The 57,671-nt window shown below is 41.6% G+C and carries 57 protein-coding genes, 2 tRNA genes, 1 pseudogene, 1 riboswitch and 1 other annotated feature (2 of these 62 cut by a window edge); of the genes and pseudogenes, 17 read left to right on the top strand and 43 right to left on the bottom strand.

All coding sequences use genetic code 11. The annotated features are described in order from the left end of the window. The 9 genes from DB729_RS03950 to DB729_RS03910 all read right to left on the bottom strand — a co-directional run. Positions 1-100, bottom strand: the 5' end (the start) of a protein-coding gene (locus DB729_RS03950) for a DUF2785 domain-containing protein (RefSeq protein ID WP_109290183.1). The gene continues 692 nt to the left of window position 1, outside the view; the window shows 100 of its 792 coding nt (coding positions 1-100); the start codon lies at positions 98-100; its stop codon lies off the left edge, out of view. A 61-nt stretch (positions 101-161) separates the two neighbouring features. Beyond that, positions 162-944 carry a deoxyribonuclease gene (locus tag DB729_RS03945; RefSeq protein WP_109290184.1) on the bottom strand — a complete coding sequence of 261 codons (783 nt, stop codon included), beginning with the start codon at positions 942-944 and terminating at the stop codon, positions 162-164. Positions 945-972: 28 nt separating this feature from the next. Beyond that, on the bottom strand, positions 973-2,769 hold the full coding sequence (gene pepF / locus DB729_RS03940; protein ID WP_109290185.1) for an oligoendopeptidase F: 1,797 nt from the start codon (positions 2,767-2,769) through the stop codon (positions 973-975). Positions 2,770-2,779: 10 nt separating this feature from the next. Beyond that, a complete protein-coding gene (locus DB729_RS03935) occupies positions 2,780-3,523 on the bottom strand; it encodes a 16S rRNA (uracil(1498)-N(3))-methyltransferase (RefSeq protein WP_109290186.1) in 744 nt (247 codons plus the stop codon). A 1-nt stretch (position 3,524) separates the two neighbouring features. Further along, positions 3,525-4,475 carry a 50S ribosomal protein L11 methyltransferase gene (prmA, locus tag DB729_RS03930; protein ID WP_084853460.1) on the bottom strand — a complete coding sequence of 317 codons (951 nt, stop codon included), beginning with the start codon at positions 4,473-4,475 and terminating at the stop codon, positions 3,525-3,527. Between the two features lie 137 nt (positions 4,476-4,612). Continuing rightward, positions 4,613-5,086, bottom strand: coding sequence for a GNAT family N-acetyltransferase (locus DB729_RS03925; protein ID WP_109290187.1), 474 nt, complete (start codon positions 5,084-5,086; stop codon positions 4,613-4,615). 58 nt (positions 5,087-5,144) lie between these two features. Then, positions 5,145-5,513, bottom strand: a complete 369-nt coding sequence (locus DB729_RS03920; RefSeq protein WP_109290188.1) for a hypothetical protein — start codon at positions 5,511-5,513, stop codon at positions 5,145-5,147. Continuing rightward, a complete protein-coding gene (locus DB729_RS03915; protein WP_109290189.1) occupies positions 5,479-5,937 on the bottom strand; it encodes an NUDIX hydrolase in 459 nt (152 codons plus the stop codon). The genes DB729_RS03920 and DB729_RS03915 overlap by 35 nt, the downstream gene beginning before the upstream one ends. 9 nt (positions 5,938-5,946) lie before the next feature. Beyond that, positions 5,947-6,417: a DUF3013 family protein gene (locus DB729_RS03910; protein ID WP_109290190.1), complete on the bottom strand. Its 471-nt coding sequence runs from the start codon at positions 6,415-6,417 to the stop codon at positions 5,947-5,949. A gap of 115 nt (positions 6,418-6,532) precedes the next feature. On the opposite strand from DB729_RS03910, the gene DB729_RS03905 reads away from it, so the two are divergent. The 5 genes from DB729_RS03905 to DB729_RS03885 all read left to right on the top strand — a co-directional run bounded on the left by DB729_RS03905 (position 6,533) and on the right by DB729_RS03885 (position 9,526). After that, on the top strand, positions 6,533-7,804 hold the full coding sequence (locus DB729_RS03905; RefSeq protein WP_109290191.1) for a replication-associated recombination protein A: 1,272 nt from the start codon (positions 6,533-6,535) through the stop codon (positions 7,802-7,804). A gap of 262 nt (positions 7,805-8,066) precedes the next feature. Continuing rightward, positions 8,067-8,139: transfer RNA gene (locus tag DB729_RS03900), tRNA-Lys, on the top strand. 57 nt (positions 8,140-8,196) lie between these two features. Beyond that, positions 8,197-8,652 (top strand): XRE family transcriptional regulator, encoded by a 456-nt coding sequence (locus tag DB729_RS03895; RefSeq protein WP_244201071.1) that lies wholly within the window; start codon positions 8,197-8,199, stop codon positions 8,650-8,652. Positions 8,653-8,875: 223 nt separating this feature from the next. Continuing rightward, complete coding sequence (locus DB729_RS03890; protein WP_000672740.1) at positions 8,876-9,391, top strand: DUF308 domain-containing protein; 516 nt, start codon at positions 8,876-8,878, stop codon at positions 9,389-9,391. A 62-nt stretch (positions 9,392-9,453) separates the two neighbouring features. Beyond that, a tRNA-Lys gene (locus tag DB729_RS03885) sits at positions 9,454-9,526 on the top strand. A 140-nt stretch (positions 9,527-9,666) separates the two neighbouring features. On the opposite strand, the gene DB729_RS03880 is transcribed toward DB729_RS03885, so the two are convergent. Further along, a complete protein-coding gene (locus DB729_RS03880) occupies positions 9,667-10,755 on the bottom strand; it encodes an AI-2E family transporter (protein WP_165442221.1) in 1,089 nt (362 codons plus the stop codon). A gap of 9 nt (positions 10,756-10,764) precedes the next feature. After that, the gene (locus tag DB729_RS03875; protein WP_109290192.1) at positions 10,765-12,054 is read right to left on the bottom strand and encodes a hypothetical protein; all 1,290 of its coding nucleotides are present in this window, start codon (positions 12,052-12,054) and stop codon (positions 10,765-10,767) included. A gap of 805 nt (positions 12,055-12,859) precedes the next feature. Between DB729_RS03875 and DB729_RS03865 the strand changes: the two genes are divergently transcribed. Next, positions 12,860-14,005, top strand: coding sequence for a low temperature requirement protein A (locus tag DB729_RS03865; protein ID WP_109290193.1), 1,146 nt, complete (start codon positions 12,860-12,862; stop codon positions 14,003-14,005). A 47-nt stretch (positions 14,006-14,052) separates the two neighbouring features. On the opposite strand, the gene DB729_RS03860 is transcribed toward DB729_RS03865, so the two are convergent. Next, the gene (locus tag DB729_RS03860; protein ID WP_109290194.1) at positions 14,053-14,508 is read right to left on the bottom strand and encodes a GNAT family N-acetyltransferase; all 456 of its coding nucleotides are present in this window, start codon (positions 14,506-14,508) and stop codon (positions 14,053-14,055) included. A gap of 69 nt (positions 14,509-14,577) precedes the next feature. Between DB729_RS03860 and DB729_RS03855 the strand changes: the two genes are divergently transcribed. Beyond that, positions 14,578-15,237 (top strand): prepilin peptidase, encoded by a 660-nt coding sequence (locus DB729_RS03855; RefSeq protein ID WP_109290195.1) that lies wholly within the window; start codon positions 14,578-14,580, stop codon positions 15,235-15,237. Here the strand turns inward: DB729_RS03855 and trpA are convergent. The 14 genes from trpA to DB729_RS03785 form a co-directional block, all read right to left on the bottom strand. Next, positions 15,209-15,985 (bottom strand): tryptophan synthase subunit alpha, encoded by a 777-nt coding sequence (gene trpA / locus DB729_RS03850; RefSeq protein WP_109290196.1) that lies wholly within the window; start codon positions 15,983-15,985, stop codon positions 15,209-15,211. The two genes, DB729_RS03855 and trpA, sit on opposite strands and share 29 nt — an antisense overlap. Further along, positions 15,978-17,201 (bottom strand): tryptophan synthase subunit beta, encoded by a 1,224-nt coding sequence (trpB, locus tag DB729_RS03845; RefSeq protein ID WP_109290197.1) that lies wholly within the window; start codon positions 17,199-17,201, stop codon positions 15,978-15,980. Before trpB (DB729_RS03845) ends, trpA begins: the two co-directional genes overlap by 8 nt. Then, positions 17,179-17,778 (bottom strand): phosphoribosylanthranilate isomerase, encoded by a 600-nt coding sequence (locus DB729_RS03840; protein ID WP_165442220.1) that lies wholly within the window; start codon positions 17,776-17,778, stop codon positions 17,179-17,181. Before DB729_RS03840 ends, trpB (DB729_RS03845) begins: the two co-directional genes overlap by 23 nt. After that, positions 17,765-18,532, bottom strand: coding sequence for an indole-3-glycerol phosphate synthase TrpC (gene trpC, locus DB729_RS03835; protein WP_109290199.1), 768 nt, complete (start codon positions 18,530-18,532; stop codon positions 17,765-17,767). Before trpC ends, DB729_RS03840 begins: the two co-directional genes overlap by 14 nt. Further along, on the bottom strand, positions 18,529-19,533 hold the full coding sequence (trpD, locus tag DB729_RS03830) for an anthranilate phosphoribosyltransferase (protein WP_109290200.1): 1,005 nt from the start codon (positions 19,531-19,533) through the stop codon (positions 18,529-18,531). The genes trpC and trpD overlap by 4 nt, the downstream gene beginning before the upstream one ends. A gap of 10 nt (positions 19,534-19,543) precedes the next feature. Then, complete coding sequence (locus DB729_RS03825; RefSeq protein WP_000601898.1) at positions 19,544-20,110, bottom strand: aminodeoxychorismate/anthranilate synthase component II; 567 nt, start codon at positions 20,108-20,110, stop codon at positions 19,544-19,546. Beyond that, positions 20,107-21,468, bottom strand: coding sequence for an anthranilate synthase component I (gene trpE / locus DB729_RS03820; RefSeq protein WP_109290201.1), 1,362 nt, complete (start codon positions 21,466-21,468; stop codon positions 20,107-20,109). The genes DB729_RS03825 and trpE overlap by 4 nt, the downstream gene beginning before the upstream one ends. Positions 21,469-21,539: 71 nt before the next feature. Next, positions 21,540-21,765: a binding site (T-box leader), on the bottom strand. Beyond that, positions 21,762-22,940, bottom strand: a complete 1,179-nt coding sequence (gene trpB, locus DB729_RS03815; RefSeq protein ID WP_109290202.1) for a tryptophan synthase subunit beta — start codon at positions 22,938-22,940, stop codon at positions 21,762-21,764. (Overlaps the previous feature by 4 nt.) Positions 22,941-23,367: 427 nt before the next feature. Next, positions 23,368-24,597: a DegT/DnrJ/EryC1/StrS family aminotransferase gene (locus tag DB729_RS03810; protein WP_061588682.1), complete on the bottom strand. Its 1,230-nt coding sequence runs from the start codon at positions 24,595-24,597 to the stop codon at positions 23,368-23,370. A 42-nt stretch (positions 24,598-24,639) separates the two neighbouring features. After that, the gene (locus DB729_RS03805) at positions 24,640-25,332 is read right to left on the bottom strand and encodes a sugar transferase (RefSeq protein ID WP_000922221.1); all 693 of its coding nucleotides are present in this window, start codon (positions 25,330-25,332) and stop codon (positions 24,640-24,642) included. A gap of 104 nt (positions 25,333-25,436) precedes the next feature. Next, complete coding sequence (locus DB729_RS03800) at positions 25,437-27,179, bottom strand: ABC transporter ATP-binding protein (protein ID WP_109290203.1); 1,743 nt, start codon at positions 27,177-27,179, stop codon at positions 25,437-25,439. Further along, positions 27,169-28,914, bottom strand: a complete 1,746-nt coding sequence (locus DB729_RS03795; RefSeq protein WP_109290204.1) for an ABC transporter ATP-binding protein — start codon at positions 28,912-28,914, stop codon at positions 27,169-27,171. The genes DB729_RS03800 and DB729_RS03795 overlap by 11 nt, the downstream gene beginning before the upstream one ends. Positions 28,915-28,968: 54 nt before the next feature. Next, positions 28,969-29,604, bottom strand: coding sequence for a DUF421 domain-containing protein (locus DB729_RS03790; RefSeq protein ID WP_109290205.1), 636 nt, complete (start codon positions 29,602-29,604; stop codon positions 28,969-28,971). Further along, positions 29,601-30,056: a DUF3290 family protein gene (locus DB729_RS03785; RefSeq protein ID WP_049501579.1), complete on the bottom strand. Its 456-nt coding sequence runs from the start codon at positions 30,054-30,056 to the stop codon at positions 29,601-29,603. The genes DB729_RS03790 and DB729_RS03785 overlap by 4 nt, the downstream gene beginning before the upstream one ends. 133 nt (positions 30,057-30,189) lie before the next feature. Here DB729_RS03785 and DB729_RS03780 point away from each other — a divergent pair, with 133 nt between their 5' ends. The 4 genes from DB729_RS03780 to DB729_RS03765 all read left to right on the top strand — a co-directional run bounded on the left by DB729_RS03780 (position 30,190) and on the right by DB729_RS03765 (position 33,608). Then, positions 30,190-31,017, top strand: a complete 828-nt coding sequence (locus tag DB729_RS03780; protein ID WP_109290206.1) for an exodeoxyribonuclease III — start codon at positions 30,190-30,192, stop codon at positions 31,015-31,017. Positions 31,018-31,028: 11 nt separating this feature from the next. Continuing rightward, positions 31,029-31,415: a bleomycin resistance protein gene (locus tag DB729_RS03775; RefSeq protein ID WP_061452820.1), complete on the top strand. Its 387-nt coding sequence runs from the start codon at positions 31,029-31,031 to the stop codon at positions 31,413-31,415. Positions 31,416-31,548: 133 nt separating this feature from the next. Next, positions 31,549-31,644, top strand: a riboswitch (purine riboswitch). Positions 31,645-31,764: 120 nt separating this feature from the next. After that, complete coding sequence (locus DB729_RS03770; RefSeq protein ID WP_000770385.1) at positions 31,765-32,346, top strand: xanthine phosphoribosyltransferase; 582 nt, start codon at positions 31,765-31,767, stop codon at positions 32,344-32,346. Next, positions 32,346-33,608: a nucleobase:cation symporter-2 family protein gene (locus DB729_RS03765; RefSeq protein ID WP_049479041.1), complete on the top strand. Its 1,263-nt coding sequence runs from the start codon at positions 32,346-32,348 to the stop codon at positions 33,606-33,608. Before DB729_RS03770 ends, DB729_RS03765 begins: the two co-directional genes overlap by 1 nt. A 32-nt stretch (positions 33,609-33,640) precedes the next feature. Here DB729_RS03765 and DB729_RS03760 read toward each other — a convergent pair whose 3' ends face one another. The 3 genes from DB729_RS03760 to DB729_RS03750 all read right to left on the bottom strand — a co-directional run bounded on the left by DB729_RS03760 (position 33,641) and on the right by DB729_RS03750 (position 36,793). Further along, complete coding sequence (locus DB729_RS03760; RefSeq protein WP_109290207.1) at positions 33,641-34,045, bottom strand: PaaI family thioesterase; 405 nt, start codon at positions 34,043-34,045, stop codon at positions 33,641-33,643. 69 nt (positions 34,046-34,114) lie between these two features. Further along, positions 34,115-35,596, bottom strand: coding sequence for a UDP-glucose--hexose-1-phosphate uridylyltransferase (locus DB729_RS03755; protein ID WP_049478416.1), 1,482 nt, complete (start codon positions 35,594-35,596; stop codon positions 34,115-34,117). Positions 35,597-35,614: 18 nt separating this feature from the next. Continuing rightward, the gene (locus DB729_RS03750) at positions 35,615-36,793 is read right to left on the bottom strand and encodes a galactokinase (protein ID WP_000189885.1); all 1,179 of its coding nucleotides are present in this window, start codon (positions 36,791-36,793) and stop codon (positions 35,615-35,617) included. A gap of 164 nt (positions 36,794-36,957) precedes the next feature. Here DB729_RS03750 and galR point away from each other — a divergent pair, with 164 nt between their 5' ends. Beyond that, a complete protein-coding gene (galR, locus tag DB729_RS03745; RefSeq protein ID WP_000212534.1) occupies positions 36,958-37,959 on the top strand; it encodes a DNA-binding transcriptional regulator GalR in 1,002 nt (333 codons plus the stop codon). A 67-nt stretch (positions 37,960-38,026) separates the two neighbouring features. On the opposite strand, the gene DB729_RS03740 is transcribed toward galR, so the two are convergent. From DB729_RS03740 to DB729_RS03730, 3 genes are all read right to left on the bottom strand, one after another. After that, positions 38,027-39,064 (bottom strand): zinc-binding dehydrogenase, encoded by a 1,038-nt coding sequence (locus tag DB729_RS03740; protein WP_000833743.1) that lies wholly within the window; start codon positions 39,062-39,064, stop codon positions 38,027-38,029. Continuing rightward, positions 39,065-39,418 (bottom strand): stress response transcriptional regulator NmlR, encoded by a 354-nt coding sequence (nmlR, locus tag DB729_RS03735; RefSeq protein WP_001022627.1) that lies wholly within the window; start codon positions 39,416-39,418, stop codon positions 39,065-39,067. 244 nt (positions 39,419-39,662) lie between these two features. After that, positions 39,663-40,550 carry a cation diffusion facilitator family transporter gene (locus tag DB729_RS03730; protein ID WP_000095933.1) on the bottom strand — a complete coding sequence of 296 codons (888 nt, stop codon included), beginning with the start codon at positions 40,548-40,550 and terminating at the stop codon, positions 39,663-39,665. A 132-nt stretch (positions 40,551-40,682) separates the two neighbouring features. On the opposite strand from DB729_RS03730, the gene DB729_RS03725 reads away from it, so the two are divergent. Continuing rightward, the gene (locus DB729_RS03725) at positions 40,683-41,237 is read left to right on the top strand and encodes a TetR/AcrR family transcriptional regulator (protein WP_001126071.1); all 555 of its coding nucleotides are present in this window, start codon (positions 40,683-40,685) and stop codon (positions 41,235-41,237) included. 26 nt (positions 41,238-41,263) lie between these two features. Then, positions 41,264-41,596: a hypothetical protein gene (locus DB729_RS03720; RefSeq protein WP_000958142.1), complete on the top strand. Its 333-nt coding sequence runs from the start codon at positions 41,264-41,266 to the stop codon at positions 41,594-41,596. Between the two features lie 34 nt (positions 41,597-41,630). Here the strand turns inward: DB729_RS03720 and pnuC are convergent, their stop codons facing one another. The 10 genes from pnuC to DB729_RS03665 all read right to left on the bottom strand — a co-directional run bounded on the left by pnuC (position 41,631) and on the right by DB729_RS03665 (position 54,018). Continuing rightward, a complete protein-coding gene (pnuC, locus tag DB729_RS03715; RefSeq protein WP_000214770.1) occupies positions 41,631-42,422 on the bottom strand; it encodes a nicotinamide riboside transporter PnuC in 792 nt (263 codons plus the stop codon). 454 nt (positions 42,423-42,876) lie between these two features. Further along, positions 42,877-44,397, bottom strand: coding sequence for an ABC transporter permease/substrate-binding protein (locus DB729_RS03705; RefSeq protein ID WP_049489594.1), 1,521 nt, complete (start codon positions 44,395-44,397; stop codon positions 42,877-42,879). Then, positions 44,390-45,118 (bottom strand): ATP-binding cassette domain-containing protein, encoded by a 729-nt coding sequence (locus tag DB729_RS03700; protein ID WP_000575225.1) that lies wholly within the window; start codon positions 45,116-45,118, stop codon positions 44,390-44,392. The genes DB729_RS03705 and DB729_RS03700 overlap by 8 nt, the downstream gene beginning before the upstream one ends. A 72-nt stretch (positions 45,119-45,190) precedes the next feature. Next, positions 45,191-45,634 carry a MarR family winged helix-turn-helix transcriptional regulator gene (locus DB729_RS03695; RefSeq protein ID WP_000872571.1) on the bottom strand — a complete coding sequence of 148 codons (444 nt, stop codon included), beginning with the start codon at positions 45,632-45,634 and terminating at the stop codon, positions 45,191-45,193. Positions 45,635-45,778: 144 nt separating this feature from the next. Further along, entirely contained in the window at positions 45,779-46,972 is a 1,194-nt protein-coding gene (locus DB729_RS03690) for an O-antigen ligase family protein (protein WP_008289123.1), read from the bottom strand. A gap of 132 nt (positions 46,973-47,104) precedes the next feature. Beyond that, positions 47,105-48,547: a sucrose phosphorylase gene (gene gtfA, locus DB729_RS03685; protein WP_109290208.1), complete on the bottom strand. Its 1,443-nt coding sequence runs from the start codon at positions 48,545-48,547 to the stop codon at positions 47,105-47,107. Between the two features lie 282 nt (positions 48,548-48,829). After that, entirely contained in the window at positions 48,830-49,663 is an 834-nt protein-coding gene (locus tag DB729_RS03680) for a carbohydrate ABC transporter permease (protein WP_000711267.1), read from the bottom strand. A 16-nt stretch (positions 49,664-49,679) separates the two neighbouring features. Then, the gene (locus DB729_RS03675) at positions 49,680-50,552 is read right to left on the bottom strand and encodes a carbohydrate ABC transporter permease (protein ID WP_001007695.1); all 873 of its coding nucleotides are present in this window, start codon (positions 50,550-50,552) and stop codon (positions 49,680-49,682) included. 18 nt (positions 50,553-50,570) lie between these two features. After that, positions 50,571-51,821: an extracellular solute-binding protein gene (locus DB729_RS03670; protein ID WP_000872428.1), complete on the bottom strand. Its 1,251-nt coding sequence runs from the start codon at positions 51,819-51,821 to the stop codon at positions 50,571-50,573. 31 nt (positions 51,822-51,852) lie between these two features. Further along, a complete protein-coding gene (locus tag DB729_RS03665) occupies positions 51,853-54,018 on the bottom strand; it encodes an alpha-galactosidase (protein WP_109290217.1) in 2,166 nt (721 codons plus the stop codon). 107 nt (positions 54,019-54,125) lie between these two features. Between DB729_RS03665 and DB729_RS03660 the strand changes: the two genes are divergently transcribed. Together DB729_RS03660 and birA are read left to right on the top strand one after the other, a co-directional pair. Then, positions 54,126-54,986, top strand: a complete 861-nt coding sequence (locus tag DB729_RS03660; RefSeq protein WP_007517401.1) for an AraC family transcriptional regulator — start codon at positions 54,126-54,128, stop codon at positions 54,984-54,986. Further along, positions 54,983-55,921 carry a bifunctional biotin--[acetyl-CoA-carboxylase] ligase/biotin operon repressor BirA gene (gene birA, locus DB729_RS03655; protein ID WP_109290209.1) on the top strand — a complete coding sequence of 313 codons (939 nt, stop codon included), beginning with the start codon at positions 54,983-54,985 and terminating at the stop codon, positions 55,919-55,921. Before DB729_RS03660 ends, birA begins: the two co-directional genes overlap by 4 nt. 104 nt (positions 55,922-56,025) lie before the next feature. Here birA and DB729_RS03650 read toward each other — a convergent pair whose 3' ends face one another. Next, positions 56,026-56,730 carry a hypothetical protein gene (locus tag DB729_RS03650; protein WP_033584252.1) on the bottom strand — a complete coding sequence of 235 codons (705 nt, stop codon included), beginning with the start codon at positions 56,728-56,730 and terminating at the stop codon, positions 56,026-56,028. Between the two features lie 223 nt (positions 56,731-56,953). Between DB729_RS03650 and DB729_RS03645 the strand changes: the two are divergent. Continuing rightward, positions 56,954-57,671 (top strand): annotated as a pseudogene (locus DB729_RS03645) (transposase) (it continues 320 nt past the right edge of the window).

Raw genomic sequence — 57,671 nt, 5'->3', positions numbered from 1 at the left:
CTGGAGAGGGATCTCCCAAATGCTCAAGCAACCACTGAATTTCTTCTCGGCTATAGCTTGGTTTTTCTTCTGTCACTTTTCTTTGTAATTTTTTACGCATCTCAAGTACCTCTACATTTCTAGCAACTGTTCAAAAAACCAGCCCAAGATAACTTTCTGTCTTATTCTTTTTTAGATGGTCGTTTTCCTGCTGCAATCGCATCTGCTTCTGTCATCTCAACAACGTTAGCTTTATTCGTTTTTGAAGGCATTCTATCCTTACTATACCAATAAACTTTTGATTTCCCATGGTCTGCAACATAGACAATTCTATCTTGCTGTTGAGCTTTGGTTTCAGCTTCACGCGCAGCTCTTTTTTCTTCTTCTTTTTGAGAAATTAACGACTCAATTGCACCTATTCTATCAAGCAACTCTGTCTTTTTATCATTATTTTCAATTTGATTAACTGTTTCTTTAGCAGACTTCACTTGACTCGCATCTTGACTGTCTTCCAATTGTTTGACTAAAGTTTCACCTCTTTCTTGAAACTCCTTTGCAGCTTTTTCTTTGGCAATTCTCTCTTCTTCTGCTTTTTCTTTAGCTTTTTTCTCTTCTTCGATTCGTTTTGCTTCCTCTATACTAGATGAAGTATCCGTGGTTGAAGCTGTCGAAGTAGTAGATGTCGCAGTCTGCTTAGTTTCTGACTGAGAAGATGAAATTTTCTTTGTGACTGTTGGAGTTTGAAGAGCAACTGCAACAAAACTGACAATGAAAATCCCGATCATTAGATTTCTTTTTCGAATATCTGGTGCTTTCTTTACAAAATACCAAATACCAACTCCGCTCAAAACAAGATAGAGAGTAGGCAAAGCAATCAATAAAATGATTCCCAACGAAACTAGACCAATTTTGATAAAATGCATTCTTTGGGGATCTTGCTCTAGCCATTCTTTGATTCTATTCATATTATTCTCCTAAAATTTGCCCATTTCCCTACTCTCCCAACTGGGCACTGTAGGCTATAATCTGGTCAACTGTGTCAGACAAGAACTGGATGGTATCACGTAGTGGTTTATCTGTTGAGATATCGGCTCCGATAATCATGGCTGACTCAAGCGGTGTCTTGCTGCCACCTGATTTGAGGAGATTGAGCCAGTCTCTAGCTCCAGTTTCAGAGTTTTTCAGATGGAGGTAACCTGCAGTAGAGATAACAAGGCCTGCTGAGTATGTGTAGCTATACAAGCCCATGTAGTAGTGAGCTTGACGCATCCAAGTCAAGGCTGCATCATCGTCAATTTCAATGGCATCTCCCCAGAAGTCCGTCAAGACTTCCTTCATAATGCTGTTGAGTTTGCTTGCTCCAAAAGTTTCCCCTTCTTCAATCAGTGTATACACCTTACGCTGGAAGGCAGCTTCCAAGAGGTGGGTGATAAAGTTATGGAAGTAGGTGTCTGTCAAGCGGTGAGCAAGAGCGAAGCGTTTTTGACGTGGGTCGTCAGATTGGTGTTCCAAGTAATCACTTAAAAGCAATTCATTGAAGGTTGACGGCGCTTCGACATAGTAAGTCGACATGTGGGCATTGAAGTAGCTTTGGTGATTATCTGAAAAGATAAATTGACCAGAATGCCCAATTTCATGAATCAAGGTATAGACATCGCTCAAACGACCAGTCCAGCTCATGAGGACATAAGGGTGCACGCGATATGGATCCGCCGCATACCCACCAGAATCCTTGCCACTATTAGCAGCAAAGTCCACCCAGCGTTCTTCTTGATAGCGCGCAACTTCCTGACAATATTCTTGCCCCAAAGGTTCTACTGACTTCATGACCAAATCATAGGCATCGTCAATAGTCACTTCAGGATTGAGGGCACTGTCCAAGTCTAGCTTCCAGTCTGCAAAAATCATCTTTTCAAGACCATTAACCTTGGCAACATGCTTGAGGTATCTCTGAGCAACTGGCGCAAAATCCTTCATGATGAGGTCAATTTGACGGTCAAACATGGCACGATCTACTTCTTGCTCAGCTAGGAGATAATCAAAGACTGAGTCATACCCCTTCATATCTGCCAACAATTTCTCAGACTTGACCTGAGCTAAGTAGGCTGCCGCAGCTGTATTCTGGTGCTTACGAAGTCCTTCTGAAAAAGAACGGAAGGATTTTTCACGCACCTCTGCATCCTCATGATTTTGGTAGAAATTCTCATAAGTTACAAAGCTGTTTTTGTAGGTCTTGCCATGGGCTTCAAAGTCAGCCATTTCAAAATCCCCAGCTCGCATCTTAGTATAAATGTCCTGTGGGCTGTAGAAAACTTCACCCAGATTGGTCAAGGCCTTCTCCACATCCGCCCCTAGGTAGTGGGCTTTTTTGATTTTGGCCTGACGAATGGCTGCCGTTAAGTGTGGCAGCTCACCCAAACGGTCCAAGACTTCCTCGTCTGCTGCCACCAAGGCGTCGTCAAAGAAGGTCAAGGCTACGCTGGCATCTGTTTCAAATTCCATCCCAGCTTGGGCAATATTAGCAAAATCTTCATTGCTATAGTCTGTCGTCTGAGGCATAAAGGCATAATTGCCGATATGGCTCATCTGGATATAGATTTGTTCCAATTCCGCAAAAGCCTTCTCGAAATCTTCAAAAGTGTGAAGATTGCCCTTGTAGTCACGGCTAAATTGGTTGATGTCTTCGCGAGCTTTCTCGATTGCACGCAAGAAATCCTCACGGTCTTGGTATAGGGCGGTTAAATCCCAAAGTTCCTTTTCTGGAAATTCTGAACGGTGTTTTTGTTCCATTTTCTTCCTCTTATTTTTCTAATTCTACTAAAACACTAAGGGCAGATAAGGCGTAAAGCGGCGCTGTTTCTGCTCGCAAAATACGAGGACCAAGTCCTGCCAAGACGGCTCCTTTAGTTTCAAAACTTTCGATTTCTGCTGGTGACAGACCGCCTTCTGGACCAAAGATAAAGAGCAATTTGGCTCCTTTTTTAAGACCAGTGATTGCTTGTAAGAGAGCAGCGGCTTCTCCTTCTTTCGCTGACTCTTCATAGGCTACTACGATAGAGTCAAACTGGTCCAGCTGAGCTAGAAAATCTGCTTTTTTCTCGAAAAGCTGAATACTTGGAACGATATTACGCTTGCTTTGCTCTGCTGCTCCAAGGGCGATTTTTTCTAGTTTCTCAACCTTTTTGCCCAATTTCTTACCATCCCATTTGGCAACTGACCAATCGGCAGGAAAGGCCCAGATTTGGCTAGCGCCTAGTTCTGTTACTTTCTGAGTAATAAACTCCAGCTTGTCTCCCTTGGGAAAGCCTGATGCGATGGTTACTTGAACTAGTAGTTCCACATTGTCAGCTAACTCTTGGACCAACTCAAACTGACGTTTTTCCACATCCAGCACGCGCGCCAAACGCTTGATACCATCATCAAAGACCAAGGTCACCTCATCATCTTCTTTCAAGCGCATGACCTGAAACATATGCTTGCTGGTTTCCTTGTCCTCAATAGTGACAGGAGAGACTGCACTGCCCTTGACAAAATACTGCTGCATGCTAGCCTCCAATCACACCTGAAATATCCTTAGTCTTCTTAAAGACACAGGCATTCCATTCCCCTTGAATCATATGGGTTTCAAGGAAAAATCCAGCTGACTCAGCTGACTCGCGCACCATATCCCACTTGTCCTTGATAATGCCACTCATGATGAGGTAGCCTTCATCCTTGACCAAGCGATAAGCATCATCCGTCAGATGAATGAGGATATCCGCCAAGATATTAGCCACGATGACATCTGCCTCAATCTCCACACCCTTGAGCAAATCTCCAGCAGCAACGTGGATGTTTTCCATGCCAGTGTTGAGCTCAATATTTTCCTGAGCCACACGAACTGCCACATCATCCAGGTCATAGGCGAAGATTTCCTTGGCACCAAGAAGCGAGCTAGCAATAGAAAGGACACCTGAACCAGTCCCCACATCTAGCACCGTTTCGCCACCACGAAGGACCTGCTCCAAGGCAAAGAGGCTCATCTTAGTGGTTGGATGCGTCCCAGTACCAAAAGCCATCCCAGGATCCAGCTTGATAATCTTTTCTCCAGCAGTCGCCTCGTAGTCCGTCCAGGACGGCACAATGGTCAAGTCATGGGTGATACGAGCTGGTTCATAATATTTCTTCCAGTTGTCTGCCCAGTCTTCCTCAGCCAAGGCAGTCGTTCCCATCTTGACCTCTCCTAAATCCATAAAATCTTTTAATTCTAGGAGGCGAGCCTGCAAATCTGCCTCAACTACTGCCACATCAACCGTGTCAGGATAGTAGGCTGTCACTACGATTTCTTCTTGTTGCTCGACCTCTGGGAAAATCTCACCAAAACGGTCGACATTCCCCACATAGTCCATACTGTCTTCAATCGCAACACCTTGGGCACCTAACTCAATCAAGAGATTGGAAACCAATTCCTCTCCCTCACGCTTAACTGTTACTTTTAACTCTTGCCATGTTTCCATAATTAAGATACCAAGCACGTAAAACACAAAGCCAAAATAGGAAACTCTCTGAAGACGCTTGTGTCTAAGAGAAGTTTATCTTTTTGGTACAGTGTTTAGGGCGGGTTCAGTTTAGAAATTTAACCGAACCATCCTTTCTATTTGTCAATCAATTTTTTCATGTAAACCATATCCATACCTTCTTTTTCAGGCTCGATATGAGTTTGACGGTAGCCATTTTTCTCATAAAAAGCGACCATGCCCGCATCCTGTAATACCGTACACAAATCCCACTGTTTAATCGTCGGAAATTCCTTTTCCAGCAATTCCAATCCTTCAGAACCATAACCTTTTCCTTGATACTGGGGCAAAATCGCAGCCGTTCCCAACCAAGCCTCCGTCAACTCTTCATTGGTCTGAACTCGTAAAAATCCGATATTTTCGTCCTTTTCTTTCACAAAGTAGTAATAGCTATTAGGACGCTCAACCAATTTCCACTTGATTCGTTCACGATCCTCGAGATAAGGATCATACTCATCTTGGTATTTTTCATAGACAGCCTTAAAGCTAGCTCTTTGAATGGCAATAATCTTTTCTAAATCTTCTGCTCCTGCTTGGACAATCTGAATCATACTAATACCTCCAAATTCACTCTCTCAACTCGCTTCCTATGCTCTTCCACAAGCTGTTTTACTGACCCTCAAATTCCTCAATTACATCTGTGTAGTGTTCTTTCATTGCGCTATGAATCTGCCGTTTAAAAATACCAAACATAAGATAATAAACAAATAGAACAATTCCTGCAAACAGTATCAAAAATAAAAAATATACTGAAAGGGGCAGTACGAGACCTCTACCACTCAGTAAGGGTATAACAAGCATTAATACCCAAATAACAGCCATAGAAATCCCAGCTACTTTCGTGCCACTTTCTCTCTGCTTCTTTAACTTTAAATATTCCATATAGATGAATGTAGCTTCTTCTCTAGAATATTGTCCAGTTTTTAGTTTGCGTTTAACTTCCTTATTTAACGTCGTTGTTGCAATTGCAAAAATCATTTACTTCCTCCAAATAATCCCTCACTCTATCCTGCAACTGGGGCACAGCCTTATCTGATCCAAGAAATTCCTCAATGCCCATCAGTTTGTAGCCCTGCCCTTCATCTCCAAAGACAATCTGGTCAAACTGTTCCTGAGCCAACTTGCCAACTAGAAATACGGATTTCTTATCCGCAAAAAGCATACTTGGGTAAACCTTCGCCCAAAGCAGACAATCTTCAGTCAGATGAATTCCCAGTTCTTCGTAAACTTCACGCGCTGCGCACTCAAAAGGACTTTCATCGCCTTCTCGCCCGCCACCTGGCAATTCCCAGGTATTAGGGTATGGAATGTTTGATTTGTTATCACGTAAGATAGTTAAGAGCTTATCTCCACAAAAGAGGGCAATTTTGCAACCTGTGAAATCAGAAATTTCTATTTCCATATTAGACTCCTAATATCTCGGATAAGGATAAAATTCTCCCTCTTCCAAGCCAGCTTTTCCTTCTTCAAAAACTTCTTGGTTCCATTCCATGACAAATTCTTCTGCTTCTGGGTCTTCCAAAAAGTCCATGAGCGCATCTAGCCCAACCTCAGCAGTATCTTTGAGGAATAGCGCAAAATAAGCTAAAAACTCGCGAGAGAAGCCTTTCTTTGGTAAGTAAGGAATGACAGTCAGATAATCGCCCGCATTGACTGTTGACTTGGCAGGATTGTAGAAAAGGACTGCTTCTTCAAAGAGAATGTCGTCTGATGACACCTCTCCGTCCTCGTCCAGCATCTCTACTCCCGTAGCATTTTGTGCTTCCAATAAAAAACTCACTTCAACTGCATGATTGCGCTTGTCCCAGCTAATCTCAAAGTCAAAGGGAAAGTTCTTGTCCAATTCTTCCTCTAAAACATCTAAAAATCCGTATGTTGCCATTTTGTCCTCTTTCCATGCGACTCTTAAATCGCCCCGATTACTCGGAAATATGCTAAAATAGATACTACCATCTTACCACATATACATCAGAAAATCCACGTTAGAAAGGACTGCTATGCCAGACAATCTCGCGCTTCGCATGCGCCCTAAAACCATCGACCAGGTCATTGGTCAGGAACATCTGGTCGGACAAGGAAAAATCATTCGTCGCATGGTGGAAGCCAATCGTCTGTCCTCCATGATTCTCTACGGACCACCAGGAATCGGCAAAACCAGCATTGCCTCTGCCATCGCTGGAACGACCAAGTATGCCTTTCGGACCTTTAACGCGACAGTGGATAGTAAAAAGCGACTACAAGAAATCGCTGAAGAGGCTAAATTTTCTGGAGGACTAGTTCTGCTACTGGACGAGATTCACCGACTTGACAAAACCAAGCAAGATTTTCTACTTCCCCTCTTGGAAAGTGGTCTGGTCATTATGATTGGCGCTACGACTGAAAATCCTTTCTTTTCTGTCACTCCAGCCATTCGTAGCCGTGTACAGATTTTTGAGTTAGAACCCTTGTCTAATCAAGATGTTAAAGAGGCGATTCAAATTGCTCTAACTGACCCTGAGCGTGGTTTTGATTTCCAAGTAGAGCTAGATGAGGATGCACTGAATTTCATCGCGACCTCTACAAATGGAGACCTTCGTTCTGCTTTTAATTCACTGGACTTGGCTGTTCTTTCGACTCCAGCAGATGATAAAGGCATTCACCATATAACACTTGACATCATGGAAAATAGCCTGCAGCGGAGCTATATTACTATGGATAAGGATGGCGACGGGCATTATGATGTTCTCTCCGCTTTACAAAAATCCATCCGTGGCTCAGATGTCGATGCTAGTCTCCATTACGCAGCCCGCTTGATTGAGGCTGGGGATTTGCCTAGTCTCGCTCGTCGTTTGACCGTCATCGCTTATGAAGATATCGGTTTGGCCAATCCTGAAGCACAGATCCATACTGTAACTGCTCTAGATGCTGCTCAAAAGATTGGGTTCCCAGAAGCTCGCATCCTCATTGCCAATGTCGTGATTGATTTGGCCCTTTCTCCAAAATCCAACTCAGCCTATGTGGCGATGGACAAGGCCCTTGCTGACCTCAAAACATCAGGGCATTTGCCTATCCCTCGACACCTGCGCGATGGCCACTACAGTGGAAGCAAGGAACTTGGGAACGCCCAAAACTATCTCTATCCCCACAACTATCCTGGAAACTGGGTCAAGCAGGACTATCTGCCAGAAAAAATCCAAAATCACCACTATTTTACTCCAGAAGATACCGGCAAATACGAACGAGCCTTGGCGCAACGCAAGGAAACCATTGATAAATTACGGGACTTGTGAAATCCTTTTCAAAAAAATAAATTTTCCTCTTGATTTTTTTTGAAAAAGTGGTATCATATAAACATAGAAACGCTGTGGTGTACGACTTCACACTTAAGTGTTGACCGACTATTTTTGTATTATTAGGGAAACAAAAGTCTTCTAACAGCATGTAGGCCGTCTCACACGGAGACAGCTTCAGTTAGAGCGAGTTGCCCACCTGCTTAATTGCGCGGGTTCAATACAAACCGTGAAGTTTCGGCACCAATACAGCTTTTTCTTTGCCTCCTTAGCTCAGTTGGTAGAGCAGTAGACTCTTAATCTATGGGTCGCAGGTTCGAGCCCTGCAGGGGGCATCTAAATACAACAGGAAAAGCCTTGGAATCAGGGCTTTTTTTGTGTCCTCCCTACTTATGTCCCATCAACAGATGCTCAAGATATATTTTGTGTGTAAAAAAATTCTTTTGCTCCTCTACGAAAAACAAAAAAGCTATCCTACCTTTGCAAATTTGGATAAGATAGCGGAATATTTTAATGCAACTCCAACCCAACTCTTTGGAACGAGTAAAGAGATTGAGTTAGAAAAGAGTGTTCTTGAATCTAATGAATACTCTGATAAAGTAAGTGAAATCTTAAAAGCTGTCAAATACATCGAGCATTTCCTACATACTGATGGACAGTACTTAGAGGATTTACTTTACCTAACAAGAGGCAACCAACTATACACAGAAGATGGAAAAGAGTTGTATATTGATCCAACTTCTCAGAAAAGAACACTTCATAACCAATATGAACCTGGTTTTATTGTAGCAAGGGATAAATCTCCACTAGAACTCTTAATTGAAAATAAGGAATTGTTTGATAAATAGAAAAAGCGAGGATAACCTCGCTTCAGATTGAAGTTAAAATCTTTAGAAGACACTTTTATAAGGACTTTGTCTTCAATCTGTGAAAAGGAGTGAAAACTCCTTTTCTTTTTGTAAATCAGACTGAAACTTCCAAATTTTCCATTTTGTTTATTGACATTTCCTCTAAAAAGGTGTATAATATTTTTATTATCAAACTATACTATACTATATAGGGGGTATTGAAATGAAATTTTCTAATCGTTTACTGCTATTCCTTGCAGGAGTTGTTTTTGTCCTTTTAGGACTTTTCCTATTTACAAACCCAGTAGCTAATCTTGTTGCTTACAGCTGGTGGATTGCATTTGGTTTACTGGTTTCTTCTATAGCAGCTATTTTAGGCTATTTCTCTGTACCAAAAGAGCTTCGCTCACCAGCTCATCTTTTCCAAGGGATTGTTAATCTTCTCTTAGCTCTTTACCTCGTTGCCTATGGCTTTGTGACGCTGCCAGTTGTCATTCCAACTATTTTAGGAATTTGGTTAATTGTAGAAGCCATTATAGTTTTCTTTAAAGGCAATCGTCTGGGATTGATTTTCCCTATTATTGGCAACCATATCATGTGGATAGCGTTGCTTGCATTTTTACTAGGTCTAGTGATTTTGTTCAATCCAGTAGCTACAAGTGTCTTTGTCGTTTATGTCGTTGCCTTTGCATTTTTAATTGTTGGTTTCACCTATATCCTTGATGCCTTTCGTAAATAATCTAGCTGCCATTTTGGGCATATTAAAATAGCTGGGAAGTTACATTCTCAGCTTTTTCTGTTGCCTCCTTAGCTCAGTTGGTAGAGCAGTAGACTCTTAAGCTATGGGGCGCAGGTTCGAGCCCTGCAGGGGGCACATCTAAATCAACAGAAATAAGCCTTGAAACCAAGGCTTTTTTTAACGTCTAATAGCTTTTTGTAGAAAAGTATTTAAAAATAAAAGAGAAGAGAATCTCTCACTCTCTTCTCAGTATATCTTATTAAATTTAGTTTTTCTTAATCTAGCTGATTTTCCTTTGCAACGACAAATTCCTTAACCAATCGATAGATAACAGCAGATATCGGTGTAAAGAATATCATCCCAAGTAAGCCAAAGAGATTGCCTCCAATACTAGCAGCCGCAAGCGTGAAAATAGCTGGCAAACCAATAGACTGACCTACAACTCTAGGATAAATAAGGTTTCCTTCAATCAGCTGTATAACTTGATATAGAAGAAGAGAAAGTAAGGCTTGAGTAGGACTCACTGTGAAGATAAAAATCGCTCCCACAACACAAGCAATCATAGGCCCTACATAAGGAATGAACGATAGCACTCCTGCAAAGATACCTGTCATTACTCCATAGGGTATCCCAAACACGCTGTAACCAACCGCTATCATAACTCCTATGATAACTGCTTCAATCAGCTGACTCATCAAAAATTGGTCATAAGTCTCTAGTGCTACTTGTCCAATGTAAGTCAACTTTATCACCACCTTCTCTGGAAGAAAAACTTTTAGAAGTCGACTCGTCATCGCTGCCAAATGTTCCTTACTGGATAAAAATAAAAAGGTGAAGACTATAATCAAAAAGGCATTCATCAAACTTGAAAAAATATTGCCGATATTACTAGTCAGACCTGATAAAAAACCTATCAAAGCTTGGCTAATAGAACTAGATTGTCCCTGTATGCCTGATACGATAGTTGACAACATGTCTTTGGTTACAAATTCCGAGCTGCCTAGCAATTTCCCAAGTTGAGTAAGGACTGTTGAAAGGACTGTTCCCAGCTGACTAATAGTCTGGGCTAGGGTTGGCAGCACCAAAACCAAAAGAGCAATCACGATTAAGATAAGAGCTAGGAAAACAAGTACCATGGCAATCGGACGACGCAACTCTGCCTTTACCTTCAATTTAACTAAGTACTGTTCAATTTTTTTCATAGGAACATTAAGCACAAAAGCAATAACAGCACCATAAATCAAGGTTGATATTACATCAAAGAGAGAGATTGCTCCTGATATAAAGCTCGATGCATTCAGAATTACAAGAGCAACCAGCCCTATAAAAAGTATTAACGGGGTGTATTTTTTTACTAAGTTCATAAATTCTCCTTAATAAACATGTTTAGATACGACTATACTATTTGGTTTTTCAAACTCTCGATTAAGGTAGGCTTGGTAAGTTCCTGGAGCGATAAATCCTTTGGGTGAGAGGATATCGGTGCCAGCCTGACCGACTATGGTATCAGCCAAGAGCACACAGTTTGTAGATAAGACAAAGTAGGATTTAAACTTAGATTTGATAAATTTATAAAGTTCCCCATCTGTCTCATGTCTGATTTTATAAGCGTAGGTGTAGTCTTCCTTACCATCACCTGTCATGATTTTATCTGCACTTGGCTCCCATGGAATCGTCAGTTGTTTCAATTCAGCCAACTTTTTCTGAACTGCTTTTTCCATTTCAGGCGTCAAATCTATCCCATAACCAAAAAGCGTTTTTTGACTCTCACGTTTACATAGGTCAATGTACTTGTCACGATCACAGAAATATAAGACACCATCTCCTACCATGCCAAATAAGGTCTCAGAAGACGGATCATAGTTGCCATAAGAAATAACACGGCCTTGATAGCAGATATCCACATGACCAATTGCCGAAAACAGAGAGGTCTCAGCTGTATGAACAAAAATTTCTAGCTCCGCTGTCTTACCAGACTTCACTATTCCAAGATGGATATCTTCTTCCTCATCAGCATTTTCCAGCATAAATTTGTTAACTTTTGCTAAAGTTCTTGCAGGGATGAGAGCGGCTAGGACAATAGGTAAGCTAATTCTAATACGACGTTTGAGATGGTTTTTCCCAATTTCCTCCTCAAACAAGAAACCATCACGGATATTGGACACACCATAAAGGAAAAAATAAGCCCCTAATACAAAGAGTTGAAAGACAGAATTTCCTGTAGAGGACAAAAGACTAGTCCCACCAAGAAAAACTAGTACGAGTCCATCTAGTAAGAGACGAAAACGAGGTCGAATTTTGTTTTTGCGGTAGAGAACATAGGTGGCAAGGTTAATACTAGCATGAAAAATCTGATAAACTCCAATCACAAGAGCCAGAACATAAATCGGTATATCAGTCGCAAGATTAGAACCTAGCAAATATCCCAGCACTAACAATTTAACCAGTGCAACTCCCAAGGTATCCGTTGACTGGCTTTTTTTGAAAACTCTTAATAGCAAATCTACGACCGTTGCTATCCAAGCTAAAAACAGAACCAGGCGAATAACTGTTACTGGCAACCAAGTCCCCGTGACCATCAAGATGAGACCTAGCAGAACAAACAAGAACCCCTGAGCAAGTAATTTCTTACCTGTCAGACCTAAAGATAGAATTTTCGCCATATAAAAACCTTTCAACAATAAAAATTAAACACTCCGATTAAACTGACTAGTAAATAGCCAACACTACAAACAGCCTGTGCCAGCAACATATGGTGACTAGAAATGACTGTAGTAATGTCACCATCTTGTCTTATGCACTTCTAAAATTTGTTATATTGATTAGAAACCAGAGCTTATAAAAACTAGCTAAACTCGAGAGATAGACACAATTGCGACGAAAAAATGTATAACCAATTCAACTTGTTAAGGTAAGAAAGCATTATTTCCAATCTATTAATTATTCATCTATTACCTATTATGACACAATATTCCCTATAGTTCAACTTTTTACTTGTTTTTATATTACACGGACTAAAAAGTTTTCAACAGTTGATTGCATTTGTTTTAATAAGTTTTAACCTTTCTTGGTTAGATAAAAAAAGAACCATACAGTTTAGAATCTGTATGGTTTTTGCCCCACTTTTGTCCCATTTTTAAATCATGACATTGAAAATACCTAAAATCACTTATATTTCAATATTTTTAATTGCTCTCAATATGAAAGTCCTTTCCAAATCCCTGTAGGGGGCATCTAAATACAACAGGAAAAAGCCTTGTAAATCAAGGCTTTTTTGTGTAGTCTTAGCACTAAAAAACGATAGAAAAAACACCCCTTCTGAACTGCACCCCAAAAGTTAGACAGAAAAAACCTAACTTTTGTGGCGCAGTTCATTCGCGTCACATGAAGTTATTTAAGCATCTCCTTTTTTTTTATTACCATTTTCTGTTATAATAAATTGTACTTCTAAAATAGAAAGGTCTTAAGATGACAACTCTTGTTAAACATAAACGTGTAAATTATTCAGAACTTTTTTATGATCTAGTTTTTGTTTTTGCGATTTCAAAAGTAACTGCTTTAATTCACCATCTTCATAACGGTATTTTGACTTGGAATTCTTTGCTTGATTTTTTCATGTCTGTCTTGCTTCTCATCAATGCCTGGATGATTCAAACCGTTTATACCAATCGCTATGGAAAGAACTCTGTATTTAACATGGTAATCATGTTTATCAATATGGGACTTTTACTCTTTATATCCAATTTGATTAAAGATGATTGGCAACAATATTTTCATTATGTCTGTTGGGCTATTGGTACATTAACCCTTACCTTATTTTTTCAATATTTGGTTGAGTTTTTTAAAAAATCAACCGATAATGTTCATAGGGAAAGTATCAAAGGTTTTCTATGGATAACAGGTCTACGAAGTTTAGAAATCTATCTAGCAGCTCTTCTTCCTATTTACATTGGAGTCTATATCCTTTATGCTAGTATTCTGCTAACATTTATTACGCCAATTACCTCGATTAGTAAAGATGAACATTTCCAGATAGTTCTCCCCCATTTAATCGAGCGCATCTCCCTTCTTGTCATTATTACGTTTGGAGAGATGATTATGGGGCTAGTTAACTTCTTTACAATCGAGAATTTCTCGATTTATTCGGTTCTTTATTTCATTATTATGCTTTCTCTGTTCTTGTTTTATTTTGTTCAATTCGACCATGCTATTGATGAAGAATCTAATCAAAAGGGACTATTTCTAATTTACAGTCACTATCCTATTTTCATTGGACTTCTTATGATGACCGTTTCGATGAGTTTTCTTCTGAATCCTGAAACTAATCTTCTCTTTGCAACCAGCTTCTTTTATATCGGAATTGGCCTCTTCCAAGCTGCTGTCCTAGCAAATGGGCCCTATAACAAACACTATCTTCGCTATTCGAAAAGTTACTACTGTGTCCAAGCTACACTCTATCTGGCTGCCTTGATTCTCTCTTTAATCTTTGCTTCTAATCCTATAATAGTAGTAAGTATTACAACCATTTTAGCTCTAGCTATAGCTATTCATTCTATTTATTTTTATATGACACAGACTAAAAAACATTCCACACCTTACTGGGAGTTGTTTTAATGAGTTTATAACATAAAAAAGCCTTGGAATCAAGGCTTTTTTGCTTTCTATCTAAACTTTTTCATAACGTATTTTCGTACAGGTGCTTCAATGGTTTGAACAATTTCAAATCCTTCTTTTTGATAGAGATTCTTGGCTGCTTGATTTGCCTCGAAGACATTTAGAGAAATACTATCTATGTCTCCTTTTTCAAAGGCCAAGCTAACAAATTTCCTTACAGCCTGGCTACCTAAGCCTTGCCTCTGTTTCAGGGGGTTGATAAAAAATCTTCCAATATGAAGATTCCTGTCTTCTAGCCTGATTTTCTGGATAAGCCCGATAAACTCTGGTCCATCAAAGATAGAAAAGATTCCTTCCAAATCTTGCAAAACTTGAATTTCCAAGGGAAAAGGAATCTTTGGTCCCATCCATTGTTCTTGAAAGGATTTGCCAAGGGAGTTGGACCATTGGCATACGAATTGAGCATTTTCTGGGCTCACATTTTCTTCAAAACGAATTGTCATCTTGACCTCACCATCTTATCTATGTTTCTCCATTATACTACTTCTCCCATTTTTTACGAATAGATAAGTATGATTGATTTTTATTTTTTTCTTGTCGGGAGCATTCTCGCTTCCTTTCTTGGTTTGGTCATTGACCGTTTTCCAGAGCAATCCATTATCAGTCCAGCTAGTTACTGCGATTCCTGTCAGACTCCCTTGCGTCCCTTAGATTTGATTCCGATTCTCTCGCAGGTCTTCAATCGCTTTCGCTGCCGCTACTGCAAGGCTCCTTATCCTGTCTGGTATGCCCTCTTTGAACTAGGCTTAGGTCTCATCTTTCTGGCTTGGTCTTGGGAATTTCTTTCCTTGGGGCAAGTCATCCTCATCACTGCTGGTTTGACCTTGGCCATCTACGACTTTCGCCATCAGGAATATCCCTTACTGGTCTGGATGACTTTCCACCTAATCCTCATGGCTTCCTCTGGCTGGGATCTGGTCATGATTTTCTTCCTTATCCTTGGAATCATGGCTCATTTTATCGATATTCGCATGGGTGCAGGGGATTTCCTCTTTCTGGGTTCTTGTGCTCTCGTCTTTAGTGCGACCGAATTGCTGATTTTGATTCAGTTTGCTTCGGCGACAGGCATCCTGGCCTTTCTCCTACAAAAGAAAAAGGAAAGACTTCCTTTTGTGCCTTTCCTCTTACTTGCTGCTTGTTTGATTATTTTTGGTAAGCTACTGCTTGTTTGATAAAGTCCTGAATCGGCTCTCCTTGATGGAGAGCTTTTACGATTTTTGAACCAACGATAACACCATCTGACACCGCATTGAAGCGTTCTACATCGGCTTGACTAGATACACCAAAACCTGTCAATACTGGAATGTCAGCCACTTGATGAAGTTGTGCCAAGTGCTTGTCCAAATCTGCGCGGTAATTGCCAGATTTCCCTGTCACCCCATTGATGGCAACGGCATAGACGAATCCTTCTGTCCCTTCAATCAACTCTTTCTGGCGCTCAATTCCTGTCGTCAAACTAACTAGAGGAATCAAGGCCATGTCTGTGTCTGCCAAAAATGGTTCTACAAAGTTGGCATGCTCATGAGGAAGGTCTGGAATAATCAAGCCCTTAACCGCTGTATCAGCCAAATCTTTGACAAAGTTCTCCACACCATACTGAAAGAGGGGATTGAAGTAGGTCATGATAACCAGCGGAACCTCTGTTTCAATGGTTTTCAAGGTTTCAACTAAAGCCTGAGTAGAGGTCCCGTGGGCTAGACTGCGCAAGCCAGCTTCTTCGATAACAGGTCCATCTGCAACAGGGTCTGAAAAGGGAATGCCCACTTCAATGGCAGAGACACCCAAATCTTCTAAAAAGTGGATTGTTTCTCCTAGTCCATCCAAACCTTTCTCATGGTCTCCAGCCATAATATAGGGAACGAAAATTCCTTTTCCAGCTGCTTTGATAGCATTCAATTTTTCTGTTAAAGTCTTAGGCATGCGCTTCTCCCTTCTTTGCTGCATCTGCTTCCAAGCGGTCTTTGACTTGAACTACATCCTTGTCCCCACGACCGGATAGGCAGACAATCATCGACTTGTCTGGTCCAAGTTCTTTGGCTAATTTCACTGCAAAGGCGATGGCGTGGCTTGATTCCAAAGCTGGGATAATTCCTTCCACACGAGACAAGAGTTGGAATCCTTCCAAGGCTTCCTCATCTGTCACAGGAACATAGCTGGCACGTTTGATATCGTGGTAGTGAGAGTGTTCTGGACCGATACCAGGATAGTCCAATCCAGCTGAGATAGAGAAGGCTTCAAGAATTTGACCATGGGCATCTTGGAGCACATCCATGAGAGAACCGTGAAGGACACCCGGACGACCCTTGGTCAAAGTCGCTGCGTGGTGCTCTGTATCCACACCAAGTCCTGCTGCTTCAGCCCCATACATGGCTACTGACTCATCTTCTACAAATGGATGAAAGAGACCGATGGCATTAGAACCACCACCAACACAGGCTACTAGGGCATCTGGCAAATCTTGACCTGTCAAGTCACGGTACTGTTGTTTAGCCTCTCGACCGATGACACTTTGGAAGTCACGAACAATTTCTGGGAAAGGATGAGGGCCCAAGGCAGAACCAAGGATATAGTGGGTATCGTCGATATTCGCTACCCATGAACGAAGGGCTGCATTGACTGCGTCCTTGAGCACGCGCGAACCATCTGTCACGGCCTCGACCTTGGCTCCCAAAAGCTCCATGCGGAAGACATTAAGGGCTTGGCGCTTGACATCTTCCTCACCCATGTAGATGGTACATTCCATGTTAAAGAGGGCCGCAGCCGTTGCAGTTGCCACACCGTGCTGACCAGCACCTGTTTCAGCGATAATTTTATTTTTGCCCATACGTTTAGCCAGAAGAACCTGTCCCAAGGCATTGTTAATCTTGTGGGCTCCTGTATGGTTGAGGTCTTCCCGTTTGAGATAAATCTTGGCTCCGCCGATATGCTGGGTCAAGTTTTTTGCGTAGTAAAGAGGAGTTTCACGTCCTACGTACTGACGTAAAAGTTGGTTTAATTCCTCTTGGAAACTTGGGTCTGCCTGACTTTCACGGTAAGCCTTCTCCAACTCCAAAACTGCTGTCATCAATATTTCTGGGACGAAACGTCCGCCGAATTTTCCGTAAAATCCATCTTTATTTGGTTCTTGATATGCCATGCTTTACCCTCTCTATAAATCTTCTAATCTTTTCATGATCTTTTTGTCCATCTATCTCCACTCCACTTGATACATCTACTGCATAGGGAGTAAAGTGTTGAATTGCTTTTACTACATTATCTTCCGTAAGGCCACCTGCGATGAAGAAGGGCTGTGCTAGTCCTGTTGTATCCAATTCCCCCCAGTCAAAGGTCTGGCCGCTCCCTGCCACAGGGGCATCAAAGAGTAGATAGTCTGCACGAGAATGGGGTACATGACCCTCTCCATCGACTTGAACAGCTTGAATCCTGGCACAAGGCAAATCCTCAAACAAATCATCTGCCACCTGACTGTGAATCTGTACCAAGTCCAAGCCAACTTTTTCAATCGCTTCTAACAGTTGAACTCGACTTGGTGAAACAAATACACCAACCTTTTTAACGTTGACAGGAATGAGCTTTGCCAGCTCAGCAGCCTGTTCCAAGTTCACCTGCCTTTTACTAGGTGCAAAGACAAAACCGATGTAGTCCGCCCCTGCTGATACAGCTGTCTCTACTGTTTCTTTGGTCGATAATCCGCAAATTTTAACCTTTGTCAATCTGCAACTCCTTGATTCTCTGGGCCACATCTTCAGCCTGCATGAGAGCTGTCCCCACTAAAATTCCGTTAAAGTATGGTGCTACTCGTTCCGCATCCTGCCCTGTGAAAATAGCCGATTCAGAAATATACAAGCAATCATCTTTAAAGTATTTAGCCAAATCTACACTGGTCTCTAAGTCGACTTCAAAGGTGGTCAAGTTACGGTTATTGACACCAATAATCTGAGCACCAAGTCTGTGGGCTACTTCTAGTTCAGCTAGATTGTGGGTTTCCACCAAGACTTCCAGACCAAGCTCCGTCGCGTAGTCGTAAAGTTCCTTGAGGCGTTCTTCTGACAAGGCTGCCACAATGAGCAAGATAACTGTTGCACCAGCATTGCGGGCACGGATGATTTGCTTTTCATCGATGATAAAGTCCTTATTGATCGTCGGAATGTCTACCTGACTGGAAATTTCCCGCAGATAATCCAAATGCCCTTTAAAGAAAACTTCATCTGTCAAAACAGAAATCATCACCGCGCCGTTCGCTTCATAAGTCTGGGCCTGTTGTACAATATCCACATCGAGATTGATATCTCCCAGACTAGGGCTAGCCTTCTTGACCTCAGCGATTACCTGCAAACGGTCTTGATGTTTTTTTAAATAGTCAGCTAAGCGATAGGTCTCGCGCAAGGGCTGGACTTCCTCCAGCTCCATTTGCTCGACTTCACGCACCTTTTGTTCCAAGATTCGTGCTAAAAATTCCTGACTCATTTTTGGTACTCCTGTAACAGTCTGAGTTTTTCTAGGGCCTTACCACTAGCAATCACTTGACGGGCTAAGGCAACTCCTTCCTTGATACTAGCTACCTCACCATTGGCATAGAAACCAAGACCAGCATTTAAAACTGTGGTTTCCAAGAATGGACTTGGTTCGTTTTGAAGAACGCTAAGCAAAATTTCTGCATTTTCCTGAGCGTTTCCTCCTCGAATGTCCTCAATTGCAATGCGTTCCATTCCCAAATCCTCTGGAGTGAAGCTTGACAAGGTGATTTCGCCATTTTCAAGAAGAGCAATATTGGTTGTTCCGTTCAAGCCAGCTTCATCAAGCCCTTCTGGTCCAGCAACTACGATGGCACGTTTGCGACCCATATTTTTCAATACCTGAGCTGTACTTTCTAGCAGTTCTGGACGACTAATACCAAGCAACTGTGTTTCCAAGGCCATTGGATGAATCAGTGGACCAGTCAAGTTCATAATCGTTGGAATTCCCAACTCCAAACGAGCGGGCATGATATATTTCATTGCTGGGTGCATATTTTTAGCAAAGAGAAAGACGATTCCAGTTTTATCGAAAACCTTACCAAGTTCAGCTGGTTTAAGGTCAAGATTGATGCCCAAGGCTTGAAGGACATCTGCCGAACCCGATTTAGAAGAAATCGAACGGTTACCATGCTTAGCCATATGAACACCGCCACCAGCCAAGACAAAGGCTGCAGTTGTTGAGATGTTAAAGCTGAAGGACTTGTCTCCACCTGTACCACAGTTGTCCATGGCGTCATGGATCTCTGTAGGTATGTGTTGGGCATGTCCTCGCATGACTTGGGCAATGGCTGTGCGCTCTTCTGGTGTTTCTCCCTTCATCTTAAGTGCCAAGAGAAGAGAAACAATCTGCGCTTCAGTTACACGCCCAGTTACGATACGCTCAATGACATCCGTCATTTCCACACCTGATAAATTTTCAAATTTTGCTAGTTTTTCAATAATCTCTTTCATCCTAGTTTCCTCACTTTACAACCTTCTCGATAAAATTCCGAATAGAAGACAAGCCGTCTGGCGTTCCGATACTCTCTGGATGGTACTGGAAGCCGTAAATTGGAAGGGTTTTGTGTTGAATTCCCATAATGGCTTGATCATCAGTCGAACGAGCTGTCACTTCAAAGTCTTCAGGCATTTCTTCAATTAAAATACTGTGATAACGCATGACTGGACGACCATCCTCAATGCCTTGATAGAGAACAGATGGTGCTTCAAAGCTGATATGGCTCTGTTTCCCATGCATGACTTTGGGAGCCAAACCTAGCTTACCACCAAAGACTTCTGCAATGGCTTGATGCCCCAAACAAATCCCAAGAATCGGCTTCTTGCCAGCAAAGTCACGAATCATGTCTTCCATCTTTCCAGCATCAACTGGCCAACCTGGACCAGGAGAAAAAACCAGACCATCTGCTTTTTCAGCTTCTTCATAAAGCTTGGGATCATCATTTCTCAAGACCTGCACTTCTGCAAAATTCCCAATGTACTGCGCCAAGTTATAGGTAAAGGAATCATAGTTGTCAATCAATAAAATCATGGTCTTAGTTCTCCAATTCTAGTCATAGATTTTGCTTTGTTAATGGTTTCTTGGTATTCGTTTTGGGCGATGGAGTCGTAGACAATTCCTGCCCCAGCCTGCACATAGGCTGTTTGATTTTTAAGAATCATAGTTCGGATGGCAATAGCCAAATCCATATCACCCGTCGCAGACAAGTAGCCGATTGCTCCTGCGTATAGGCCCCGTTTTTCTGTTTCCAGTTCATAGATACGTCTCATTGCTCGAATCTTTGGTGCTCCTGAAACTGTTCCAGCTGGAAGTGTAGCTTTCAAGGCATCCATGGCAGTGAGTTCGGGAAGCAAACGCCCTTTCACAACACTGGTCAAATGCATAACATAGCGGAAAAACTCCACTTCCATATACTTGGTAACTTGGACACTGGATGTTTCAGAGATACGGCCAATATCGTTACGACCCAAGTCCACCAACATTCGATGTTCTGCTGTTTCCTTCTCATCAGAAAGCAGGTCTGTCGCCAAGGCCTTGTCCTCTTCATCCGTTGCTCCTCTTGGTCGTGTACCGGCAATCGGATTGGTTGTTACGATGCCATTTTTGACAGAAACCAAACTTTCAGGACTGGCACCGATGATTTGATAATCACCAAAGTCATAGAAATAGAGGTAATTAGAAGGATTGGTCACGCGGAGATTTCTGTAAAAGTCAAATGGATTTCCAGTGACTTCCGCTGAGAAGCGCTGACTGAGCACGCATTGGAACATATCGCCATTACGAATCAAGTCACGGGCGGTTTCTACCATTTGCTCAAACTTCTGAGGAACGATATGGGGTTTGAAGTCCAGCGGAGATAGATCCAAATCTTCAAATTCATTTGGAGCAAGAATGCGTAATTCCTCCAGCACTTGCTTCAAGGCTTCTTCCAAATCTTCTTGACTGCGATCACTATAGAGAGCATCCTCGATGACATGGATTTTTTCCTTCTTGTGGTCAAAGACCATATAGCTCTCATAGACAAAGAAATGCATGTCTGGAGTCCCAATGGTATCTTGAGGGATTTGTCCAATTTCTTCATATAGAGAAATCATATCATAACCCACAAAGCCAATGGCTCCCCCACCAAAAGGTAGGTCTGAATGGTGCTGGCTCTTATGAGTCACTTCATAAAGGAAATCCAAGGGATCCCGATCAATCATTTGCCCATTTTGATAAAGGACTCCATTTTCAAACTGAATCTCAAAAACAGGATTATAGGCTAGGATAGAAAAACGAGCGGTTTCCTTGTCTCTCGGAATACTCTCTAAGATCACCTTGTGTTGCCCCTTTAGGCGCATATAAGCCAAGATTGGTGATAAAACATCTCCATGAATGATTCGTTCCATTGTAATTTTCCTTTCAGTTCTATTTCTAGTCTGTGGCGATTGTATGAAAAATCCCCACGCAAAATAACTTGCGTGAGGACGAAATTCGCGGTGCCACCTCAATTATAGGATTTCTCCTATCTCTCATTCCTGTCTCAGAAAGCTCCTGTAACAGGCTGTGCGATAAAGGGCACTCCCTTGAGAATTATGTTTTCTTCTCTCGTTTCAGATGGACCCAACCTTACAGCTTTCTCTGCTTGTTTCCAGCAACCACAAGCTCTCTGGGAAAGAAAAGACTGTAATTTTTCCATCTTTTATTTTTTAGCTTCTAGGTAGTCTGCAATGGCAGCTACGTCCTTGTCTCCACGACCAGAGACATTGATGATGATAATCTCATCCTTACTTAGTTTCGGTGCACGTTTAACCGCTTCTGCGATGGCGTGCGAACTTTCAATCGCTGGGATAATCCCTTCAGTCTTGCTTAATAAAAGCAAGGCTTGAACAGCTTCTTCGTCTGTCGCTGCCACATATTCCACGCGACCTGAATCTTTAAAGTAGGCGTGTTCTGGACCAACCCCTGGATAGTCCAAACCAGCTGAGATAGAGTAAACTGGCGCCAGCTCTCCATCTTCCTTAAAGACTGCATAAGTCTTCATACCGTCGACAATTCCGACACTACCTTTTGTCATAGTGGCTGCGTGCTTGTCTGTATCAAGTCCGTGACCGGCAGCTTCGACCCCAACCAATTTGACTTCTTCATCAGCTACATACTGTGAAAAAGCACCGATGGCATTAGAACCACCACCTACACAGGCAATAACGTAGTCTGGTAAACGGCCTTCTTTTTCTAAGATTTGACGGCGAGATTCTTCACTGATGACCTTTTGAAACTCGTGGACAATGGTAGGATAAGGGTGAGGCCCTACAGCAGATCCTAAAACGTAGAAGGCTTCAAGGTCATTCATCCATGCTCCAAAGGCTGCATCAACCGCATCCTTCAGAGTTCGTGTCCCCGTTTCAACTGAGTGAACAGTTGCTCCCATCATCTCCATACGGAAAACATTGAGACGTTGGCGTTCCACGTCTTCTGCCCCCATGTAGACATCACAGGCCATACCAAACTTGGCTGCAGCTGCTGCTGTCGCAACACCGTGCTGACCAGCTCCTGTTTCCGCGATCACTCGTTTCTTGCCCATACGTTTGGCAAGAAGAATTTGCCCTAAAACATTGTTAAGCTTGTGAGAACCAAGGTGATTAAGGTCTTCGCGCTTGAGATAAATCTTAGCTCCACCTAGGTGGTCTGTTAAACTTTCCGCAAAATAAAGCGGTGTTTCGCGACCAGAATAATCCTTTAAGTAATGGCGAAATTCTGCCAAAAATTCTGGATCATCCTTGTATTTATCAAATGTCACTTCTAACTCATCCAACAAAGCCTGAATCGGCTCCGGTACAAAACTACCACCAAATTGTCCAAAATAACCTTTAGTTGTCATAAAAATTTCCTTCTTTCTGTATGAATTCGGCTTTTTGTTTGCTTTTAGTAGTAGGCAAGGAGCTGCAGATAGAACTCAAGTTCATCAAAGCGACTTAAGGCCCTAATAAAAGATAAACAAAATGACCGAAAGAAAAAAGCCCACACACAGAATCTACTTCCGTGTGAGGGCGTTGGTAACGCGGTGCCACCTCAATTATAAAAGGACTATCCCCCTTTATACCTCTGCCTTGTCTAACAACAAGTTGCACTGTAAGGTGTGCGCACCGAACTTTCATTGTTTCAAATTCATTTTTAAAATCAGCCCACTTTCACTACTTCCAACCACCTGTTCACAATCACCACAGGCTCCCTGAAGATCAAAAATAACTACTTTTCTGATTTATTGAGAATATTATATGTTATTGTTCTATCTTTGTCAAGATTTTTTATGATTTTTTTCCTGAACCGAGGATTTCTTCGGAAATTCTCACTAAAGTCTTAACGATGTAATCAACTTCTTCATTGCTTAATTTTGTATGAAGAGGAAGTGTAATTTCATTTTCAAAGAAGGCATAGGCTCTTGGATAATCTGCCATATCAAAGCCAAGATTCTTATAGGCTGTCAAGAGAGGAAGTGGTTTGTAATGTACGTTACTTGCAATTCCTGCTTTAGCCAATTCTTGGATGATGAGGTTGCGTTCTTCTAAGCTTGCTCCTTCTACATGGGTGATGTAGAGGTGACGACAAGATTCGACAGTATCAGTCTTGTGTGCCAATGGGTGAATACGAGTACCCGCGAAACCACGATCATAGCGGTCCACGATATCCTTACGACGTTGCAACAAACCAGGGTAACGATCCAATTGTACCAAACCAATCGAAGCCATGATATCCGTCATATTGCACTTGTAGGCAGGTGTTACGATATCGTACTCCCATGAACCCAATTGCATCTTAGCAAGAGCATCCTTAGTTTGACCATGAAGGGAAAGGATTTGAAATTCCTTGTACATTTCTTCGTCGTCAATCGCCGGATTGGCCTTCCAAGTCGCACTTCCTCCCTCAGCCGTTGTAAAGTTTTTAACGGCATGGAATGAGAAGGAAGTAAAGTCAGCGATAGAGCCAGCAGGGTGTCCTTTGTAAGTAGATCCCAAAGCATGGGCACTATCAGAGACAAGCACAATACGGTTAAAGACCTTTTGCCATTTACTTGAAGCAGTAAAGAGATCGCGTTTCTTCTCCACAATTTGGAACAAACGATCATAGTTGCAAACAATCCCTGCAAGGTCTACTGGGATGATCACCTTAGTCTTTTCAGTGATGGCTTGCTCAAGCAAGTCATAGTCCATCTCAAACGTATCTGCTTGAATATCCACCATGACAGGTGTCGCTCCTACGTGTGTGATGACACTACATGAAGCTGTATAGGTCATGGCTGGAACAATGACTTCATCTCCAGGTCCCACTTCCAAAACACGTAAAATCAACTCAAGAGCGGCTGTCGCAGAGTTGAGGCAGACAGTCTTAGGTGTCTGTGTGTATTGGGACAAGCGACGCTCCAGTTCTTTTGTCTTAGGACCTGTTGTGATCCAACCAGAACGTAGGGTATCCGCTACTTCAGCAATTTCAGCTTCGGTAATATCAGGTGGTGAAAATGGAATATTGTAATTTGGCATTGATTTGCTCCTTTTATCTGTACTCATTTTCTCATGACTATTTTATTTTAGTACCTCAAACACGGTTTGAAACATGATTTTGATGTCTCCAAGGAAACTAAATTCTCGGAGATAGGCGAGATTATAGCGCATCTTTTCAGGGAGGACATGTTCGACATAGGCCTGGTCAACTGACAGACCCTTCTCCGTCATTTGACTGATAATGGTGTCCTCATCCTTGTAGTTGATACTAGCTGGAGAGGTGATTCCTGCTGGCAAGAGCAAGGTCGCCATCATTTCAGGACTATACTGCTCCGTGTAGCGTGGCACCTCAGGTCGTGTACCGACAAAAGACATTTCGCCTTTAAGGACATTGACCAGTTGAGGTAGTTCGTCCAAACGCACACGGCGAATGAAATTTCCCACTTTGGTAATACGGCTATCGTTAGCAGAAGTCACTAGACTTCCTTTTTTATCCGCATCCGTTACCATAGTTCGGAACTTCCAAATCTTGAAAGGACGGTTGTACTGGGTCACGCGCTCTTGCTTGTAAATGACAGGTCCCTTGCTATCCAACTTGATCCAAATGCTCAAGATAAGAAAGACGGGAGAAGTCAAAAGTAGCAAAAACAGGGCCAGAACCCAATCCAGGCAACGCTTGAAAATCAGCGAACCCTTCCTTTTAGAGACAAGCTGGTAGTAAGACTCAACCTCGCTTGATTGCATTTCCACGGGCAAGTCTTCCCATTTCAGCATGCTGTTTCTCCTTTGTTTTTATTATACTATTTGTCAACATTTTTCATTATACCACAAAATGGAAAAGGCGGTGCAAGAAATCTGTAATTTAGAGGAATTCTTCTTTAGGTAAGAGCCCCTGCCTGCAAACTATACATCTTGTGATAGGTTCCTCCCAAGGCCAAGAGTTCCTCATGGGTTCCACTCTCGATGATGCGCCCCTTGTCCAAAACATAAATGCAGTTGGCGTCTTGGATGGTCGAAAGACGATGAGCAATAGCAATGGTCGTCCGTCCCTGTCTCATCTTAGCTAGGGAATCTTGAACCAAACTTTCTGTTTCAGAGTCAATATTGGCTGTCGCTTCATCCAAAATCAAGATTTTAGGCTGACTAGCAACTGTTCTAGCAAAGGCAAGAAGCTGGCGCTGGCCAGTAGAAAAGCTCGAACCACGCTCAGACACAGGTGCATCATAACCCTGCGGAAGCTCCTGAATAAAGGAATCTGCATCAACAAAGGCAGCCGCAGCCTGGACTTCTTCATCACTAATGTCTTGGTACATGGCGATATTGGACTTGATGGTCCCATGATAGAGGAAGGGATCCTGCAAGACCAGACCGATATTTTTTCTCAGCTCTTCCTGACTGTAGTTCCTGATATCCACATCATCCAAGAGAACGCGGCCTGACTGAAATTCATAAAAGCGCATGAGGACATTGATAATGGAAGATTTCCCGGAACCTGTATGACCTACAAAGGCAATGGTTTCGCCCTTGTTAACTGAAAAGGAAATGTCATCCAGAATCGGATGTTTACCATCATAAGAGAAACACACATGTTCAAAACGAATATTGCCTTCTTGAACTTTGGCTTTCCCATCTTCTTGAAGAGGCTCATAGGTTGTCTCATCAATCAAAGCAAAGACACGACCTGCAGATACCATGGACGTTTGAAGGGTTGAAAAGTTTTGCGTCACCTCAATCAGGGGATCAAAGAGACGGTTGATGTACTGGATAAAGGCATACATGGTTCCGGCCGTTATCCCGATAGAAAGACCACGGTAACCAAAGTAGGCCATCAAAACGGCGTAGCCTAGGAGTTTCAGCAAACTCATAGCAGGTCTCAAAAAGAGAGCATCCAAGGCTACAGAACGGTTGGCGTAGACCAAGTGTTCTTGGTTGATCTCATCAAATTCTGCCTGCAGGCGCTTCTCTTGATTAAAGACTTGAATAATCCTGATTCCTTCGATACTTTCTGCTAGCTTACTATTGATCTCTGATAAGAGACTTCTAGTTTTCTCGATGATTTTGACTGACTTTTTCCGATAGAGATTGACCAAAAGGACAATCAAAGGAAGAAAGAGCAAGACCAAAGCTGTCAAACGAAAATCCAGTACCAACATGGTATACAGAGTTGTCAGAAAGATGAAAACTGCTGAAATAAAGCTGGATAAAATCCCCGAAAACATATCACTGATGGTCTCGGTATCATTGGTCAAACGAGAGACGATGGAACCTGCTGGCGTCTTGTCAAAATAAGACATGCCCAGCTTCTCCATATTGGCAAAGGCATCACGTCGAATGTCTCTGACAATACTGTAGGACACCCTCGCAAAGAGAAGATTGCCGACATACTGGACCAGAGTTTGTAGGATATAAAGACCATAGTAGACCAGCAAAACGGTCACAGCAAGTTGGTTGAGATTGCTGAGGTACTGGTCGATAAAGTGGGAAGCCATGAGGGGAATGACACTTTTAATGACCGTAGTCGCGAGGAGAAAACTGAGTGCCAAAAAGGTCAGGAATCCATAGGGCTTGAGATAAGACATCAAGCGCTTCAATACAGTCCATTGTTCTTTCTTATTCTGCATCTTCCTCTCCTTTCATTTCCAATTGCTGAGACTGGTAAGTTTGGGCATACCAGCCATTCAGGGCTAGCAAGTCTTCGTGCCTGCCCCGTTCGATAATTTGACCATTTTGCAGAACCAATATTAGATCTGCATGGACAACTGCACTGAGGCGATGGGCTGTGATAATGGTTGTCTTGTCCTTCCGCGTCTCCTTGAGGTTGTCAATAATCGCATACTCCGTCTTGGCATCCACGGCCGACAAAGAATCATCCAAAATCAAGATATCAGGGTCTAAAATCATAGCCCGACTCATGGCCAGACGCTGCTTTTGACCACCAGAAAGACTGACTCCCTTTTCACCAATCAGTGTATCAAATCCTTGAGGCATGTCTACAATGTCTTGATAAACTTGAGCTAGCTTAGTCGCTTTCTCGACCGCTGAAAGGGGCAAGTTAGGTTTGCCAAAGCGGATATTGTCTAAAATCGAAGTCGCAAAGAGGAACTGGTCCTGAGGAACATAGCCCATGAGACTGCGAAGGTCTGTCAGACGATAGTCACGAATATTATGACCGTTTAGGTAAATTGCACCCTTGTCCACATCGTATTCACGCAAGAGCAGTTTGATTAGAGATGTTTTCCCAGAGCCTGTTTGCCCAACCAAGCCCAGCGTTTGACCTTTTTCCAAACTAAAGTGAACATTTGTCAGTGTTTCCTCATTTTCAAAGGCAAAGCTATCAATGGCATACTGCAAGCGCCCATTTTCGATACTGTCTAGAGGAAACTCAGGGGCTTGTACGGGTGATTCCTGAGACAAAAGATCTTCAATCCGCTGGTAGGAAACCTTCCCTCGCTGGGTAATATTAAAGAGGAAGCCGATGGCCATAAGAGGCCAAACCAGCATATCCAAGTAGCTGATAAAGGTAACTAGATTCCCAACCGTGATTTGCCCTTTCTGAACCATCAAGGAGCCTACCAAAAGCGTTAAAACATAAGAGGAACCAACAAATAAGAGAACCATAGGGTCAAAGAGACTATCGTATTTCATGGTTTGGAGGTTCTTTTGGAAGGTCAATTCATTGACTGCCTGAAAGGACTTCAACTCGTCCGCCTGATAACCGAAAGACTTGGTCACTTTAATACCTGATACAGACTCCTGCACCTTGTTATTGAGTTCAGAAAAGGCAGCCTGCGATTCTCCGAAAGCCTTATGAGTCTTTCTCCCTAAACGACTGGTCGCATAAGCCATGAAAGGCAGGGGTAAAATGGCAACCAGAGTCATTTGCCAAGAAATGCTAAAGAGCATGGTCAGCAAGGTCACTAAAGCCGTGATAGAGGCATCCACGGCAGACATAACACCGCCTCCTGCCAGACGAGTCAAGGCATTGATATCGTTGGTTGCATGCGCCATCAGGTCCCCCGTCCGATAGGTCTGATAAAAGGCTGGAGACATTTTTGTAAAATGCTCAAACAAGCGAGATCGCATAATCTGCCCCAAACGGTAGGAAGTTCCAAGGATATACATACGCCAAACATAGCGCAGATAGTACATCCCAAAGGCCGCAAGAAGCAAGTAAAATAGGTCAAAAAGGAGGTCCTGCTGGGTTAATTTCCCCGATGTGATGGCATCGATGACCCGCCCCATAACCATAGGGGGAATAAGATTGAGGACGGAAACCAAGATCAGGGCCACAATCCCGACTAAATAACGGTGTTTTTCTAACTTGAAAAACCACCAAAGTTTTTGAATAATGGACATAAAATCCCTTTCTGATTGCAAATTGAAACCTGAGGCCAAGACCCCAGGTTTTTCTTATTCATAGGTTACGACTGAGACGACACCCTTGTCATACTCAGCGATAAAGATATTGGCTACATTGTCATGTCCTTGTTTGCTGAGATTATCAAGCAACCACTCTTCGCTACGACCAATCGACTCCAAGACATCGACTTGGATCACACCGTCAGTCACAACTGGATACTTAGGATTTTCATCTCCTATTTGGACCACGATGAGTTGGCCATTTTGCTCCTGCACAGCGCATTTGACCTGTTTCATCTGGAAAATCCCTTGGCTACGAAGTTTGAGAGCAACTTCTGCTGCAGACAAACCAACTGAACGACAGGCTTCTGGGTCAATCTGCCCATTTTTGATAAGGAGAGTTGGTTTTCCATCAATCAAGCGTTTGACAAAACGAACATTGTTATTGAGCCACTTGAGGGTCAAGACCAAAATCGTCCACATCATCAAAATCACTGCGTACTGCAGAATACTGATTGAACTATTGTAAATCACCCCACCGATGATACCACCAAGAACATAGTTCTGAATTTGGTCTATAGCATAGTTAGGTGCTAGATTCCCCTTTCCTGTCACATTAATAACAAAAACAAGAGAGAAAAGACCCAGGGCCAGTTTGATTAAAATTTCCATATAATTGAGTGTCATTTGTTTACCTCCACCAATTCAATAGCGTCTGTTTGATGCAATTCTAATTTCTCTAAAAGATACTTGTCTGGTTGGCTCCCGTTCATGGCACGATAGAAATTTGAACCTACCTTGATAAGTGCTCCATCAGTGTCGGCAGAAGTATTGACATAAACTTCTGATTTATCCACCCCCAAGTCTTTGGAAACAACCTCTATGAAATGAAGGGAAGTTTGAAATTGGTTGTTAGAGGCTTGATTGGTCTGGTATTTTGAGATTGTCACCAAAAGCATGGCCACCAAGGTCAAGGCCAAAATCATGACCAATTCCCGAAACTTAGTCCCCTTTTTATCTCGATAGGCTTTAAAAGCAAAAAATCCTGTGATAGCTAGGAGAACAATTCCAAAGCCAATCATGATGCCATTTTGCTGACTGATTTGGCTAAGTACATAGTCATATGAGTAAAATTTCATTTATTTTCACTCCCTTTCATAAAATCATTCTTAATTATAAACGAAAGAGAGTGATTTTTCAAGCCATACGTTGGGGAAATAGACCTTTTTTTGGTATAATAAAATCTATAATCTGAATGAAAAAGGTAACTTTATGAAACTTATCTCATGGAATATTGATTCCCTAAACGCTGCCCTAACTAGTGACTCAGCTCGTGCCAAATTGTCCCAAGAAGTCCTACAAACCTTGGTCGCTGAAAATGCTGATATTATCGCTATTCAGGAAACCAAACTTTCTGCCAAGGGCCCTACAAAGAAACACCTAGAAGTACTTGAAGAACTCTTCCGAGGTTATGAAAACACTTGGCGTTCCTCTCAAGAACCTGCTCGCAAAGGCTACGCTGGAACCATGTTCCTTTATAAGAAAGAACTCACACCAACGATTAGCTTCCCAGAAATCGGGGCTCCTTCTACCATGGACTTGGAAGGCCGCATCATCACCTTGGAATTTGATACATTTTTCGTGACCCAAGTATACACTCCAAACGCTGGCGATGGTCTCAAACGCTTGGAAGAGCGTCAAGTCTGGGACGTCAAATACGCTGAGTATTTGGCTCAACTAGACAAAGAAAAACCAGTCCTTGCGACTGGAGACTACAACGTAGCTCACAAGGAAATCGACCTTGCAAATCCTGCCAGCAATCGCCGTTCACCTGGATTTACCGACGAGGAACGTGCTGGATTTACCAACCTCTTGGCAACTGGATTTACCGATACCTTCCGCCATATTCACGGTGATGTCCCAGAGCGTTATACTTGGTGGGCGCAACGCAGCAAGACTTCTAAAATCAACAATACAGGCTGGAGAATCGACTACTGGCTCACTAGCAACCGCGTGGCTGACAAGGTGACCAAGTCTGACATGATTGACTCAGGTGCGCGTCAAGACCATACGCCCATTGTCATGGAGATTGAGCTCTAAGGAGAAAGCTAATGGACTATCAAGCTGTCATTCCTGAATTTGTAGTATCTGACCTCGAAAAGTCACGCCACTTCTACTGCGACTTGCTGGGATTTTCTGTCGAATACGAGCGTCCAGAGGAGAAATTTCTCTTCCTCTCGCTTGAAGACTGCCAACTTATGCTAGAAGAAGGCAGTACAGAAGAATTAGCCCAACTAACCTATCCTTTCGGGCGCGGTGTCAATATTTCCTTTGGCATTGAAGATGTCCCTCAGCTCCACCAAAAACTGCTGGAAGCTGACTATCCTATCCATCGTCCGCTGACCAAGAGAACATTTCGTGTTGGGGATCATTATATCTATCCTCACGAATTTGCAGTCTTGGATCCCGATGGCTATTTTTTAAGATTTAGCGAATAAAAGAACAAAAGGCTACAATACTATATAGCGTTGCAGCCTTTTATTCGTTCGCTTTTATGATCTATTTACTAACAAAAAATTTGATTTATAAAGCTAATTGGTGTAAAATAAAAACATTGGCAGTAGCCTATTTAAAATTGAATATCATTTTACTTGTTTATGTCGTGAATTGGCACGACGTTTCTACAAGGTGCCGGAACACCTAACAATGAGTATGTCAGCTGAAGGTATGGTGTTGGCCATACCTATTTTGGGGACTTACTTAGGGGATTAAGTAGGTCCTTTTTCTATTTCTTGCTAGAAACTCTAGACAAGCAAATGAAGCATCTTTTAGACTTTAGGAGGTCTTATGAAATTATTAGAAGAGCGCATCCTTGAGGATGGGCATATCTTGGGTGACAACATCCTCAAGGTGGATTCCTTTTTAACCCACCAAGTTGACTTTAGCTTGATGCGAGAGATTGGTAAGGTTTTTGCGGAAAAATTCGCTTCTGCTGGCATTACCAAGGTCGTGACCATTGAAGCGTCAGGCATTGCCCCAGCCGTTTTTACAGCGGAAGCCTTGAATGTGCCCATGATTTTCGCCAAGAAAGCTAAAAACATCACCATGAACGAAGGCATCTTAACCGCCCAAGTCTACTCCTTTACCAAGCAGGTGACCAGCACCGTTTCTATCGCTGGAAAATTCCTCTCACCAGAGGACAAGGTCTTGATTATCGATGATTTCCTAGCAAATGGACAAGCTGCCAAAGGCTTGATCCAAATCATCGAACAAGCTGGAGCAAAAGTTGAAGCGATTGGTATCGTGATTGAAAAATCCTTCCAAGACGGTCGTGATTTGCTTGAAAAAGCAGGTTACCCTGTCCTATCACTTGCTCGTTTGGATCGTTTTGAAAATGGTCAGGTCGTATTTAAGGAGGCAGATCTCTAATGCAAAAACAAGAAAAACACTCGCAAGCAGCCATTCTTGGCTTGCAGCACTTATTAGCCATGTACTCAGGATCTATCCTGGTTCCCATCATGATTGCGACAGCCCTTGGCTATTCAGCTGAGCAGTTGACCTACCTGATTTCTACAGATATCTTCATGTGTGGGGTGGCAACCTTCCTCCAACTCCAACTCAACAAATACTTTGGGATTGGACTACCAGTCGTTCTCGGAGTTGCCTTCCAATCTGTCGCTCCCTTGATTATGATTGGCCAAAGCCATGGTAGTGGTGCTATGTTTGGTGCCCTTATCGCATCAGGGATTTACGTAGTTCTTGTTTCAGGCATTTTCTCAAAAGTAGCCAATCTCTTCCCATCTATCGTAACAGGCTCTGTCATTACCACAATTGGATTGACCCTGATTCCTGTCGCTATTGGAAATATGGGAAATAACGTCCCAGAGCCAACTGGTCAAAGTCTCTTGCTTGCAGCCATCACTGTTCTGATCATCCTTTTGATCAACATCTTTACCAAAGGATTTATCAAGTCTATCTCCATTTTGATTGGTCTGGTTGTTGGAACTGCCATTGCTGCTACTATGGGCTTGGTTGATTTCTCCCCTGTTGCAGCAGCACCGCTTGTCCATGTCCCAACTCCCCTCTACTTTGGGGTGCCAACCTTTGAAATCTCCTCTATTGTCATGATGTGTATCATCGCAACGGTGTCTATGGTTGAATCCACTGGTGTTTACCTAGCCTTGTCTGATATTACCAATGACCCAATCAACAGCACGCGCCTGCGCAACGGTTACCGCGCAGAAGGTCTGGCCGTACTTCTCGGAGGAATCTTTAACACCTTCCCTTACACAGGATTTTCACAAAACGTTGGTTTGGTTAAATTGTCAGGTATCAAGACTCGCCTGCCAATCTACTACGCAGCTGGTTTCCTAGTCCTCCTTGGACTCCTTCCTAAGTTTGGTGCCCTCGCCCAAATCATTCCGAGCCCTGTTCTTGGAGGGGCCATGCTGGTGATGTTTGGCTTTGTTTCCCTTCAAGGGATGCAAATCCTCGCCCGCGTTGATTTTGCTAACAATGAACACAACTTCCTTATCGCAGCTGTCTCCATCGCTGCAGGTGTCGGACTAAACAATAGTAATCTCTTTGTCAGCATGCCAACAGCCTTCCAAATGTTCTTCTCAAATGGAATCGTCGTAGCCAGCCTACTGGCCATTGTTCTCAATGCAGTACTAAACAGGAAAAAGAAATAAGAAAAAGAGGTGTGAGCCTCTTTTTTGTTTATCTATATCCTTACCTGTCTTTCTTCTGACCTTTGGCCTATGACAAACATGGTAAAGGTGGCTTTGCAGACATTTCTGCCTTCTTGATTGGTAATATCCACATCCACGACACAGGTTGTGCGACCTTGATGGACACATTCTCCTTTAATGGTCAACACATCGTCGAGTTTTCCAGCCTTGAGGTAGTTGATAGAGGACTGGAGTGTCACCACATCAAGCCCTAGCGAGATGACCACTAGACCACTGATCTGGTCACAAAGGGTGAAGAGATAGCCACCATGGGCATTGCCATAGTAGTTGAGCGACGAGTCCACTACTTTTGTCGTCACCACAACATGACCATCTCTCATTTTTTCAATTTCGTAATTTTCAAAGGCAGATATAGCGTCAAAATGAAAATCTTTCATCGTTTCCTCCTGATAGTTCAAACGACACTATGATACTACTTTTTATAGGACTGTGCAAGGAGAAAGCTCCTAGTCTGGCAAAATTCCAATCTGCTCTACAAAGCGCATAAAGGCTACCTGTCCTTGTTCCGTCTGCTTGTAAACCCCCGCGTCCTCCAGAACACGTGCAAAGATAGCACCCACAGAGTCCTTGACGATTTCAAGGGCTTTTTCTTTATCTGCTAGGTCCGGATGTTGGGCTTTGAGCTGGTCTGCCCATTCCTGATGATAGTCTGCAACTGCTTCATCATCTCCTACAAGATAGCTTGCAACTTGCTCCACTTCTGCTTTCAAACGAGGTGGTAAGATAGCCAAGCCCATGACCTCAATCAAGCCGATATTTTCCTTCTTGATATGTTGGACATCCTTGTGGGGATGATAGATACCATCCGGATGCTCTGGCGATGTCTGATTGTCACGCAAGACCAAGTCCAACTCAAACTGTCCATCTCGTTTACGGGCAATCGGTGTAATGGTATGGTGTGGTGTTCCATTACTTTCTGCCAATACTTGCACACTTGGATCTGAATACTGTCGCCATTCCTGCAATATCTTATCAGCCAAGTTGATCAAATCCTCTTTAGAATCCGAAGTCAAACGTAGCACTGACATTGGCCACTTGACAATCCCAGCCTTGACCTGCTCAAAACCAGCAAAACAAAAAGTCTTTTGCAAAGGAGCCAATTCCATAGGAAATACGTGACGACCTCCCTGATAGTGGTCATGGGTGAGAATAGAGCCCCCCACGATTGGCAAGTCGGCATTAGAGCCCGCAAAATAGCCTGGAAACTGCTCTACGATAGCTAGCAGGCGCTCAAAACTCTGACGACTAATGGCCATGGGACGATGCTGGCCGTCTAAGAAAATACAGTGCTCATTAAAATAAGCATAGGGCGAATACTGGAAGCCCCACTCCTGACCCGCCATTTCAAAACGGATAATGCGGTGATTGCTGCGAGCTGGATGGTTAACCCGACCATGGTAGCCTTCGTTCTCTAGACAGAGCTGACACTGGGGATAATTGCTAGCTTGCACCAACTTGGCTGCCGCAATCTCCTTTGGATCCTTTTCAGGCTTAGAGAGGTTGATGGTAATCTCAAGTTCTCCGTAGTCAGATGCTACACGATAAGCAATATTTTTAGCAATGGCCTTGAGCTTGATGTAGTCGTTTTTCTGGCTGAGCTGGTAAAAATCCCCTATCGCCTGCTCAGGAGATTGGGCATAAGTTGCCCAGAAATCACGATTGACCTGACTTGGACAAGGGGTTACCAAGTCCATCAGTTCAGCACCTAGGATTTCACGTGCAGTCTGACTATCCTCAATCGTCTCTAATCGAACCGCCTCCTCGACCAGCTGGTCCTTGAGGTCAATCAACTCATCCAGATCAGTCTCAACTTCCAAAGCACCTTCTCCCACTCGAACCAAAACACGATTGGTCAAGTAGATTCGATCCATTTCCTCAAATGAACTTTCAGAAATGATATGTGTTATAAATTTATCTACTAAGGTCACTATAGAGCCTCCTTTTGACTAATCAAGGACGCGAGTGCCACCTGCAACTTCAGCGATATAGAAGCTTGGAGCGTATCCAACTACTTCCTCATAGTGCTTGCCAACAGCTGCTTTAAAGGCCTCAACAGCATCTTTTTGCACCAAAGCAATGGCACAGCCACCAAAACCTGCTCCTGTCATACGAGCACCGAGAACACCTTCTTGATCCCAAGCTGTGTGGACAAGGGTATCCAATTCCAAGCCAGTTACTTCATAATCATACTCAAGAGAAACGTGTGACGCATTCATCAAGCGACCAAATGTTTCCAAATCACCTGCTTGAAGGGCTGCTTGAGCTTTAAGGGTACGTTGGTTTTCAAGCACAGCATGGCGAGCTCGTTTCAAACGATTTTCGTCTTTAATCAGGTAGCTGTATTGGTCAAAGGCCCACTCATCCAATTCACCCAAGGTCTGAATATCCAAGGCAACTTGCAATTCTTCCACAGCTTTTTCACACTCGGCACGGCGCTCATTGTATTTAGAGTCCGCTAGTTCACGGCGTTTGTTGGTGTTCATGATAACAACGACATTGTCTTTTAAATCAAGTGGCACCAAGTCGTATTCTAGAGTGTTGGTATCTAGGTAAATAGCACGTTGGTCTGCACCCATACCGATAGCAAACTGGTCCATGATACCAGAGTTGACTCCGATAAAGTTGTTTTCTGTTTGTTTTCCAATTTTAACCAAATCCAAACGGTCTAGTTTTAAATCAAAGAGATGCTCTGCCACAACCCCTGTCAAGAGTTCCAAGGATGCTGATGAAGACAAGCCAGCACCATTTGGGATATTCCCAAAGACATAAAAATCAAAACCTTTGTCAATGACATGTCCAGCTTCTTGCAAGAAATGAAGGACACCTTTTGGATAATTGGTCCAGTTATGCTCTTTTTCAAATTTGAGGTCAGCAAGAGGCACTTCGATAATGCCCTTGTCCTCAAAGTTGGCTGAGTAGAAACGCAAAACTTGATCGTCACGCTTGCGAGCCGCCCCATAAGTTCCCAAGGAAATCGCAGCAGGAAAAACGTGACCGCCATTGTAGTCCGTGTGTTCACCAATTAGATTGATGCGGCCAGGTGAAAAGAAGGTTTGGTCTGCTTCTTGACCAAAAACGGCAAGAAAGTCTTTGCGAAGGGCTTCAGTAGTAAGATCTTGTGTCATATAAATTCTCCTTTGACTATCCGTTAAGTCACCTTAACGTGTAATCGTTTTCTTCTATTGTATCCAAGGGATTTACCAAGGTCAATCCTTTTTACTAAACTTTTACTAAACTATCGGTAAAAAGAAGAAAAATATGATATACTAACCTAAAAGGAGGAGGATTTATGGCTACCTTAAAAGACATCGCACAGCTAGCCTCTGTCTCTATTGCGACCGTATCTCGTGTCCTCAATCGCGACCAGAGTCTATCTGTTACAGAAGAAACCAGACACCGTATATTAACCGTCGCGGAAGAGCTGGGCTATACCAAGCACCTCAAGACAGGCGAATCCCACAAACCCAAACAAAAAATTGCCATTATCCAATGGGTCAGCGAACAAGGGGAGTTGGACGACCTCTACTACTACCAGATTCGTCTCGGTATTGAAAAAAGAGCCCAAGAGTTGGACTATGATATCTTGCGCTATTTTAATGACCATCCTTTTACACTGAGCGAGGAAGTGATTGGCATTCTCTGCATCGGAAAATTTAGCCGATCTCAGATTGCTGCCTTTGAAGAATACCAAAAACCTTTAGTCTTTATAGACAGCGACACCCTCTCACTAGGTCATACCTGTATTATTACTGACTTTTACACTGCTGTGAAACAAGTTGTAGACCATTTCCTCAGTCAAGGGATGAACCGTATCGGAATTCTCACAGGCCTTGAGGAAACAACCGACCAGGAAGAAATTATCCAGGATAAGCGGCTAGAGAATTTCAAAGACATTACCCAAGCAAATGGTATCTACCATGAAGAACTGGTCTTTCAGGGGAGCTTTACTGCCCAGTCTGGCTATGACTTGATGAAGGAGGCCATTCACAAGCTAGGAGAACAACTCCCACCAGCCTTTTTCGCTGCTAGCGATAGTTTAGCCATCGGCGCCCTCCGTGCCCTTCAAGAAGCTGGAATTAGCCTACCAGACCGCGTCAGTCTCATTTCTTTTAACGACACTAGCCTGACCAAGCAGGTCTATCCTCCCCTCTCCAGTATCACTGTCTATACCGAGGAAATGGGCCGAGCAGGTATGGATATTCTTAATAAGGAAGTTCTCCATGGTCGGAAAATTCCTAGCCTGACTATGCTGGGAACCAGACTGACTTTGAGAGAAAGTACGCTGCCATAACTCAACAAATATACCAACGCAAAAAATCCTAATAGAGAGTCTCAATTCTCCATTAGGATTTTCATTGTTAATCCATCACAATCATAGACTTAATGGTCTTGCGTTCATCCATATCTTTATAAGCCTGGTCGATATCTTCCAGTTTATAACTTGAAGTAAAGACGCGACCTGGATTGATGTCTCCATCAAGAACCGCTTTTAACAAAACTTGTTTGTCATAAGTAGTAACTGAGGCTGCTCCACCTGCCACTGAAATATTTTGGGCAAATGTAGAACCGAGCGCACAGTTATTGTAATGAGGAACACCAACGAATCCTAAACGTCCACCATTGTGAAGAACCCCAAGGGCTTGATCTACGGCTGCTTCAGTCCCAACACATTCAAGGGCTGCATCTGCTCCACCACCAAGGATTTCACGGACTTTGGCAATTCCCTCTTCGCCACGTTCAGCCACAACAGCTGTCGCACCTGATTCCAAGGCCATCTTTTGGCGATCTTCATGACGACTCATAAGGACAATCTGCGACGCTCCACGCATCTTAGCTGAAATAACAGCACATTGGCCAACAGCCCCATCCCCGATAACGACAACCTTATCCCCTTTTTGAACATTAGCAACACGCGCTGCATGGTAACCGGTCGGCATGACATCAGCCAGTGTCAAAAGTGACTTGAGCATACCTTCTGTGTAGTCAGAAGGTTGTCCAGGGATTTTAACCAGCGCCCAGTTTGCATAGTGAAAACGAATATATTCCGCCTGAAAATCGCCTCCCAAGTTATTACCAACATGATTGTCGCAAGAACCGTCAAAGCCAGCAAGACAGGCATCACACTCCCCACAGCCATGGGTAAAAGGGACAATGACAAAATCACCTGGTTTCACCGTCATAATGGCTTCCCCAGTTTCTTCGACAATCCCAATCGCTTCGTGTCCACTATTTTTGTGTCCAGCTTTCGTTTCTGGATTACGGTACCTCCATAAATCTGAACCACAAACGCACGCACGAACTACACGAATAATCACATCATCCGCTTCTATTATTTGCGGACGTTCAATACTAGCAAGACCAACCTGACCTGCCTTTGTATATACTGCTGATTTCATTTAAAATTTTCCTTCCTTGTAAAGTTTAATTTTGTGATTTAAGCGATTTAAAGCCGTCTGTAAATGAGACAAGCGCTTCTCTAATTTTTTCTTTTCGTCTTCTAAAATACCAAGCCTTTCCTCTCTCGTTTCATCCCCCTTTTGGTAAAGCGACATATAGTCAACTAAACTGTCTACAGAGACACCCGCCGAACGAAAACACTTAATAAATTCCAGAGCTTCTATATCCTGATCTTGAAAGTCACGAATTCCAGTCGCGGTTCGAGTAATCGGTGGCACAAGACCAACTCGCTCATAATACCGAATCGTATCCGCTGAAATTCCCAATAAGTCGCTGGCAGATTTAATATTCATATACTAGCCTCCTTTCATTTCCTTCACTGAATTTAAGCAACTATAACTCATTCATCTTATTATACAACTTTGAGTTGACTCCAAGTCAAACATTTTGCATCTAATAGAAAAATTTTTTTAATTACCAAACAACTAAGTAAAGTTTATACAGAGCCTTATAGGATCAAACTTTTAAGATATTTAAACAGGAAAGAAAATACTCTATTTCAAATAACATAGGGGCTTAATCATTCTTTACTTTTTACTAATGATGCCCCTGCTTCTGCTCTAACTCTCTCACCCTCCGCCTATGTTGCGCATGATTGCTTTGACTGATATCTACTTCAATAGTGATATTCTGCACGCCTCTTTCTTCTAAACATTGACGCACCACTTCTTTGGTTTCCATCATCTGTTCCCAGTCCTTGATACAAATGTGGACAATAGCATTGTTCTCTAGACCGTCCATGGACCAAATGCTAAGTTGATTGACACTTTTGACATTGGGTAGAGCCTCTAAATCCTTCTCCAAATCACTGGTCTCGACTCCTTCTGGCACAGCATCTAGGAAAATCTTCAGTGCGCTCCAAAAGCGAGGAATGGCTTTCGACAGAATAAAGATGGAAATAACCAGCGATAAAAGCGGATCAAGGATATACCAATCTGTAAATCGGAGGATAATCGCCATTAGGATGACGGCCAACCAACCAAGAGTGTCTTCCAAAAAATGCAAGCTAAGAATTGACTCGTTCTTTGTCTTTCCTTTACGAACTACCAGACTTGCTAGTACATTGATAGCTACTGCAATGATTCCCAGCCAGAGGATGCCATTCTCATTAACGGGTTGCGGATGAGCAATCTTCGTGATATTTTCCAAAATCACTAGGACAGACCCTATCATAAGAATCACAGACGTTAGCATGGCTCCTAAAAGACTAAAACGTTTGTAACCCAAGGTGTACTGTCTATCTTCTTCACGGTTTGAAATTGTTTCTAAAAGGGCTGAGATGCCAATGGCTATAGCATCTCCCAGGTCATGAACAGAATCAGCAAGAACAGCACTCGAACCAAAGATTCCTCCTGCGATAAACTCAACAATCGCATAGCTTAAATTTAAGAAAAAAGCTAACCAGATAGATGTTTTAGAACTCATTTCTCTCCCTCCTTTGGTATAATGGGTATATACATACTTCTTTCATTTGTATTATCTAATAAAATTCAAAGAAAGGATAGAAGCAAACTGTCAGTCCTATTCAGTTCTGAACAGTTTGTCTCAAGTGTCTATATGCCAAAAAGAGACCGTCGAGTCAGCAAGACGAAAAAAGCCATCTATCAAGCTTTTTTACAACTTTTGAACGACAAGGGCTATGATGCCACTACTGTTCAGGATATCATTGACCTAGCAGATGTTGGACGTTCTACTTTTTACTGTCACTATGAAAGCAAGGAACTCCTTTTAGATGAGCTCTGTCGCTACCTCTTTCATCATCTCTTTGAAAGGGAAGGACACTTTACTACCGAGGACTACCTCGCACATATCTTTTTACATTTTCAGAAAAACCAGGACCATGTCACCAGTCTCCTTTTTTCTAAAAACGACTACTTCCTCCGCCAACTACACAAGGAACTCGAACACCACGTTTATCCCATGGTGGCGGGTGACTTGCAAGAGGCCTATCCAAACATTCCGGCCTCCTACCTCCAGCATTTTGTTGTGACGAACTTTATCGAGACCCTAACTTGGTGGCTAAAAAAAGGAAAATCTTATACCGAAGACCAAGTGGTGAGATTTTACCTTGATGTAATGGAGATGACCTCTACAACTCCACTTGATAACTAAGCCTGTAACTCAGAAAGGAACCAACTATGTTAACTTCGATGATTCTAGGAATACTAACAATTGTACTAGCTCTCGCCTTCTCATTGCTTCACCTTGCTGCTGCTTTTTCAGCCATGAAACAAAAGAACTACAGTCTAGGAAATAAATGCATTTTGGTTGGCAGTTGCCTCACCTCTCTGGCTCTAGCTATCTTTTACTTCGTCCCACTTGCAACCATTCTTCTATGGATTGTGGGCTCAAGTATCGTCTGCTATGGAGCCTACTGGAACGGGCAACAGAAAGAACACCAACATATATCGCACCACATCGTTCGTATAACGAGCGCTATTATCATTACGGTATTATTCATTTTGCTCTAACACAAAAAAGGATCAGATGATCCTTTTTTACTTTTTAAGCACTCTTTGCGGCCTTGCTCCACTGATACCAACCAACTAGACTATTGATCAAGTAAATCAGGTATTTCCCTTGGATTTGCAGGCTTTCTCCCCACCAGAGATAGATAGAAAAGACATTGGTAGCTGCCCAGAATATCCATTGTTCACGGTAAACAGCTGTCATGAGGATTTGCCCCACCCCGTTGGTCGCATCGGTGATGGAATCGCGATAAGGACGATTGGCTCCGATAGACTGATAAATGAACCCAAATACCAACCACCAGAAAACACTAATAGAAAGATACTTGGTCCAACCCTTACCGTCCAGTTTACGCGCGACAAACTCCTGCTTTTCCTTTTTAAACTGTGCCTGGTAGATCCAAACTAGAAGTCCAATTGGCTGCATGGCCGTGAAGTAGAGTGTCGTTAGCACCTCACCATAAAAGCCTTTCTGCAAAGCCAAGATAAGGTAAATAACAGAGTTAATCAAACCAAAAAGGTAATTACTTGCTCGACCTTCCGATACAAAGATAACACAGATAATCCCTGTCAAGCTACAAATCATCCCAACCCAGTCAACAATGCGGTGTTCATAAATCAACTCCAGCCAGATTGGAAAACTTCCTAAAACCAGCAGGTAAAGCCACTGAGCAAAACTACGATGGGCAAAGAGGTCATTCCAGATAGCCTTCATGGTTCCTGAAAATCCCAAATCAGCCATAGCAGCAACCATACGGCGGTAGCCACCAGACATTTCACCAAGAGTAATTTTGATATTCTTGAGTTTTGTTTGCAAATAAGTCGTCATATTTTCTCCTTTTGTTTTTAAAGAGCCGTGTCTGGATAGACTTTCGGACGCAACGCTCTATTATATATCTACTGAACTGTCTATACACAAGATTTCCATCCTTAGTCGACATGAGTTGGAAATCCTTATTTGTTAAGTAGTTCACAACACATTATACACCTATTCTCTGAATAGTCAAGTGTATTTACAGTAAAATATTGGAAAATCCTGAAAATTTATTCTTATACTCTTCGAAAATCAAATTCAAACCACGTCAGCGTCACCTTACCGTACTCAAGTACAGTCTGCGGCTAGCTTCCTAGTTTGCTCTTTGATTTTCATTGAGTATTATTTTCCATTTTGAAAGACATTCAGTAACTCTAATATCAAAAAAGCCCAGACGACATTGTCTGAGCATTCTTTTATCTAGTTGTTTAAGGGAGTTGAGTTCAGTATGTTTAAAGTCTCTGCCCCATCATTTCTTCAACAAGCCTTGTTCTTGTAGAAATTCTTTGGCTACTTGTTCTGCTGACTTGCCTTCAACACCGACTTGGTAGTTGAGCTGGCTCATCTGGCTTTCCGTGATTTTACCTGCCAATTTATTGAGAACTGGCTCCAACTCAGGATGTTTCTTGAGAAGAGCTTCTTTCATGAGTGGGGCCCCTTGATAAGGTGGGAAGAGTTGCTTGTCATCTTCCAAGATCTGCAAATCATAACGCGCCAATTCTGCATCCGTCGAATAGGCATCTGTGATTTGAATATCGCCTGACTGAATTGCCTGATAGCGAAGAGCTGGCTCCATGGTCGCTACGTTGAGATTGAGACCATACATTGATTGCAAGCCCTTATTACCATCTTCACGGTCATTAAACTCGAGTGTAAAACCTGCCTTCAGCTGCCCTTCTACCTTTTTCAAGTCAGAGATGGTCTTCAAGCCATATTCTTGAGCAATTTTTTTCGGAACAGCTACAGCGTAGGTATTTTGATAAGACATAGGTTTTAGATAGGCCAGATGATCCTGTTTGGCAATGCCATCACGCGCCACCTGATAAACCTGATCTGGCTCATGACCTACCTTGGGTGATGGCTGAAGCAAACTTTCAGTCACCGTACCAGTAAATTCAGGATAGATATCAATATCCCCTTTTTTCAGAGCTTCATAGAGGAAACTTGTTTTCCCAAAATTCGGTTTAACAGTCGCAGTCATACTGGTATTTTCTTCAATCAGCAGCTTATACATATTGGCCAAAATTTCTGGTTCTGGACCCAATTTCCCAGCAATCACCAAGTTTTCTTTCTCTTTTTGAGCCAAGAGGGCTGGACTATAAGACAGACCAAGCAATATGGTCACCAAGGCAAAACCAGAGAAAATCGTCCGCAATTTTGCTTTTTCCATCACTTTTAGCAGGAAGTTAAAGGCAATAGCCAGCACTGCAGAAGAAAGGGCCCCAATCAAAATCAGACTGGTATTATTGCGGTCAATTCCCAAAAGGATAAAGGAACCCAGTCCCCCTGCACCAATCAAGGCAGCCAAGGTCGCCGTACCAATGATCAAGACCGCTGCCGTCCGAATCCCAGACATAATGACAGGCATGGCAAGTGGAATTTCAAACTTCTTGAGACGCTCCCATCTAGTCATCCCAAAGGCAATCCCAGCCTCTTGTAGACTTGGATCAATTCCCTTTAGCCCAGTGATGGTATTTTGCAAAATTGGGAAAATCGCATAAATCACTAGTGCTGTCAAAGCAGGCAAGGTCCCAATTCCCATCAAGGGAATAAAGAGTCCCAACAAGGCCAGAGACGGGATAGTCTGGAAAATTCCTGCAATCTGCAAGACCCAGTCCGCCATCTTTTCATGATAACGAAGATAAACAGCCAAAGGAATCGCGATAAAAATAGCTAGTAACAAGGTTAAAAGTGACAACTGCAAATGTTGAGATAGAGCTGTTACCCAATCACCAAAACGATCCTGAAAAGTTGATATCAAATTAGTCATGAACACTACCTCCAAACAAGTCTGCTACAAAGTCCGTTGCAGGAGCTTTTAAAATGGTCTCAGGGTTCGCCACCTGACGAATCTCTCCGTCCTGCAAGACAGCAATACGGTCACCTAATTTCAAAGCTTCATCCGTATCATGGGTCACAAAAATCGTTGTCATCCCAAACTCTTTATGCAATTCTTTCGTCAAAACCTGCAACTGTTTTCTCGAAATGGCATCCAAGGCTGAAAAAGGTTCATCCATAAGCAAAATCTTAGGCTGACCAATCATAGCACGAACAATACCAACCCGTTGCTGTTCTCCGCCAGATAGTTCACTAGGAAGTCGATGTCCATACTCAGCCACTGGTAAACCAACTTTAGCCAAAAGCTCTTCTGTTTTCTGAGCAATTTCTTCCTTGCTCCAGCCCTTCATCTCAGGAATGAGGGCAATATTTTCCGCAACCGTTAGATTGGGAAAAAGAGCAATGGCCTGTAAAACATAACCAGTAGAAAGACGAAGTTCCCGCTCATCATAGTCTTTGATGCGCTTGCCATCCATATAAATATTTCCATCAGTTGGTTCCAAAAGACGGTTAATCATCTTGATCATGGTTGTCTTACCAGATCCAGATGGACCAACTAAAACCATGAACTCCCCATTCTCAATCCGTAAATTGACATCTCTCAAAACATCTTTTTCTGTGTAGCGTAGCGCTACATTTTTGTATTCAATCATTCTTTGTCCTCAATTTAAAATTTTCCTCGGTTTGTCAAGTTACCAAACTTTTAATAACTAATTTACCCCATTCTAAACCTCATTTTCCTGCTCTTTCAGATTAGCCAAAATTCTTTCTTGAAAACCTTCAAACTGACGAATTTCTTCCTCTGAAAATCCTTTGTAACAGATAGTATCCAATCTCTGACTGACACGTTGCCCAACTTCTTTCTGGGACTTGCCCAACTCTGTTAAAACTAAATACTTCTTACGCTTATCTTCTCCACACGGACTGACAGTTATAAGATTTTGCTCCTCTAACTTTTTTATCATAGTCGTCAACGTATTATTAGCAAGCCCAGTCGCAAGCGCAATATCTGTCGCAGTTGCACAGCCCGTCTTACTATTCCATAAAACCGCTAAAATCTTTCCCTGCTCACTCCGATAAAGAGAGTCAGGGTCTTGTCTCAGTAACTTTTGAAAAAGCCGCCCATTCAACAAACGAATATGATGGGCTACCAAATGACAATATTTCATGAAACCTCCAATTTATTTCTATATCGATACGAATAAAAAACATTATAATACTTATTATTCCAATTGTCAACTATTTCGATTTAGAACTAATTTTTCTCAGTAAAAAATCTCCTACTCAAGGTAGAAGATTTCAATCTTATAAACTTAATCCGTCATGTCTGATACCAAGGTTCGACGCTCCAATGGAATACTGCACATAACTAACAAGAAAATGAAACCTGACTGAATCCAGAAAAGGGCCAAGTCAAAGATTCCATGCACAGCAACCACTGTAAGGAAAGATAGATAAAGACCGATAATTGGACGTTTCCCCGACTCCTGACTCATATCCATCATCAAACGAACAGGAGCAACAGAAGACAAAGCTAATAAAATGGTTCCCACAATTCCGTAACTCAGAATCGTATCAATATAAAGGCTGTGAGCATGTTCATGATAAGGAGCATTTATCCGAGGATAAGAGTGCATATAGGTCAATGGCCCCTCCCCCCAAAAAGGATTTTGCTTAAACAAGGCCATCCCAGCATCCCAGATAGAAATGCGTTCTTCCATAGAGGAATCTAAAGTCCCCATCCGAACTCCCAAATCACTAGAAAAAAGGAAACTCAAGCCAATCGCAAAGACCCCGATACTAAGCCAAAAGGCCTTCCAGTTTTTAATGGTTGTAAAGAGATAAATGATGGCTCCAGCGATAATAGCAGGAAAGGCAGTTCGATTTTGAGTAAAGTTCAATCCAAAGAGATTAACAAAGCCTGCAATCACACAGAATACCTTCAACCAATTCAACTTGGTCGTTGTAAAGAGATAGAAGGCAATCATGATACAGAAACAACAAATAATTCCATAGTAATTAGGATTAAAAAAGGTCACTTCTGCCCGATTCTGATGCCATACCTGCATATTGGGCGAAAGAAAGGCATAGTTAAATTTCTTTACAATTTGGAAATGCTCCAAAGTAGCAAAAGCCGCAGAGAGCACACTACCAAACAAGATTGTCTGCAGTATCAGTCGAAAGAAAGCATGTGTCAGACGTTTCTGGTAGAAACTAAAGAAAATGAGGAAGAGAAACATCAGTAAAGATGCAACCAATCCAAGCCAGTTCTTAGCGACGATAGAGATGATACTACTGTAGGCAATAAAAAAGAGAAGTACAGGATGTTTGGCTAATCCTTTGATAATTCCCTTCATCTCCCCAGTAACAAGTAAACCTATCAAATATAAAGCAAAGAGGGCTAAGAACAAATAAAAAGGTAAAAAGATACTTATGATCATCAAATACAAAAAGAAATCTTTTTTCGAAAGCCCTCTTATCTTATCCAGTAATCCAATTGATTTCAAAACGGATCCTTTCTGTTCTGGATTTCTCCAGAAGATAAATGCTAAACTATCTTTATATTCTACCATTTTTTCCGTCATTTGGGAACAATGAACACGTTTTCACAACAAAAAAACTCTTTCATTAATATAGCACTAGAACTGAATTTTTCTGCCGTTTTCCACTACTTGATAGGTCTGACTTTGTAAATCAATTTCTGCTACTGCTGTTACGGACTTGTCTTTATTTTGACGTTTGATTACAATGCTGTGAGCTGTTGGTGTTTCCACCTCTATAGTTCCTTCTAGATCAAAGGCCTCTGACCGATTACGGAAAGAAAATAGATTGAGAAGGGCCTTCACCACAGGACGTTGAACTTCTTCTGCTATTTCCTCATTGCTATAGTAATGACGATTAATATTTCGACCTTCTTTGGTTTCTTCTAACAATTTCAAGTCATTTTTTCCTGCTAATAGACCCACATAGTAAACCTGAGGAATGCCTGGAGCAAAAGCTTGAATCAGACGAGCTAGGAAATACTTGACATCATCATCTCCAAGCGCAGAATAGTAGGTTGAATTGATTTGGTAGATATCTAAATTGTTATACTCGGCACTAGAGTACTTCCGTTTGACATTCGCTCCAACCTTATAGAGCTCATTTGAAGCATAGTCAATTTCCTCATCGGTCAGGATATCCTTGACATCCACCACTCCAATTCCATCATGGGTGTCTAGTGTCGTAAATTGCTTCATCGGGCTCATCTTTAACCACTTAGCCAAACGTTCTGTTCTGGAACTGTAAAGAGTATAAAGGGTCACCATTGGAAGGGCAAAATCGTAAACATAGTAATCATGGTCCGCTATTTTAAACTGAATCGAATAGTGTTCATGAATCTCAGGTAAGAGCTCTGTCCCATACTCAGCAGCGACATCTCGAACTTTGTCCAATAAATTCCAAATATCTGGTTCCACAAAGAAATCATTGGTATCCAATTTCTTCACTGCATAAGCAAAGGCATCTAGACGAATCAAGTCACACCCGTTACTTGCTAGATGTTGAATCGTCTTACGGATAAATGCCATCGTTACTTCTTTGGTCACATCAAGATCAATCTGCTCCTCACCAAAGGTATTCCACAAATGTTCTACTGAACCATCTGCAAAAAGAATCTCTTGCTTTGGTGCACGATCCTTACGCTTGTAAATTAAATCTACATCAGCTTGTGTCGGACGATTTTCCGGCCAAAACTTGTCCCAGTTTAAAAAGAGATCTTTAAATTCACTAGCTTCATGTTTTTCTTGATAGTCCTTATAATATTTAGATTGGCGAGAAATATGATTAATCATAAAGTCAAACATAAGATAATATTTCTCACCTAAACGCTTAACATCCTCCCAGTCACCAAACGCTGAATCCACTTCATCATAGTCAACCGGTGCAAATCCACGATCACCTGTTGATGGGAAAAATGGTAGAAGGTGAACTCCTCCAATAGCATCGCCAAAATGTTCTTCCAAATTCTCATACAAGTCTTTAAGATTATTTCCAAGACTGTCTGAGTAAGTAATCAACATAGTTTTATTTTGAATGGTCATAGATGGTCTCCTTTTTCTGATGAAAGCCAAGTCTTATATGACCTGGCTTCGTAAATGAAAGATATTTTTAGATTTTTGTTCAGTACTAATATAGACTGCAAGCAACTAAGTACTATTTTCTTGTTTTCTACATAGAATTGTCAACAAGCTGAACCGTTCCTTTGTATCTTAATTGAACACGCCCTAAGCTCTGTGTGAAAAAGATGAATCTTCCAAGAAGCCAAGGCTTCTTATTCAGATTCCCTATTTTCACTGTGAGCTTTTAACGGGCTTTGTATCTTGTTACTTCACTGCCCCGTTACTCATTCCTGAAATGATATGTTTTTGGAAGATGAGGTAGACAATGGTTATCGTTACAATTCCCACAATATAAGATGCAAAGCTTGGGCCATAGTCATTGAAGTACTGACCTTGATAGTTGTATTGGAAGAGAGGCAAAGTCCACATCTTGGAATCCTTATTCAGAATCAAAAGTGGCAACATAAAGTCATTCCAGAACCAGAGGGCATTGATAATCAAAGTTGTCGCATGCATGGGCTTCAACATTGGAAAAATGATTCGACGATAAGTTGTAAAACGATCAGCCCCATCAATTTCTGCAGCTTCATCTAAACTATCTGGTATACTGATTTTAATATAACCAACATACAAGAAGAGAGTCTGTGGAATAGCATAAGTTAAGTAGAGTATTACTAGCCCCCACATATTCGCTAGACCGAGTTTACTCATCATAACTGTGATGGGAATCATAATCACCTGAAATGGAACAAATATCCCTAAGATCAAGAGCGAATACATAATTGCAAAGGCTTTTTTCTTGGACATATTTCGAGCAATGGAATAAGCTGCAGCTGGTATAAAGAAAGCCACTACAATCAATGATAACACCGTAATAACTGCTGAATTCCAGAAATAGCCTCCAATTCCATCCGAAATCAATCGTTCATAATTACTCAACGTAAAAGGATTGGGCAAACTAAAGAAATGATTCATGATATCCTTAGTTGTCTTGAAAGAACTAAATACTGTTACCAACAAAGGAACAAGTATAAGAATACCACCGACTATCAAGAGGACGTATTTCCAAAACTGATTCAATTTTTCTTCTTTTTTCATGTGTAGGACTCCTCTATTAGATTTCAAATTTCTTTGATAGCTTGATTTGGATCAGAGAAACAATTCCAATAATTAAGAATAAAATCAAGGCAATTGCATTCGCATATCCATATTGATTACTCTTGAAAGCATAGTTGTAGACTAAAAGTCCAAGAGACGTTGTAGCATTATTTGGACCACCACTCGTCAACGCAAAAATTTGGTCAAAGGCTGTCAAACCAGACTTAAGAGCCAAGATAAAAACCATTGAGATCGTTGGCAGTAAATAGGGCAATTCAATCTTCCAAAAAGTTTGTTTACTGGTTGCACCATCAATTGATGCTGCCTCTAAAATATCAGTTGGAATACTCTGAAGACCAGCAAGAAAGAGAATGATTGGCATAGCTACTCCTTGCCATAGAAGAACAAAAATAGTTGCCACTACCGCTCCGACAGGTGTCCCTAATAGACTCTCTTGTAAAAAACTAATTCCTAAAATTTTTCCAATCGTTGGAAGCCCATAGTTGAAGAATTGTTTAAAAATCAAGGAAACTGTCAAACCAGATAAAACAGCCGGGAAAAAGAACCAAGCTCTAAAGAAGGTCCGCCCCTTCATCTTAGAATTTAAGGCTCGTGCCACAACCATCCCAATCGTAATCTCTCCAATAATCAATGCCAGAGTTAAAATCAAAGTAAAGGATATGGCTGTGAAGAATTTCCCATCAATCATCAGTAATTTGTAGTTATTTAAACCAACAAATTTATAATTATAGGTCAATCCAGTCCAGTTAGTCAAACTATAGAAAGCACCTTGTACCATTGGAAAGTAAAAGAAGATAGCTTGTAAAGCAAGCGGGATGAGCAAAAATGTCCAACCCCAGTATTTATTTAAAAATTTTCGAATAGCCATATCATCTTAACTCCTATTCTAGTCCAAATCTGCCTTCATTGGATTAAAGAAAGCATTGAGATTGTTTGCCATATTTTTCAGATTTTTATCCATCAGGTAACCTGCACTTAGATTAAAAAAGTCTTCTTCAGAGTTCCAGCGTTGGCCCAACCAAACATAATGTTTGTCCGTAAAAGCCAGTTTAGAAATAGCTGCAAGCGCTGAATCTTCTTTTTCCTGTATACCTTTCACCGCAACTGGTGATCCATCTATATCATAGTATGACTGCATAGCTTTTGGACTAGTCATATAGCTGATAAATTCTTCGGTTTCCTTAGGGTGTTTGGTAGTAGCTGAAGTTGATAATGCCATATCCCCTGCACCAACAGTGACTTCTTTTCCTACTTCTTCTCCAGGAAAGGCAAACATCCCCACCTCAAATTTTGGATCCTGTTGATTAATTGCGGCTAATGCCCATGATCCTTGTGGCATCATCAAGGCTTTTTCACTCGAAAATGCTACCACCGCATCATTATAAGAGGCACCACGCCAACCATCTTGAGCATTATCTGCTAATAAATCGAGTCGTTCTGCATCTGCTTTTAAAATAGCATCATCTGCAGAGATTGCGTTTGGTTTTGAAAAGCGAAGGTAGTTATTAGCCGCGTCTCCACTACCTGTAAGAGTAATGAGAGAAAGTTGGTGGTAACCATTTAGTGTCCAGCCTTCATTGCCTGCAACTGCAAACGGAGAATGCCCACTATCTTTTATCTTTTTAACAATCTCTTGAAACTCTTTAAAAGTCTTCGGTTCCTCAAGTCCTAATTCTTTAAACTTTGTTTTATTGTAATAAATTCCATAAAGGTTAGCCGTTAAAGGCACACTATAAACCTTGTTATTGATTGCATACTTTTCGGCATAGTCATTCTTGATGTTCTCAAGATAGGATTTTCCTGTCATATCTGCAAAATAACCTGCTTTTGCCCACTCCTGAAAATCCATATTTTGAGGATAGATATTAATAATATCTGGAACATCTCCTGATAAAATCCGAGTCTTCAGAACAATTCCAGCTGCGGGTACTGTAGTCAGCTTCACATCAATATTAGGGTGTTCCTTTTCAAAATCATCCACTATCCTTTGCAAGGTATCTGCCATCTCGGTCTTCTGGTTAAAAAACTCAATCGTTACCTTACCATCAGCTGGTTGATTGCTCTGACCACAAGCCACTAGACCTAGTAAACTTACCCCAGCTACTAAAAGAAAACCTGCTTTCTTATACCATTTCATTGGAATGCCTCCTTAATAAATTTATACGCTTTTAGTATAGTCTTTTGAATTTATACTGTCTACTCAAAAAATCTCCTGGCGATAAGGTAACAGTTAAACCTGCATACATGAGCTCTGCACCCGAGTAAACAATGTTTGTCCCTTCCAGCTCATAAAGCCCTTCCACCTCTAAGTCTTTCAGTTTCAAGGTGGTTTCCATTGTTTCCACAACTGATAGGACTCGGACGTAGGTTACAATCGTTTGATTTCCATAGTTAAATTGTACAGCTACTTCATTGGATGCAGCATCGGGATTAATTAACCTATACTGATTTCCCAACTGGACTACTGGTCGCAATTCTTTATACAAGTTCACCTGATTAGCGATCTCAGCTTTCTCCTCATCTGATAAACTTGTCAAATCAAGCTCATAACCCAGATTTCCCATCATGGCTACATGGCCACGTGTTTCTAACGGTGTCTTTCGTCCCATCTGGTGATTCGGTACTGCTGACACATGAGCCCCCATAGAAATGGTTGGATAGAGATAGGATGAACCGTATTGAATTGGTAAACGTGCAATGGCATCTGTATTATCACTAGCCCAGACTTGTGGGAAATAGCGCATCATACCAAGATCATTTCGTCCACCACCACCAGAGCAGGACTCAAAGAGAATATGGCTATGCTTCTCTGTCAGATAAGAAACGAGTTCATAAAGTCCCAGCATGTACTGATGAGATTGCATCTGTGTCTCTAGATAAGTTAAGCCATTTCCTAGGTTAGTGATATTGCGGTTCATGTCCCATTTGATGTAGTCAATCTCATGATAAGATAGGAGTTCATCTAAGACATTTTTCAAGTATTCTACTACCTGAGGATTGGCAAGATTAAGTACTAATTGATTTCTAGAATAGGTATGCTCATAGCCAGGAACCTGAATGGCCCAGTCAGGATGTTTGCGATACAAATCGCTATCAACAGAAATCATCTCAGGTTCTAACCAAAGGCCAAACTGCAAACCTCTGTCATGGATAGCTGAAATCAAACTTTCTAGGCTTCCACCCAGTTTTTCCTCATTAACAACCCAATCACCTAAAGCACGATTATCATCAAAGCGATTTCCAAACCACCCATCATCTAATACAAAAAGTTCTATTCCAACTTTCTTAGCTTCATCAGCTAATTCTAACAGTTTTTCTCTCTGAAAGTCAAAGTAGGTAGCTTCCCAGTTATTGATTAGAATTGGACGCTCTTTTTTAGAAAATTTACTTGGCATAATGTGCTTAAGTACAAAATTCTGACTTTCATGACTAATACCAGTTAATCCCTTATCTGAATAAGTCACTAAAGCTACCGGTGTTTCAAAGTCTTCCTCAGGATCTAACTTCCAAGAAAAGTTTTCTGGATTAATGCCAATAGCCACTCGAACTTCATTCAGTTGATTCTTTTGGACAAAAGCTTCGAAGTTTCCACTATACAGTAGTTGCAGAGCAAACACATTCCCAGCATCCTCTGTAACTCCTTGATCACATAATAGAAGAGCTGGTGTTTGAGCATGCCCAGAAGCTCCACGGTTCGAACTAATCGAAAAGATTCCTTGCTCTACCTGTTGACGTCGAACAGTCTTTTCACGAGCATAAGCTCCCTGTAAAGTCACTATTTCGTAAGCTGCAGCAGGAAAATCAGCCATAAAAGAAAAGTCCTTATGAATGACAACTTCCTGATTACTATTATTCTCCAATTTGCTGTAACTAGCAATTGTCGCATCATTATCAAAAGCAGTATAATACAAAGTCAGACTAAGTTTAGCTTGAGGATCTTTTAAAATCAAGACAAGCGTCTCTGTATCATCCATGCTGTGAGGAGAAGGTAAGCCCTGTGGACCATTCTGACCTTTTAAAATCTTTGCTTCTACAAATCGAAAGTCTGTTACTTCAGTTGCATCATGTTGAACCTGTAAAGTTGGTTTTCTAAAGTCACCCAAACCATGTTGCCCAAAAATTTGACGTTGCGTATCCAAACTAAAGGTTCGATTAGTAGCTGTTGGATTACCAGAAAAAGCATGATCGCGTTCATAAACACTATTAGAACCTCCATAGTTCTTAATAGTCTTTCCTAAATGTTTTAATAATAAGAACCCATCCCTATTTTCAATAATCAAACTTAAATCTTTACTCTCAACGTAAAATAGATTATTCTCTATCCGAATTCCCATAACTTGTACCTCATCGATTTCCTGATAAAATTTTAGCAAATAAAAGCGCTTTCTAAAATAGAAAAATGTCTCTAAAGTATGGTAAAATGTTAGGTAGGAGGTGGCCCATGCTCGTTTTTTCAGAATACCAGACTGGAACAATTGATCTTTCTCTTAGCTTCTACGGTTATGAAGAATGCACGCCTAACTACTCTTTTGGCCCAGCTATTCGAGATACCTATGTACTCCATTACATTACTAAAGGAAAAGGTCAATTCCATTATAAGGGGAAAATTGTTGATTTAAAGGCAGGAGATTTCTTTTTACTAAAACCAGATGAATTAACATTCTATCAAGCAGATAGCCAGGATCCTTGGGCTTACTACTGGTTGGGGATCACTGGAGGGAGGGCACCTGACTACTTTGCTCTATCTCAAATTTCTGATCAATCCTACCTCATCCAGTCAAATAACTGTCATACACAAACAACTGCAAAACTCATCTCAGATATTGTCCGCTTCGCTCAAATAACAAAATCAAATGAATTGGCTCAACTCCACATTATGGGACAACTCCATGAACTAATGTTTCATCTAGGAACGATTGCTCCCAATCAGAAAAAAGAGAATATTTCATCAACCCACCAGCTCTATCTTGACTGCAAACGATTAATTGATAGTCACTATCCACAATCGCTCACCATTCAAGATTTAGCAAAAGAGCTATCGGTTCATAGAAGTTACTTAACTAGTGTGTTTAAAGAATTTCACCAACTCTCTCCAAAAGAGTATTTACTTTTCGTTCGAATGAACCGTGCTCAACAGTTACTAGAGCACACCAATGAAACGATCAAGGTCATTGCGTATTCTGTGGGTTTTTCAGATCCATTACATTTCTCAAAAGCCTACAAGCAGTTTTTTCATAAAACACCTAGTCAAACTCGAAAAGAATACTCTCATTCCCTCTCAGCTAGAAAGGAAAATCAATGAAATCACACCAACTAGTCTACCAAATATTAGCTAGAGAAAACGATTATGTTAGCGGAGAAAAAATCGGAGAAGAACTGAATTTAAGCCGCACGTCCATATGGAAAGCAATCCAACGTCTTCAACAAGAAGGCCTAGAAATTGACAGTATCAAAAATAGAGGCTACAAGCTTATTCAAGGCGATCTGATATTACCTGATTTGATTCAAGAGAAAACCAACTTAATCGTTCACTACAAGCCTGAGACCAAATCAACCCAAACAGATGCAAAAGAAGGAATTGAAGCTGGAAACAAAGGAAATACACTCTATCTTTCAACCTGTCAAACAGCAGGTCGTGGCCGCTTTCAGCGCCCCTACTATTCTCCATCTCAGGGAGGCATCTATATGTCCCTGCATATTCAACCAAACCTTCCCTATGAAAAGCTCCCATCCTATACTCTCCTTGTAGCTGCTGCAGTCTACAAAGCCATTAAAAACCTAACTATGATAGAAGTAGATATCAAATGGGTAAATGACATCTACTTTAAAAATAAAAAAATAGCAGGTATCCTCACCGAAGCGATGACATCAGTTGAGACAGGGGTGGTTACAGATGTCATTATCGGTGTTGGAATCAACTTTGCCATCAGCGATTTTCCCAAAGAGATAAAAGAAAAAGCTGGAAGTCTCTTTACACCACCAGCTCCTATCACACGAAACGAACTAATCTCAGAAATTTGGCGTTGTTTCTACCAAACAGCACCCGAAGAACTACTCTATCTTTATAAAGAACACTCTCTTGTTCTAGGAAGAGAGGTCAGTTTTATCCAAGATCAGACTGAAAAAAAAGGAGTCGCCAAGGACATCTCCGACAAAGGACAACTCTTTATCCAGCTTGATGACCAGACAGAAATCTGGCTCAATAGTGGTGAAATCTCACTCACTAGCTGGACTTAACAAACAGCACTATATGATGTCTAGAATCTCATCTAGCAAGCATATAGTGCTGTTTGAATGTAGAAAGTAACAGATATATAAATAGCTAGCTTCCTATCAACAATTTACAGGTGGATAGCTTTTGAGGCATTCTTTTTATATGCCGTGCTATGTACCAAAGAAGCTCCATAGCAGTGATTCTCATATTCAAGCATAATCAATGGCAACGCAAAAACTTTAACAGCATATAAAAGCAGCCAAAACATAAAGATTTCAGCTTTTATATTCACCAAATTTTTACTAAACATCTCGTACAAGAAGCATGCATTTAAAGCCATATTGAAGAGACTTGCCAACGTTGCTAAGACTATATTGGTTTTCAATTTTGGATGATAATATTTAGCCACATATAAGGCCAATAATGAAATATTATAAAGGCAAATCGGTTGATAATTTTCTCTATAAATAACCAGCGTCTTACGATTATAGAACAGGAAACCATGAGGTCCACGATGATATTCATTGATCCAGACATGGCTAAGACCTCTAATCTCATCCCAAGCTACAAATAAATCAATTTTTCTTAGATAAATCCCTTTTTTATAAATCGAACATTTCCATTTAAACAAGAAAGATAGAAGAAAAGTAAGGAGTAAAACCGCAACTGTAACAATCTTCAACTCCCCTTGCCCGATAATCAAGGATAGGTTAAAAAAGCGAATTTGCGCTTTTTTTGCATCTAAGATCATTGAAATCACAGTTAGAAATACTACAAAGATAAATAGTATAAATCTATAAAAAATACTATGAAATTTTACTCCATTTTCCATCTCGATTATCCCCCAGCCACTTAAAGTCCCTAACCTTAGTATACCACTAAATCTAGTCTATTTATGATTTTTTCTAATATGAAAGTTACTGAAACAGCATTAGATAATAGAGCTCAATAATATTTGTAGTAGGTAAATCCACTATGGAGATTATGTAGCCTAGAAAAAAAGTCCCAATGACCTATAATGAAAAGCGACTAAACAACTCATTAGAAAGATTCATATGGAACAATTACATTTTATCACAAAACTACTCGATATCAAAGACCCTAATATCCAAATTATGGATGTTGTTAATAAAGATACCCACAAGGAAATCATCGCTAAACTCGACTACGACGCTCCATCTTGTCCTGATTGCGGAAATCAAATGAAGAAATATGACTTTCAAAAATCATCTAAAATTCCTTACCTCGAAACAACTGGTATGCCTACCAGAATTCTCCTTAGAAAACGCCGTTTCAAGTGCTATCAGTGCTCGAAAATGATGGTCTCTGAGACTTCTCTCGTCAAGAAAAATCATCAAATCCCTCGTATCATCAACCCGAAAATTGCTCAAAAGTTGATTGAAAAGACTTCTATGACCGACATTGCCCGCCAGCTTGCCATTTCAACTTCAACCGTCATTCGAAAGCTCAATGACTTCCGTTTTAAACATGATTTTTCTCGTCTTCCCGAGATTATGTCTTGGGATGAGTATGCCTTCACTAAGGGAAAGATGAGCTTTATTGCTCAGGATTTTGAAAAGCTCAATATCATCACTGTCCTTGAAGGCAGGACACAAACTATCATCCGAAATTACTTTCTGCGCTACGAGCGAGCTGTTCGTTGTCAGGTGAAAATCATTACGATGGATATGTCTAGTCCCTACTATGGACTTGTCTAAACAGCTTCGCTTTCGAATTTCTAGGCTCAGGCTGAAACAGTCTCCCAGATTGTTT

Source organism: Streptococcus halitosis (assembly GCF_003143695.2).
Taxonomy (GTDB): domain Bacteria; phylum Bacillota; class Bacilli; order Lactobacillales; family Streptococcaceae; genus Streptococcus; species Streptococcus halitosis.
The sequence above is the reverse complement of the archived record's forward strand: the minus strand, read 5'-3'. Positions and strand labels throughout refer to the sequence as shown.

Coding starts and splice junctions, on each gene's coding strand:
- DB729_RS03730 (WP_000095933.1), bottom strand. CDS start 40,550: ATGAGTTCTAAAACATCTATCTGGTTAGCTTTTTTCTTAAATTTAAGC.
- DB729_RS03800 (WP_109290203.1), bottom strand. CDS start 27,179: ATGCAGAATAAGAAAGAACAATGGACTGTATTGAAGCGCTTGATGTCT.
- DB729_RS03775 (WP_061452820.1), top strand. CDS start 31,029: ATGGACTATCAAGCTGTCATTCCTGAATTTGTAGTATCTGACCTCGAA.
- DB729_RS03810 (WP_061588682.1), bottom strand. CDS start 24,597: ATGCCAAATTACAATATTCCATTTTCACCACCTGATATTACCGAAGCT.
- nmlR (WP_001022627.1), bottom strand. CDS start 39,418: ATGAATATTAAATCTGCCAGCGACTTATTGGGAATTTCAGCGGATACG.
- trpA (WP_109290196.1), bottom strand. CDS start 15,985: ATGCCTAAGACTTTAACAGAAAAATTGAATGCTATCAAAGCAGCTGGA.
- DB729_RS03865 (WP_109290193.1), top strand. CDS start 12,860: ATGACAACTCTTGTTAAACATAAACGTGTAAATTATTCAGAACTTTTT.
- DB729_RS03805 (WP_000922221.1), bottom strand. CDS start 25,332: ATGCTGAAATGGGAAGACTTGCCCGTGGAAATGCAATCAAGCGAGGTT.
- DB729_RS03670 (WP_000872428.1), bottom strand. CDS start 51,821: ATGAAATGGTATAAGAAAGCAGGTTTTCTTTTAGTAGCTGGGGTAAGT.
- DB729_RS03895 (WP_244201071.1), top strand. CDS start 8,197: ATGTCCCATCAACAGATGCTCAAGATATATTTTGTGTGTAAAAAAATT.
- DB729_RS03910 (WP_109290190.1), bottom strand. CDS start 6,417: ATGGCAACATACGGATTTTTAGATGTTTTAGAGGAAGAATTGGACAAG.
- galR (WP_000212534.1), top strand. CDS start 36,958: ATGGCTACCTTAAAAGACATCGCACAGCTAGCCTCTGTCTCTATTGCG.
- DB729_RS03880 (WP_165442221.1), bottom strand. CDS start 10,755: ATGAACTTAGTAAAAAAATACACCCCGTTAATACTTTTTATAGGGCTG.
- DB729_RS03700 (WP_000575225.1), bottom strand. CDS start 45,118: ATGATTGAATACAAAAATGTAGCGCTACGCTACACAGAAAAAGATGTT.
- DB729_RS03765 (WP_049479041.1), top strand. CDS start 32,346: ATGCAAAAACAAGAAAAACACTCGCAAGCAGCCATTCTTGGCTTGCAG.
- DB729_RS03945 (WP_109290184.1), bottom strand. CDS start 944: ATGAATAGAATCAAAGAATGGCTAGAGCAAGATCCCCAAAGAATGCAT.
- DB729_RS03795 (WP_109290204.1), bottom strand. CDS start 28,914: ATGTCCATTATTCAAAAACTTTGGTGGTTTTTCAAGTTAGAAAAACAC.
- pepF (WP_109290185.1), bottom strand. CDS start 2,769: ATGGAACAAAAACACCGTTCAGAATTTCCAGAAAAGGAACTTTGGGAT.
- prmA (WP_084853460.1), bottom strand. CDS start 4,475: ATGGAAACATGGCAAGAGTTAAAAGTAACAGTTAAGCGTGAGGGAGAG.
- DB729_RS03860 (WP_109290194.1), bottom strand. CDS start 14,508: ATGACAATTCGTTTTGAAGAAAATGTGAGCCCAGAAAATGCTCAATTC.
- DB729_RS03935 (WP_109290186.1), bottom strand. CDS start 3,523: ATGCAGCAGTATTTTGTCAAGGGCAGTGCAGTCTCTCCTGTCACTATT.
- DB729_RS03650 (WP_033584252.1), bottom strand. CDS start 56,730: ATGGAAAATGGAGTAAAATTTCATAGTATTTTTTATAGATTTATACTA.
- DB729_RS03660 (WP_007517401.1), top strand. CDS start 54,126: ATGCTCGTTTTTTCAGAATACCAGACTGGAACAATTGATCTTTCTCTT.
- pnuC (WP_000214770.1), bottom strand. CDS start 42,422: ATGACGACTTATTTGCAAACAAAACTCAAGAATATCAAAATTACTCTT.
- DB729_RS03855 (WP_109290195.1), top strand. CDS start 14,578: ATGATTGATTTTTATTTTTTTCTTGTCGGGAGCATTCTCGCTTCCTTT.
- DB729_RS03675 (WP_001007695.1), bottom strand. CDS start 50,552: ATGGCTATTCGAAAATTTTTAAATAAATACTGGGGTTGGACATTTTTG.
- trpB (WP_109290197.1), bottom strand. CDS start 17,201: ATGGCATATCAAGAACCAAATAAAGATGGATTTTACGGAAAATTCGGC.
- DB729_RS03760 (WP_109290207.1), bottom strand. CDS start 34,045: ATGAAAGATTTTCATTTTGACGCTATATCTGCCTTTGAAAATTACGAA.
- DB729_RS03920 (WP_109290188.1), bottom strand. CDS start 5,513: ATGATTTTTGCAATTGCAACAACGACGTTAAATAAGGAAGTTAAACGC.
- trpC (WP_109290199.1), bottom strand. CDS start 18,532: ATGAGTCAGGAATTTTTAGCACGAATCTTGGAACAAAAGGTGCGTGAA.
- DB729_RS03825 (WP_000601898.1), bottom strand. CDS start 20,110: ATGATTTTATTGATTGACAACTATGATTCCTTTACCTATAACTTGGCG.
- DB729_RS03875 (WP_109290192.1), bottom strand. CDS start 12,054: ATGGCGAAAATTCTATCTTTAGGTCTGACAGGTAAGAAATTACTTGCT.
- trpD (WP_109290200.1), bottom strand. CDS start 19,533: ATGAAAGAGATTATTGAAAAACTAGCAAAATTTGAAAATTTATCAGGT.
- birA (WP_109290209.1), top strand. CDS start 54,983: ATGAAATCACACCAACTAGTCTACCAAATATTAGCTAGAGAAAACGAT.
- DB729_RS03925 (WP_109290187.1), bottom strand. CDS start 5,086: ATGATTCAGATTGTCCAAGCAGGAGCAGAAGATTTAGAAAAGATTATT.
- DB729_RS03665 (WP_109290217.1), bottom strand. CDS start 54,018: ATGGGAATTCGGATAGAGAATAATCTATTTTACGTTGAGAGTAAAGAT.
- DB729_RS03725 (WP_001126071.1), top strand. CDS start 40,683: ATGCCAAAAAGAGACCGTCGAGTCAGCAAGACGAAAAAAGCCATCTAT.
- DB729_RS03785 (WP_049501579.1), bottom strand. CDS start 30,056: ATGAAATTTTACTCATATGACTATGTACTTAGCCAAATCAGTCAGCAA.
- trpB (WP_109290202.1), bottom strand. CDS start 22,940: ATGACAACTAAAGGTTATTTTGGACAATTTGGTGGTAGTTTTGTACCG.
- DB729_RS03695 (WP_000872571.1), bottom strand. CDS start 45,634: ATGAAATATTGTCATTTGGTAGCCCATCATATTCGTTTGTTGAATGGG.
- DB729_RS03705 (WP_049489594.1), bottom strand. CDS start 44,397: ATGACTAATTTGATATCAACTTTTCAGGATCGTTTTGGTGATTGGGTA.
- DB729_RS03890 (WP_000672740.1), top strand. CDS start 8,876: ATGAAATTTTCTAATCGTTTACTGCTATTCCTTGCAGGAGTTGTTTTT.
- trpE (WP_109290201.1), bottom strand. CDS start 21,468: ATGGAACGAATCATTCATGGAGATGTTTTATCACCAATCTTGGCTTAT.
- DB729_RS03905 (WP_109290191.1), top strand. CDS start 6,533: ATGCCAGACAATCTCGCGCTTCGCATGCGCCCTAAAACCATCGACCAG.
- DB729_RS03915 (WP_109290189.1), bottom strand. CDS start 5,937: ATGGAAATAGAAATTTCTGATTTCACAGGTTGCAAAATTGCCCTCTTT.
- DB729_RS03740 (WP_000833743.1), bottom strand. CDS start 39,064: ATGAAATCAGCAGTATATACAAAGGCAGGTCAGGTTGGTCTTGCTAGT.
- DB729_RS03720 (WP_000958142.1), top strand. CDS start 41,264: ATGTTAACTTCGATGATTCTAGGAATACTAACAATTGTACTAGCTCTC.
- DB729_RS03790 (WP_109290205.1), bottom strand. CDS start 29,604: ATGACACTCAATTATATGGAAATTTTAATCAAACTGGCCCTGGGTCTT.
- DB729_RS03770 (WP_000770385.1), top strand. CDS start 31,765: ATGAAATTATTAGAAGAGCGCATCCTTGAGGATGGGCATATCTTGGGT.
- DB729_RS03680 (WP_000711267.1), bottom strand. CDS start 49,663: ATGAAAAAAGAAGAAAAATTGAATCAGTTTTGGAAATACGTCCTCTTG.
- DB729_RS03780 (WP_109290206.1), top strand. CDS start 30,190: ATGAAACTTATCTCATGGAATATTGATTCCCTAAACGCTGCCCTAACT.
- DB729_RS03750 (WP_000189885.1), bottom strand. CDS start 36,793: ATGACACAAGATCTTACTACTGAAGCCCTTCGCAAAGACTTTCTTGCC.
- gtfA (WP_109290208.1), bottom strand. CDS start 48,547: ATGACCATTCAAAATAAAACTATGTTGATTACTTACTCAGACAGTCTT.